We start from the raw sequence: 55522 nt of genomic DNA, 5'->3' as shown, positions 1-55522 counted from the left end.
ATCCTTGCGGACACCGGCATGAAAGTTGCCTAAGGACGGGGCTAGTGGCTTTCCTGCCCGACCGCGCCGCGATGGCGCAGGCGCGCGACCAGTTGCAGCAACTTCGGCACGACCAGCAAAGCCAGCCCGATCGCCATGATTGCACTGCACAGCGCGGTTTCGAAGAACACCGACAGCGAACCGTCCGACAGCACCATCGACTGGAAGAAAGCGTTCTCGGCCTTGTGACCCAGCACCATCGCAAGGACCAGCGGCGCCAACGGATAATCCAGTCGTGTCAGCAAGTATCCGACCAGTCCGAAGACGAGAACCACCCACAGGTCAAATGTCGCGCTGGACACCGTGTAGCCGCCGACAAAGCAGATCGCGACGATCATCGGCCCGATGATCGAAAACGGCACGCGCAGCAGCGCCGCGAACATCGGCACGGTCAGCAGGACCAGAATGACCCCAACGATGTTCGAGACATACATGCTGGCGATCAGGCCCCAGACGAAGTCGGGCTTGGTGGCGAACAGCATCGGTCCGGGGGTCAGGCCCCAGATCATCAGACCGCCCATCATCACCGCCGCAGTGGCCGAGGACGGCACGCCAAGCGCCAGCATCGGCAGCATGGCGCAGGTGCCCGCGCTGTGGTCTGCGGTTTCGGGGGCGACGATGCCCTCGGGGCGGCCCGTCCCGAAGGCCGCGCCCTTGCGCGAGGCCTGGCGGGCGATGCCATAGCTCATGAACGAGGCGGCAGTGGGTCCCCCCGGCGTAATGCCCATCCAGATCCCGACCAGTCCCGAGCGGACCGTCGTCGCCCAGTAGCGCGGCAGTTCGGCGATGGTGCGAAGCATGTCGCGCAGGTCGATGCGGGACGAAACGCCGCGGAAATGCAACCCCTCCTGCACGGTGGCCAGAAGCTCGCCGATCCCGAACAGGCCGATGACCACCACAAGGAAGCTGATGCCCCCCAGAAGGTCAGAGAAGCCGAAGGTCAGGCGAACCTCGCCGGTGACATTGTCCATGCCGACCGAAGCCAGCAGTAGGCCCGCCGTCAGCGACACCACCGTCTTGGTCGCAGAGGCGCTGCCCATCCCGATGAAGGCCGCGAAAGCCAGGAAATAGACCGCGAAATATTCCGGGGCGCCAAAGCGCAGCGCGAAGCGCGAAGCCCAGCCCGCCAGCAACGTGATGACGATGACGCCGATCAGCGCGCCGATGCCCGCCGACATGAAGGCCAGCGTCAGTGCCCGCGTCGACTGGCCCGAACGGGCCATCGGATAGCCGTCAAAGGTCGTCGCGACCGAGCTTGGCTCTCCGGGGATGTTGAACAGGATCGAGGTGGTCGAGCCGCCGAACAGCGCGCCCCAATACATCGAGGACAGTAGGATGATCGCGGCCGTCGGATCCAGCGAAAACGTCAGCGGGATCAGCAGCGACACCCCGTTCGGCGCGCCCAGTCCGGGCAGGACGCCGACCACAAGGCCCAGCAGCACGCCCGCCACCATCAGCAGAAGATGCAGGGGCGTGATGGCGACGCCGAAGCCGTGCATCAGAAGGTCAAGATTTTCCATTGCGCGAGCTTTCTCAGTAGATGCCCAGAAGTGGCTCGATCGGGCCCTTCAGCAGTGGGACGAGGAAGGCGATCTCGAAGATCACGTAAAGCGCAAGCGAGAAGCCCAACCCGAATGCCAGCGCGACCCAAGGGCGATAGCCTCCGGTCCGCCACGCGCTCCAGGCGATATAGGCCGCCGCGCCGACATAGATCCCCATCACCAGCGTCAGGATCACAAAGGCGATCATGGTGCCACCAAAGCGGGCCAGCCGCCCCAGCCGTTCGCCGTCAAGGAAGGGTTCCTCGATCTCGCCCTGTCCTTCGCGGACAAGCGCGGCCCTGTGCGCGACAAAGGCGGCGCCAAGGTTCCACAGGCTTGCAAGGATCAGGATCACGCCGACATAGAACGGGAAATACCCGGATTCCGGGCCGGATTCCGACCAGCCGTGGCCCAGTTGCATCGCGCCGACCACTCCGGCCACGCCCAGTGCGCCGGTTCCGATGGCGGTCACTGCCTCGGCATGAAAACGTCTGACGGTCATTGCTTCCCCCCTGTCTCCGTCGATCCGAAAAGGGCTCGCGACCGACCGGCCGCGAGCCCTCGGGTCCGCCTTACTCGGTGGACCAGCCCTGCTCCTTGAAGACCGCGACGGTCTTGGTCTCGCTGTCGTTGACGAAGGTCTTCAGGTCATCCCCGGTCAGGAAGGTGCCGGTCTGAGAGGTCTTGGTCAGGTAATCCTGCCATTCCGGAGAGTCGAAGACCGCCTTCAGCGCCTGTTGATAGAACGCGACGGCCTCGGGTGGGGTCTCGGCAGGCATCCAGACCGTACGCGGCATCTGGTAGCTGTCGATGTTCAGGCCCTGTTCCTTGCAGGTCGGGATGTCCTGCCAGCCCATCTCGCCCTGGATCGGTTCGCTTTTTGCCATGCGTTGGGCTGAAACGACGCAAAGCGGGCGGATGGCACCCGCCTGCCATTGGCCGATATTCTCGTTCGGGTTGTTGGTATTCGCAGTGATGTGACCGCCTGCCAGCTGGACGCTGGCCTCGCCGCCGCCATTGAAGGGGACATATTTGAAGTCGACGCCCGCGGCATCCTCGATCAGCGCGACAAGAGTTTCGTCCACATCCTTGGACTGGCTGCCCCCGAAGACGATCTTCCCCGGTTCGGCCTTGGCCGCATCGGTCAGGTCGGTGATGGTCTTGTAGGGTGCGTCCGCCTTGACCCAGACGATGAACTCATCCATCGCCAGCGCCGCCACCGGTTGCAGATCGCTGACCGAATAGGCCAGTTTGGCCACATGGGGCAGCAGATAGGCGTTGTTGGTCGCGAAGATCAGCTTGCTGGGATCGGCCTTGTTCTGCTTGCCGTAAAGGAAGGCCTCGGCCCCCGATCCGCCGCCCTTGTTCAGCACGACGATCGGCTTGTCGATCAGCTTGTTGCGGGTCAGTACCGACTGAATGGTGCGGGCAAAGTTGTCCGAACCGCCGCCGGCGCCGGACGCCACCACGAACTCCACGGGACGGTCCGGGTTCCATTCGGCCCAGGCCGGGACGGACAGCAGCATCAGCGACGCGACAGACGCGCCAATTGCCTTTTTAATCATCGTTCTCTCCTCCACTGAATTGGACCGCGCCCTCCACGCGATCTGTCAGCCGGGCCTTGATGCAGGCCCGGCCGCCTTATTCCCCGACCAAGGCCGTTGCCCAGTCAGCAGCAAGCGCGGCGTGACCGTTGCTGCGGGGATTCAAGCTGGCCAGGCTGACGCCCAAGCGGGCAGCGGCGCGGGTCGCGCCCAGATCCGCCTTGCCCTTGCCAGCGATGTCATAGGCCGTGCCATGCGCCGGGGTGACGATCGGGAAGTCATAGCCGGCGATCAGGGTCACGCCCCGATCGAAGCCCAACAGCTTGATCGCGATCTGGCCCTGGTCGTGATACATGGTCACCACGGCGTCGAATTCGCCGCGGATCGCGCGGACGAACACCGTATCCGACGGGATCGGCCCCTTGACGTCGAACCCTTCTGCCGCCGCCATCTCGACCGCGGGGGCGATGATGTCCTCGTCCTCGTCACCGAAATTGCGACCGTCGCCCGCATGGGGGTTCAGCGCCGCGACACCCATACGGGCACCGGGCTTGCCTGCGGCAGCCATGACTTCCGAGGTCAGGCGGATACTGGACACGATCCGTTCGACGCTGAGACGGTCCGCAACCGCGCGCAGCGGGACATGCGACGTGACGCGCGCGTTCCAGACCTCATCAAGCACGTTGAATTCGCGGCCGCTGCGTTCGGCGCCCAGAACCGCATCGATGAAGCCGATCTCGTCGACATAGGCCGGACGCGCCAGGCGCATCGAGTGTTTGTTGAACGGGGTGAACATCACCGCATCGACCAGACCGGCCTTTCCCAACCGCAGGGCGGCGGCGAAGTTCTGCAGCGATGCCTCGCCCGCGGCCGGGTTCGACTGGCCAAGCGTGATTTCGTCCGACGCGCAGTTCGCCAGGTCGACCAGCACATGCCGCGCGGGCAGCGTCTGGCCCAGCTCATCCTGGCCGATCACCTTCACGTCCAGTTCGACCCCGGCATGTTCGACGCCCATGCGCAGGACATTCTCGGCGCCGATGACGATCACTTCGTGGTCGCGCAGCTCTGGATCGGCCATCAGCTTGGCCGCCAGCTCGGGGCCAACGCCGCCTGCATCCCCCAGTGCCAGTGCAATCCGCATGTCGACGATTCCTCTTCCTCATCCCCAATAAAAAATTCTGTATACAATATTTCGTATCGCGTCCACTTCAAATTTGCGCTAGGATCGGAACTGCCTTTGGAGTGCGACATGGATCTGCTGAACCAAACGATGGGCGCGCTGCGCGTCGACAAGGCCACGCTGCACGATCAGGTCGTGGCGCGGATACGTGACCTGATCGTCGAGGGGGCGCTGACACCCGGCTCGCGGATCGACGAATCCGCCCTAATCGAACAGCTTGGCGTATCCCGCACCCCCTTCCGCGAGGCGCTGCGCACGCTTGCCGCCGAGGGGCTGGTCGAAATCCGCCCGACCCGCGGCAGCGTCGTGCGCAAGCTGACGCCGGACGAGGTGTTCTCGATGCTGGAGGTGCTGGCGCAACTGGAGCGGCTGGCCGCCGAACTGGCCTGCAAACGCGCCACCGAAGACCAGATCGCCAGCCTGTTGGCGATGCATGACGAGATGCTGGTGTATTATGAAAAGCGCGAGCGGATGCCCTATTTCAAGCTCAATCAGGAGTTTCACCGCGGTATCGTCGGCCTGTCCGGGAACCCGGTTCTGGTGGAAATCCACGGAAATCTTCACGCACGGCTGAAGCGCATCCGCTTCGTCGGCAATCGCGGCCCGGATTTCTGGGCCGACGCCGTGGCCGAACACGAGGAAATGGCCTTGGCCCTGCGGGCGCGCGACGGCGCGCAACTGGGCGAAATCGCATCCCGGCACATGGTGAACACTTGGACACGGGTCCGCGACGCCGTCAGCTGAATGCCGCGCGATCAAGACAATTCCGGCTTTGCAGGGCCAGTCCTGTCTGACCCCGAAGCCCGGCCGCCGCTGGCCGCCCGCGTCGCCATAAGTCGCGAGGCGGCCAGCGCGTTGGCCCGACCGCTGCCGTCTTGACAGGCGGACGCAAACTGGTCCTGATTCACCTATGGGGAAAAGCGATCTCCCCACGAGGCGGCAGCCGAAGATCGCGTTCCGATCCTGTTCACCCCGAACCCGAGGAGGGAACGCAGATGCCTGCGCCAGACGCCATCGCCTGCGACCAGCTTGCAAAGCTTGTGGGGACGCCACGCGCGCCCACGATTCTGGATATCCGACCCGCGGCCTCCCGCGCCAGCGATCCCCGGCTGATCGCATCGGCCCGGCCCTTGCCCGAGAAGTCGCTGTCCGTCGCCGATATCCGAACCCTGTCCCCCGACCTTTCCGGTCCTGTGGTCGTGGCCTGCGACGCCGGACATGGCCGCAGTCAGGGCCTTGCCGCCCTTTTGAGACACCAAGGGCTGCGCGCCGAATACCTGGAAGGCGGCCATGCCGCCTGGGTCCAGGCCGGGCTGCCCACCTGCAACCCCGCCCCGATCACCCGGCTGGACGCGTCGGGCCGCAGCGTGTGGGTCACGCGCTCGCGCCCCAAGATCGACCGCATCGCCTGCCCCTGGCTGATCCGCCGCTTTGTCGATCCGCGCGCGGTTTTCCTGTATGTGCTGCCATCCGAGGTCTCATCGGTCGCTGATCTGGTGGGTGCCATGCCCTATGACATCGAAGACGTGTTCTGGAGCCACCGGGGCGAGGAATGCACCTTCGACACCATGATCCGGGAATTCGGCCTGCGGATTCCCGCGCTTGATCGGCTGGCCATGATCGTGCGCGGGGCGGATACCGACCGGCTGGACCTGGCACCAGAATGCGCGGGGCTGCTGGCCGCTTCGCTGGGACTGTCCCGGATGCACAGTGACGATCTTGCCCAGCTTGAGGCGGGGATGGGACTTTACGACGCCTTCTATCGCTGGTGCCGCGACGCCACCGGAGAACGGCACAACTGGGAAAATCACGCGGGCCCGGCCAGATGAGCAGGGATCCTGGCTTTCCATCGCTGTGGCAGGCCACCAAAGTCTGGGCGCGCATCGCCGCCCTGTCCTTTGGCGGGCCTGCCGGGCAGATCGCGATCATGCACCGCACCCTGGTCGAAGAGCGCAAGTGGCTGGGCGACAACCGCTTTCTGCACGCCCTCAACTTCTGCATGTTGCTTCCCGGCCCCGAGGCGCAGCAACTGGCCACCTATATCGGCTGGCTGATGCACGGGGTCAGGGGCGCGGTCATCGCGGGCGGGCTATTCGTCCTGCCGGGCATCGTCAGCATCATGGCGCTCAGCTGGATCTATGCGATCTGGGGCGAGGTTGGCCTCGTCTCGGGCCTGTTCTTCGGGTTGAAGGCCGCGGTGCTGGCAATCGTCCTGCAAGCCGTGGTGCGCGTCGGCAGCCGCGCCCTGCGGAACGGGATGATGCGGCTTGTCGCGGGCCTGTCCTTCCTACTGATCTTTCTGTTCGACATGCCGTTTCCGCTGATCGTTGCGGGCGCGGCACTGATCGGTTGGGCCGGGGCCAAGGCCGGTCTTGCGGCTTTCAGGGGCGCTGGCGGCCACGGATCTGGCGCAGGTGCGCATGTCCACGACGCCGAAACCCTGCTTGGCGAGGAGACCGACTTTTCCGCCGCGGATCAAAGGGGTGCGATCCGCGCCGGGTTCTGGGCCATCGCATTGTGGCTGGTGCCCGTCATCCTGCTATGGCAACTGGCCCCCGGATCGGTCTTCCAAGAGATCGCAGGCTATTTCTCGAAGCTGGCCATGCTGTCTTTCGGCGGAGCCTACGCAGTTCTCGCCTGGGTCGCGCAAGAAGCGGTCGGCACCTATGGCTGGCTTCGCCCGGGCGAGATGCTGGACGGTCTCGGCATGGCCGAAACGACGCCCGGTCCCCTGATCATGGTGCTGCAGTTCGTGGGCTTCATGGGAGCATTCCGCGATGCCGGATGGGCCCTGCCGCTGGCCGCGGGCACCCTTGGCGGGCTTCTGGCGACCTGGGTCACCTTTGCCCCCTGCTTCGCCTGGATCTTTCTGGGCGCCCCCTTCATGGAGCGGTTGCGCGCCAATCCCGCGCTGGCCGGCGCCTTGTCGACGGTCACGGCGGCGGTGGTGGGCGTGATCCTGAACCTTGCGGTCTGGTTCGCCTTTCATGTCGTCTGGTCAGAGGTGGCAAAACTGGAGCGTGGCCCGCTGTCGGTCGAATTGCCGGTCCTGCACTCGATCGACTGGACCGCCGCGGCACTGTCGGCGCTGACGCTGTTTGTGGTGTTCCGGCTGAAACCGGGCATGATGACCGTGCTTTGCTCGGCCGCCGCGCTGGGGGTCGCGCTGCATCTGGTCGGGCTGGCCTGATCGCGGAACGGGGGGCCGCCTCGCTGCCCCCCTTCGATCCGGCTTGCTTTACTGAAGCTCGGGCAGGCTGACCGGCTCTTCGAAGGTGCGGTAAAGCTGACCCCAGCCCGGCTCATGCAGGTGGCGTTCCAGCCCCGCGCGAGTGACCAGCGCACGGGCTTCGCGGTTCCCTTCGGCAAAGGCTTCTATTTCGTCCACCTGCGTGATCCTGCGATCCTGCATGATGATCCGGCCATCGACCATCACCGTCTCGACATCCGAACCGACGCCCTGCGCGATCAGGCGATGGACCGGTTGCCAGTCGGGCGTCATGTGGGGCGCGCGCATGTCGATCACGGCAAGATCGGCCTTCTTTCCCGCCTCCAGCGAGCCGATCTGATCCTCCATTCCCAGCGCGCGGGCGGCGTCGATGGTGATCATTTCCAGCACCTTGCCCGGCGGGAAGTAATAGCGGTCGTGGCCGCGCAGAACATGCTGAACCGACTGGAACAGCCGCGCGGTCTGCAAAAGATCGAAGAAGCGGTTCGGTGCGGTTCCGTCCGTGGTGACCGCCACGTTGATGCCCCGCGCCATCATCTCGATCACCGGCGTATTGCGGCCCGGGGGCGCGTGCGTGACCGAGGTGCCGGTCTGGGCAAGGATGTCGATTTCCGCCGGAGAGATCCCCCAGCAATGTTGCAGGTGAATGTCAGGCCCCAGCAGGGCGTTTTCCTTGTCCTGGAAAGCCAGCCGGATATGGCCCGCAAAGGCGTCGGAATGCAGGCGGATCCCGTATTTCCGGGCAAGCTCGCGCACCGCGCGGGCATGGTCGCGGTCATCCTGGGTCAGCCGCACGGCCTGGTCCGGGGTCGAGATGTTCGACGGATCGATGGAGGGCACGATGGTGAATGGCGTCAGATAGACCTTGATCCGCCCGTTGCCGCTGCCGTCCAGCGTCTGGATCGCGGCCTCGGCCCCCTCCATCATCTCGGCAAAGGTAATGCTGCGCCGAACCGGCGTCCCCGTTTCCCAGCGCGTGACGTCGCGGGGCCAGGGCAGGCCAGCCGGGCCGGTGCAGATGATCTCGCGCAGACCAAGCTGGTCATAGGCGCGCGCATGCCCCACCGCGAATTCCGGGTCGTCGCTGCGCGGCATGGACGAGATGATGCTGACGCCGGTGGTGACGCCCGCACGCAACCGCTCCAGCCCCGAAACCATGCCTTCTGCCTGCCAGAACTCGCGCGTGGTGTGATGCCAATAGGTCGGGGTGACGATCTTCATCCACAACGGGCTGGTATCGGCCGCGATGCCCCGGATCAGGCAATGTCCGGCATGGCCATGCGCGTCGATCAGGCCGGGGATCACCAGCTTGCCCCGGCAATCGATCACCCGGTCGCCGGGTTCGGGACGCATCTCGGCGCTGGCGCCCACGGCAGCGATGCGGTCATCGACCACGCGTACCGCACCATCCTCGATGATCCGGCGGGCGGGGTCCATGGTGATGACCGTGGCATTAAGGAAAATCGTGGCGGGCATCGGGCCTCCTGCAGCGGTTGTCGGATCAGAGAATCGGAAAGGCGGGCCGGAAAAGCTGGTCCACCGGCGGGTGCTTCCAGCTGCGATCCGGGTATTTTGCGACCAGCCCTTCGAACTGGGCCTGTGCCTGTGCGCGGGCGGCGGCCATGTCCATCCCGGTAACCTGACCCCGGCGCATCGACAGGCGACCATCGACGAAGACCGCCTCGGTCACCTTGCCATTGCCTCCAAGGACAAGCGTGGTGATCGGATCGACGGTCGGCACCATATGCGGATCGTCCAGCCGGAAGACCGCAATATCGGCCTTGGCTCCGGCCTGAAGCCGTCCAAGGTCGGGCCGGTTCAGCGCGCGCGCACCGCCAAGCGTCGCGGCCTCGAAGAACTGGGCCGAAAAGGCGGCATCCGGCCGCCCTTCGGCGATGCGGCACGCGATCAGGCCCGACAGCATGTTCATCCACATGTCGGGCGGCGCGGTATCCGTCGCCATGCCGATATTCACGCCGCGCGCGCGGATCGAGGCAAAGGATTTCAGCACCGACCCCATCCGCGCCGAAACCAGCGGCGAATGGGCCAGCGTCACCCCATGGGTGGCGTAAAGGTCAAGATCGGTCTCCGTGGCATGAGTGCCGTGGGGCGCAATCAGTCGGCGATTGAAGGCACCCAGTCCCACCAGCCACTCAGCCGCGGTGCGGCCGTGCAAGCGCGCCATGGTGTCGGTTTCCAGCTTGCCCTGCGCCATGTGCAGGCGGACCGGCACGTCCAGCTCTCCGGCCAGATCCATCGTGGCGCGCATCAGCGCGGCGGTATTTGTCTCGACCCGGTCGGGGGCCAGAAGGCCGTTGATCAGGCCCCCTGCATCGCCCGCGCGGCGGCGGATGAAATCGGCCGCCCCTGCCAGCCCAGCAAATCCCCGCGCCTCGTCGAAGCGCATGTGAAACTGGCCAACATCGTCGACCACCGTTCCCCCCGACCGATAGGCCGGGCCAAGAAAGACCCGCAGGCCCAGTTGGGCGGCCGCGTCGGCGGCGGCATCGAACTCGGCAACCGTCTCAGCCCATTCCCGGTAATACAGGGACGCGATGGGCAGCGCCGTCGTGATCCCGTTCAGCAGAAGCGTGGCAAAGGAAAACTTCTTCTGGAAGGCGAGTTCCTCGGGCGAATACATCTCGTATGGCCCGCGCGCCGCATAGGTGTCCGGCCAGATCCGGCCCCGCTGCCAGCCGGGCTGGTTGTCCAGGACCAGCGAATAGGTATCCAGGTCCGACAGCGCGTCCAGGTCGATCAGCCCGGGGCTGACAAGGGCCACGCCGAAATCGATGCGTCGATCGACCTCTCCCGGAAATCGCGATCCCGCATAAAGGATATCGCGCCCCTCGATCACCAGCTCTCCGCGCTTGTGAAAGACATGGCCGCCGTCGTGATGGGCAAGCAGCCAATCCGCAGTCAGAAGTGTCCGACCCCTGGGGCGCTCGCCCAGTGGAAGTGCATCTAGTCCGTCAGGCATATCCGTCCCGTCCGTCAGGGATGCGCCGCCCCACAGGGGACGGCGCGTTGTGTCGATTACTTGCCGACCACGGTGAACCAGTGGCGTGCCTTGTTGTCGGCGCGCAGGTCCATGCTTTCGATCTTCGAGCTGGTCGCCCAGGCGATGGGCTGCTGGTGCAGCGGAATCGCGAGAACCTCGTCCTTGGCGACTTTCAGCGCGGCGGCTTCCAGCTTCAGCCGTTCGTCAGGGTCGGTGGCCTGCGCCGCCTGCTTGACCAGATCGTCCAGCGCCGGAACCGACCAGCCGCCATAGTTCGAGACGCCATAGGTGCCTTCCTTGGTGGACAGGACCTGCGACAGGATCGAGAAGGCATCAAGCGTCGGTTCGTTCGCCCAGCTCAGGTTGAAGACCTCGGTATCACCTTTCGAACGCTTGGGCGACTGGACCGCGCGCGGAGCCATGTCGATGGTCGGCGCAAAGCCGGCCCGGCTCAGCATGTTGGCGACGCCCTGGCACCAGTCTTCCTCGTTGATGCTCTCGTCGTTCATGCAGGTATAGTTGAAGGCCAGCCCTTCCTTGCCTGCTTCCTTCAGCAAGGCCTTGGCCTTTTCCGGGTCTGCGGGCTGATAGGTGTCCAGCTCGGCAGAATAGCCCGCGATATCCGGGGCGATCAGCGAACCCGAGGGGCGCGCAAGACCGCGCATGATGCGCTTGTTGATCAGGTCGCGGTCGATCGCCAGTTCGAAGGCCTGGCGAACCTTCAGGTCGTTGAAGGGGTTCTCGGCGCCGCTCGGCAGCTTTTCGCGGCGGTTGAACGCGACGAAGACGGTGCGAAGTTCGGTCAGGGCCGTGACCTTGATGTTCGGATCGGCCTTCAGGCGCTCAAGATCCTGGATCGGGGCGCTGTCGATCACGTCGACCTCGCCCGACAACAGCGCCGCGATGCGCGTCGCAGCCGACGAGATCGGGATATACTCGAGCCGGTCGATATTGTGCTTCTTCTCGTCCCACCAGCCGTCATTGACCAGCAGAACGGTCATCGCGTCGGGCTTGCGGCTTTCCAGCTTGAAGGGACCGGTGCCGTTGGTGTGGGTGGTGGCGTAGCCTTCGATCCCCTCGTCATAGCGGGTCGGCTGCTCGGTGTTGTTGGCCTTGAGCCAACCGGCATCGAAGATGAAGATGTTGGTGATGTCGTTCAGGAACAGCGATGATGGCGAGGTGACGTCGATTTCGACCGTCATGTCGTCGATCTTCCGGACATCCTTGAACAGCGGCATGTTGCCCTTGAGCGGCGAGGACGGATCGGCCGCGCGCTTGAACGAGGCCACCACGTCATCGGCGGTGAAATCCGCACCGTCATGGAACTTGACGCCTTCGCGCAGCTTGAAGCGCCAGAACTTGCCATCGACCAGCTCCCACGAGGTTGCCAGCGCCGGCTCAAGCTTGAACTGCTTGTCGTAGCGGACCAGCCCTTCATAGATGTGGTTCAGGAATGCGAGGTTCGAGGTCGAGGGGATCGAGTTCGGGTCAAGCGAATAGATATCCGCGCGCGAAGCCCATTTGACGGTTTCGGCATGCGCGGCGATGGCGCTGACCGACAGCGCAAGCGCGGCGGCAAGTTTCGTGACGATGGACATGTTCTCTCCTGCTGGGGTCGGACTTGTTGCCGGCGCGTGCCGGGTGGTTCCCCGGGGGCCGGGCCCCCGGTGGGATTTCAGGCGAAATGGCAGGCGACGCGGGCGCCGTCGGCCTTGGCAAGCAGTTCGGGGCGGTCGGACTTACAACGTTCGGTTGCAAGCTGGCACCGGGTGTGGAAGGCGCATCCCGGCGGCGGCGCCAGCGGGCTTGGAACCTCGCCCGCCGTCACCTCGCGGTCGCGCTGAGGATGCTCGATATTCGGGATCGTCTGCAAAAGCAGGCGCGTATAGGGGTGCTTAGGGTCGGCGAACAGCGTTTCGGTATCCGCTTCCTCGACAATGCGGCCCAGATACATGACCGCAATCCGGTCGGACATGTGGCGCACGACCGAAAGGTCATGGCTGATGAACAGATAGGTCAGGCCCAGTTCGTCCTGCAGGCGTCGCATCAGGTTCAGGATCTGCGCCTGAACCGACACGTCCAGTGCCGAAGTCGGCTCGTCGCAGACCAGGAACTCCGGCTCGGACGCCAGGGCGCGCGCGATCGAGATGCGCTGGCGCTGACCGCCCGAGAATTCATGCGGGAATTTGTCGCCATCGGCCGCGTTCAGGCCGACGATCTCCAGAAGCTCGGCGACGCGGGATTCGACCTCGGCAGGGGTCTCGCGCAGCTTCAGTTCGCGCAGCGGCTCGGCGATGATATTCTTGACCCGCCAGCGCGGGTTTAGCGAGGCATAGGGGTCCTGAAAGATCATCTGCGCCGAAAGCGGCGCGCCGGACTTGCCGGGTGCAAAGCGGATCTCGCCCGACGAGGGGGGATAGATCCCGGTCACCAGCCGCGCCACCGTCGACTTGCCGCAACCGGATTCCCCGACAAGGCTAAGGCAGCCGCCGCGCGGAACGCTGAACGTCACATCGTTGACCGCGTGCAGGCTTTTGCGTTTCTGGCGATAGATCAGGCGGTTGAGAAAGGGCGGCGAAACGTCGAAGGACCGGTCGAGACGGTTTACCTCCAGCGCGGCGCTTGGGTCGGCGGTCATGCGACACCTCCATCGTGAAGCCAGCAGGCAGCGGCCCCTGCCCCGGTCGGAACCAGCGCCGGCTGGTCGCGGCGACAGCGCGGCCCGGCGGTGATGCAACGCGGGTTGAAGGCGCAGCCGGGGGGAATGGCGTTCAGCCGCGGCATTGCGCCGTCGATCTGGTGCAGATGCGCGACCCGCGCCCCCAGTGCCGGGATCGAGGCCATCAGCCCCTTGGTATAGGGATGGGACGGATTGCGAAGCACCGTCTCGACCGAGCCGATCTCGATCAGGCGACCGGCATACATGACCGCGACGCGGTCGGCGGTTTCGGCAATGACGCCCATGTCATGGGTCACAAGCATGACGGCCGTGCCATGTTCCTTGCAAAGCCGGCGCAGAAGGCCGGTGATCTGTGCCTGGATCGAGACATCCAGCGCGGTCGTGGGCTCGTCCGCGATGATCAGGCGCGGCTTTGCCGCCAGCGCCAGCGCGATCACGACCCTTTGTCGCATCCCGCCCGAAAACTGGTGGGGATAGTGGTCGACACGTTCCGCCGGGCCGGGGATGCCAACCTCTTTCAGCAATCCGATGGCCCTTTCGCGTGCGGCTGAGCGGCTCATCTCGGGCATGTGCTGGCGGATGGTCTCGGTGAGCTGGTTGCCCACGGTGAACAGCGGGTTCAGCGAGGTCAGGGGGTCCTGGAAGATCGCGCCGATTTCGCGGCCGCGGACCTTTTCCATGTCGCGGTCGGTCAGGTTGTCGATCCTGCGCCCGGCCAGCCAGACCTCGCCCGATGCGATGTGGCCCGGACGCTCCAGCAGGCCCTGGATGGCAAGGCCGGTCATGGACTTGCCCGCGCCCGACTCTCCGACCATGCCCAGGATTTCACCGGGGCGGATCTCCAGCGAGATGTCGTTCAGCGCGCGCAGCGTTCCGTGACGGTTCGGAAACTCGACAACCAGGTTCTTGACCTCAAGGCAGGTCTGTCGGGCATCATCCATGCGGTGCCTCCCGGGCGGGGTAGCTGGGGGGGAAGATTTCCTCGACCGGGGGATGGTCCCAGGTCCGGGCGGGGTATTGCGCGATCAGGCGATCGAATTGCGCCTGCGCCTGTTCGCGCGCTTGGGCCATGTCGATCCCTGCGACCTCGCCAAAGCGCATCGAAAGCCGGCCATCGACGAAGACGGCGCGCGTGACCTTGCCCGAGCCGCCCGTCACCAGCGTGGTGATCGGGTCGATGGACGGGGCCATGAACGCGTCATCAAGACCAAAGACCGCGATATCGGCACGGGATCCGGGCGCAAGGCGACCCAGATCGTCGCGACCCAACGCGACCGCCCCGCCAAGCGTGGCGGCATCGAAGAAGTCGCGGCAAGACACCTTGTCGGCGGTGCCGTCATTCATGCGGCAGGTGACAAGCCCGACCAGCAGGTTCATCAGCATGTCGGGCGGCGTGGTATCCGTCCCCATGGCGATGTTGACACCCATACCCTTCAGCTTCGAGAACGAGTCAAGGCTGCTGCCGCCCCGGCCGGACACCAGCGGGCAATGAACGATCGAGACGCCGTGGCGGGCGTAAAGCGCCAGATCCTCGTCTGTGGCATTCGTCGCGTGGGGCGCGATCAGGCGATCGCTCAACAGGCCGTTGCGCGCAAGCCAAACCGGCGCGGTATCGCCGTGAAGCGCACGGACGGTGTTCACTTCCATCGAGCCCTGGGCCATGTGCAGGCGCACCTTGACGCCAAGCTCTTCGGCTTTCGTGACGCTTGCCTGCAGCAGGCCAAGGGTCGAGGTCTCGACCCGGTCGGGGGCCAGAAGCCCCTGCACCAGCCCGTCGAAACGGCCCGCCTGTCGCCCGATATAGGTTGCCGCATCCTCAAGCCCCTGAAGGCCCCGGGCCTCGTCGAAATGGGCGCGCATGTCGCCCGGCCCGTGCAGCACCATCCCGCCCGAACGATAGGCCGGGGACAGGAAGACGCGCAGTCCCAGATCGCCCGCCGCATCCGCTGCGGCATCGAACTCGGCAACCGTCTCGCCCCATTCGCGATAGAACAGCGAGGCGATCGGCGCAGCGGTGGTAATGCCGTTCAGAAGCAACTGGCCAAAGGCAAAGCGCTTCTGAAACGCCAGTTCCTCGGGCGTATACATCTCGTAGGGGCCGCGCTCGACATAGGACAGCGGCCAGACGCGGCCCTTTTTCCATGGCGGGAAATGGTCGATGCCAAGGATCGTGGTGTCCAGATCCGACAGCGCGTCAAGGTCGATCAGGCCGGGAGAGATCAGCGCAGGCCCAAAATCGATGCGGCGCGCAACCTCTCCGGGAAAGTCGTGGCCGGTGAAGACGACAGCGCCACCTTCGATCACCACCTGGCCCTTACGCAGCAGCACGTGGCCCTGTCCTTCATGGGCCAGAACCCAGTCGGCGGTCAGCAGCGTGCGGCCATCGGGACGAGCGCCAAGCGTCAGGTCGTCCAGCGCCTGTTTGGCGGAAAGGCTGGTCGTCATGGCATGTCCACGATGCAGATGCCCTCACGGGCGATGACCTTGCCGCCCTTGACGACAAGCGGGGGCGTCGCGGGCTGGACCACCGCGTGACCGATGGTCTGGCCCTGCAGCAGCACGAAATCGGCGTGGCAGCCGGGCGCAAGTCCATAGTCCTTCAACGCCATGATGTCGGCGCCGCCCTGGCTGACGATCTCCAGTATCGCGCGCAGATCGATATCCGAGCGGACGCCGTTCTTCATGCCGATGATCCGCGCGCGGTCCATCATGTCTGGCAGCCCCCACGGACCCCAGGTGTCGCGGATGCCGTCGCAGCCCGCCCCGACACGGACCCCCGCCTCGCGCAGGCGCTTGACCGAGGGCACACTGGCCGAGGGCGCGCCGGTCGTGGCGATGCCGATATCCAGTTCCGCGATCTCATCGATCAGCTTGCCGACACGCAGATAGTCGTTCATGCCAAGCGCAAAGGCATGGCTGATGACGAACTTGCCCTGCATCCCGTTCGCGCGGACCCGTTCGAAGATCAGCTCCATGGTAAAGGCGCCAAGCTCTCCGACCTCGTGCAGGTGGATGTCGATCGGCACGCCGTGCTTGACCGCCAGCTTGAACAGCGCGTCAAGCTGACCCTTGGGGTCGCGGTCTATGCCGCAGGGATCGATGCCGCCCAGAACCTCGCAACCATTGGCCAGCGCGGTATCAAGCAGTTCCAGCGTCCCCGGCATGACCATCAGCCCGGATTGCGGGAAGGCCACGATCTCGATGTCGATGATGCCCTTCAGCTTTTCGCGGGTCTGCTGCACGCCCTCGACCAGGCGCAGACCGTGGGTCGTGTCGATATCGACATGGCTGCGGATATGGCTTGCGCCATGCGCGGCAAGCCCGATGGCATGGCGCATCGATTGACGATGCGGGTCAAGGCCCAGTTCCAACCGCTGTTCGCGTTCGAAATCGATCCGCCCGCGCAGGATGGCGGCGCGATTGTTCACGTGCCAGTCCATGCCCCATGTGGTCTTGTCCAGGTGGGTATGGGCATCGATCAGGCCGGGCCACAGGATCGCGCCCTTGCCGTCCTCGGCCGGGATGCCCGGATGATCGGCGATGGCGCCCAGTTCGACGATCCTGCCGTCGCGGATCAGGATATCGGTCGCCTCGGCCCCAAAGGGACGAACGTTCCGAAGGATCAGGTTGCTCATGGCCTTACCTCAGTTTTGGATTGAGTGCGTCGCGCAGCCAGTCGCCCAGCAGGTTCACCGAGATGACCAGCAGCGAAAGTTGCACCACGGGAAAGATCACCATCCACCAGAGCCCCGAGAACAGGTACTGGTTGCCGATGCGGATCAGCGTCCCCAGCGAGGGCTGACCGGGCGGCATGCCGATGCCCAGGAATGACAGCGTTGCCTCGGTCAGGATGGCCATGCCGAAGGACAGCGTCGCCGCGACCAGGACAGGGGTCAGCGTGTTCGGCAGGATGTGATGGAACATGATCCGGCGTTTCGGCACGTTCAGCAGCTTGGCCGCCATGACGTATTCCTTGCCACGCTCGATGATCGTCTGGGCGCGGACAGTCCGGGCATACTGCACCCAGCCGGACAGCGTGATCGCCAGGACCAGCACCGCCGAGGCGCCGATCTCGCGCAGGCCCACCGGCAGCATCTGCCGCACCACGGCCGAGACAAGGATCGCGATCAGGATCGTCGGGATCGACAGCACCACATCGCCCACGCGCATCAGCACGTTATCCGCGATGCCGCCGAAATATCCCGCGATCAGGCCCAGCGACAGGCCGATGACCAGCGACAGGACGACCGAGGCGAAGCCGATCATGACAGAGATCCGGGTGCCGTAAAGCAGCACGGACAACATGTCGCGGCCCTGCGTGTCGGTCCCCAGGACATAGGGCCATTCCCCCCCCGACTGCCAGATCGGCGGCAGTTCGGATTTCCACATGTCCAGCTGGGCCGCGTCATAGGGATTCTGCGGCGCGATCAGCGGCGCGAAAAAGGCGCTCCCGATCAGCAGGATCAGCAGGACCGCGGCAATGCGTGCGGACCAGGAGTGTGTAAAGGACCACCACAGGTCGCTTTTGCGGATGCGGGCGATCAGCGAGGGATGGGTTGCGGTCGGGGTCGTCGTCATTGTCCCTGCTCCTGGTTACTTGGCGGTGCGCAGGCGCGGGTCGATCAGGGCATAGGTGATGTCGACCACCGTGTTCAGGAACACGAAGATGAACGCAACGATGCACAGATAGGCCGCCATCACCGGGATATCGATAAAGGTCACCGCCTGGATGAACAGCATGCCCATGCCCGGCCACTGGAAGACCGTCTCGGTGATCAGGGCAAATGCAATCAGCGTGCCGATATTCATCGCCGTCAGCGTGACCACCGGCATCAGGCAGTTCCGCAGCGCATGGCGGAAATAGATCTTGTAGCGGCTGATGCCGCGGGCACGGGCAAATTTCACATAGTCCGAACGCATCACCTCAAGCATCTCGGCCCGGACAAGCCGCATGATCAGCGTCACCTGATACAGCGACAGCGAGATCGAGGGCAGGACCAGCGCCAGCAGCCCGGATTTCGTCAGGAAGCCCGTCGACCACCAGCCAAGATCCACGACATCGCCGCGACCAAACGCCGGGAACATGCCAAGCGTCACCGAAAACACCAGGATCAGAAGGATGCCGACGACGAAGCTTGGCAGCGAAACGCCGATGATCGATCCGAACTGCAATAGCTCGGAATAGGCTCGCCCCCGCTTGATCGCTGTTAGCACCCCCAATGGCAAGCCGATCACCAGCGACAGCAGGGTGGCGACGATCACCAGCTCCATGGTCGCGGGGAAACGCTCGGCGATCAGGCCAAGAACGTCCTGACCGTTGCGATAGGAAATGCCGAACTCGCCCTGGGCCGCATTGCCCACGAAGCGCCCGTATTGCACCAGGAAGCTGTCGTTCAGGCCCAGCTTTTCGCGCAGCAGCTCGCGATCGGCTTCGGTCGTCTGTTCGGTGGACATCATGTCCACGGGATCGCCCGCCAGGCGGAAGATCAGGAAAGCCAGAAAGGCCACCGCCAGCATGACGAAGGCGGCATTGGCCAGTTTCTTGATGATGAAGACCAGCATGACCCTATCCCCTGCGGTCAGGTCCGGGTCGGCGCTCCGGTCGGCACGACATGCAGATCACTCCCCCCTGACGCCGTTTCATTCTTGCCGGAGACTGCCCGGCTTATGTTCAGCGACACTATTCATGTCGCCGCTTCTGTCAACTTCAATGTCGACAATCTTGCCCACAAAAAACTTGAAGAAGCGTAATTGGCAGGCAGGAACGAGCCGATTGAACATGATTCAGGCTGTTACGATTTCACCCGCGGAAAGGCATAGGCATTGGCCTTGGAGGTCTTCAGTCCGCTTCCAACCAAAGCTTCCGCGAATTTCACCGCAACCGTGACCCCGTCGATAACGACGACCCCGGTTGCACGGCTCAGCTCCTCGGTCAGATTGGCCATGCCAGCACAACCCAGCACCACCGCTTCTGCACCGTCGTCATCCCGAGCCCGCTCGATCTCGGCCACCAGAAGACTGAAGGCGTGTTGAGACTCGCTTTCCAGCGACAGCACCGGCAGGTTGATGCAGCGAACGCGACGGCAATGGTGACCCGCGCCGTAACGCTGGACCAGGTCTTCGATCGCCGGGACCGAGCGCGACAACGTCGTGATGATCGAGAACCGCTTCGAAATCATCATCGCCGCCTGAATCCCGGCCTGGCAAATGCCGATCACGGGGCCGGTCGCGACCTCTCGCGCCGCATCAAGGCCGGGGTCGTCGAAGCACGCGATCACCGTCGCCACTGATCCTTCGGCCTCGGCCGCCCTGATCTGGGCCAGCAGGGTTGGAACCGACATCGCCTCATCCGCGCAACCTTCGATACTTGCAGGAGAACCGATCCCCGTAGCGCCCCGGATGCGGGTGCCACGGGCCGCAACGCGGCGCGCGCAATCGACTGCAGTCTCGGTCATCGATGCCGAAGAGTTCGGGTTGATAACAAAGATTTCCACCTCAGCTCTCTCCCTTCGTGACGGATTCGAGGGGTGGAGCCTTCAGGACGAACTGCCGATCGGACACGATGTAATTGTCAGCGTGAAGCCGCGCGATGGGATGATAGACATCCGGATTCACATATCTTCCCTGCTCATCCAGGCAATCGGGGCGGACATGCATATGCACGACTTCACCAAGGACAAGCAGCCGGCGCGGATATTCGATCAGCCTTTCGACACGGCACTCCATCGCGCAAGGGCTGGCAGGCAGCCAGCCGCTTTCGACCTGCGCGCCGGGCGACACCGCCTCTCCGGCCAGTTCCAGTTCATCCGTATCTGGTTCGACCGACAGGCCGCAGACCAGCATGGTCCGCGACAGCGCCATGTCGACCATGTTCACGGTGAACTCGCCGCTGCGCCGGATATTCGCCACGGTATCCTTTTCGCGCCCGTCCTGACGGGGTTGGATCCCCAGCACGACGATTGCCGGATCGTGGGAAAAAACGTTGAAGAAACTCATCGGTGCGCCGTTGTTGCCGCCCGCGGGCGAGCGCGTCGTGACAAGGGCAATGGGTCGCGGTCCGACGAAATTGGTCAGCAACCGGTAACGATCCGCCGGCTCCATCTGCATGAAGTCAAATTCCATGGCGCGCATCCTTTGAAGGGTCTGTGTCGAGGCATGTGTCTACATGATTGTCGACACTTATGGCACCATTCTCGCTGGACCAAAAGATGAAAGACGATTAATCTTGGGTCAAAATCATACTCGGGGCATGATGGATTCGTTAACCGCCGAACAGATTGCAGAACGGATCTGGCTTTCCATAGCCGAACGGCGGTTGCGCCCTGGGGTCAGGCTGAAGGAAACCGAACTGGCCGAGGTTTTCGGCGTCAGTCGTGCCCGTGTCCGGCAGGTTCTGGCGATCCTTGCGCGCGAGGGGTTGATCACCAGCGAGGTCAACAAGGGCGCCTTCGTCGCCGAGCCAGGGGTCGAGGATGCGCGCGACATCTTCCACGTCCGCCGCACTGTCGAACAAAGGGTGCTAGAGCGGTTGATCGACCGGCTGGATGACGAAAAGGTCGCGACCATCCGCGACCACGTCGAGCAGGAACGAGTGGCCAATACACAGAACGACCAGCGCGCGATCATCAAGCTGTCAGGCGGGTTTCACCAGATGCTGGCCGACATGTCCGATGCCGAATTCCTGTCGCGCCTGATGCGCGACCTGATCAGCCGCAGCTCTTTGATCACCGCGGCCTTCCGCAATTCCGACCAGTACAATTGCGGCCCGGACGAGCATGACGAGATCCTGCTGCACCTCCAGAACGGCGACCTGAAGCAGGCCAAGAAGGCCATGGCCCATCACCTGGATCACGTCGAAAAAGAACTGCGCCTGTCAGGTGAACGCGACAGCATCCGCAGCCTCAAGGACGTGCTGCTGCCGCAGGGCTGATCAGCCCCGCGGCCTGTGCTGTCCAGAATCATGCCGCCCGGTGCTGCCAGACCGCATGGCGGATGCGCGCCTGCTTGTAGGCGTCGAAAACCGCCATGGCCCAGACGAAGAAGCCCCCGGCGTTTCGCCCGATGAAGGACGCCTCGGGCGGGGCGGTCAGAATCGTGAAGCCACCCAGCAGGCAAGCGAAGAACAGGAAGGTCAGGCCGCGCAGGGGCACACCGTTCCAGACCTGCCCCGAGCCGGGCAGCAGGATGGCCGAGACTAGCACCAGATGTGGATTGGGCGGCGTTTTCATGCGGCAACCTTCATGATGTCCTGACGCAGCGCGGCAAGCGCGGCGACCAGCGGGTCAAGCGCCGAGGGGTCCAGCGCCTTGCGCCCCATCTCGGCCTCGCGGAACAGCAGGTAACGGCCGCGGTCAGCCTCTTCCGCAAGCCAGGTGATGCGCAGGCCCTGTGGGGACAGCACCAGCTCCTTGACACGGGGATCGTCAAACAGCGCCAGATGCCGTGCAAGCAGCGTCGCCTCGGCCTCGGTCAGGGGCTGCTCGCTGCGCAGCACCGCACCTTCGGGAAAGCCCATGGCGAGTATGGTCTGGTGCGGCAGCCCGGCGAAGGTCGAGAAGGACTCGCCCCCGGTTGGGCGCATCATCAGGTTGATCCGCTGCCGCAGAGGCAGCGGCTCGGGCAGCGTCACCAGCAGCCATAGGGTCGGCAGCTTGCGGATGGTCAGCGTATCGGGCACGGCCTGAAGGTCCAGCGCAAGCCCCGCCCGGCGACCGGAGGCGCGGGCAAAGCCCGTCGCCGCCAGCGCCGAACGCCGGTCCTGCAGCGTGACCCTGTCCAGCCAGCCCGCGCGCGCCGCGCGGCGCTGCTTGGCATCGGCAACCAGCCGCAGGCTCAGCCAGGCAAGCAGGACGCCAAGGACAAGGACGGGCAGCATCTTAGTAACCGCGCGGCTTGGGCCAGGGCATGGTGAACTGAGCACCCCGGTTGACAAAGCGATAGCGCCAGAAGTGGAACCACAGCGACACGATGATATAGAAGGCGATCATCGCGACAAGCTGCGTGCCATAGCCCAGGAACACCGCGAAGAAAGTCAGCCCGCACAGCCCCAGCAGCACATAGGCCGGCAGCGGATGGAACGGATGCTCATACCCCCGCTTGATCGAGTCGAGCGGCCATTTGCGGCGGAACAGGATGATGTTCAGCGGCATGAAGGTATATTCCAGCAGCCCCGACAGGATCGAGAAGGTCACCACCTGGTCCAGCGGCGCGCCAAGCGCAAAGATCAGCGCGATCGGGACAAGGAAGATGATCGAGCGATATGGCGTGCGGTATTTCGGATGCACCGCCCCGAACCAGCCGGGAAGATAGCGGTCGCGCCCCATCGCGAACCACGCGCGGCTGGCATCGTTGATGCAACCATTGGCCGAGGCCAACGTGGCGAACAGCGTCCCGATCCCCAGGAACACCATCAGCCCATAGGATCCGGTCATCCGCGCCGCATCGAACAGCGGCACCCCCGACTGGCCAAGGTATTCCCAAGGCATCAGCCCCGTGCAGACATACCAGGTCAGCGTGGCCGCGATCGCCAGCGTCATGACGCCTGCCAGCGTGCCGAAGGGCAAGGCGCGCGACGGGCTGCGGACCTCTTCGGCCGCCTGGGTCGTGCCTTCGATCCCCAGATAGAACCACAGGCCGAAATGCATGGCGGCGAGAACACCAACCCAGCCATAGGGCAACGCCGCCGGACCCGACAGAAGGTCGGCATGGCGCAGCGGGCTTTCACCGATCAACCCCGAGGTGCTGAGGAACAGCACGATGACCGCGGTAAAGGCGATGGCAGTGATGACAAGGTTGAAGGTCAGCGTCGCCAGCACCCCGCGATAGTTCAACCAGGCAAGGAAGGCGATCGACAGGATGATGAAAGGCCGCTGGTCGACGCCGCCCTGATGTCCGCTCATCGTGGCAACGGTGTCGACAAGAAAGCCCACCGTGATCGCGTTCGCGGCCTCAAGCATGGTATAGGCAAAGACAAGGTAAAGCCCCACGTTGAAGGCCATCAGGGGCCCGACGATGTGCTTGGCCTGTGTGTATTGCCCCCCGGCTGCGGCGACGGTCGACGTCACCTCGGAATCGATCATCGCGACGCATGTATAAAGGATGCCCGCGAACCAGCAGGCGATCAGCGCGGCATATGCCCCGCCCTTGCCCACGGCAAAGTTCCAGCCCATGTATTCGCCGACAAGGACGATGCCGACCCCCAGCGCCCAGACATGCGCCGGGCCAAGCACGCGGGCCAGCCCGACATGCTCGATCTTCTCAGCTTGTGACATGTTATCCCCGATGCTGCTCTTCGGTCAGGGCTTCCAGCTCCCCCTCGCGCGAGGAGGTCAGGAATTCCTCGCTATAGGTGCTGTCGGTCCGGATCCAGTCGATGACGATGAACAGGCCGAACAGTGCCGAGGCCGCCCATGCTGCGAATTCCAGATAGTTCCAAAGGTCCATGGTGCCCTCACTCGCCGAATTTCTCGGCGATCACCTCGCGATATTCCTTTTCGGAAAACCGCAGCAGGATCGCGTAATACCCAACGATGACGACGACCATGGCGATCATCGCACCGATCGAGAAGCTGTAGTCGAAGCGCGCCGTGATCAAATCGCTGGCCGAGGCGGGGTCCGCAAAGCCCAGCTTCTGCCACTGCTCGACCATGACGGGGTTCTGGCCCAGCCCTTCCCAGCTTGGATCCGTGATGGCCTCGGGCACCTTCGAGGAGCCGGCCATGCCCAGCCAAAGCGGGATGTAAAGCGCGCCGATCGCCATGATCAGCAGAACGATCACGTCGACGACCTGCCCGATCTTGCCCTGTACCGGGGCACGATAACGCGTCATGTGCGGCCTGCCCGTTTCAGGGCGCGGGCGGCGTCCAGAAACTCGATGTCCAGGCCATACATGAAGTCACGATCCTCGCGGTAATGGCGCAACATCGCCATGATCGCGGCAGTGTTGAACAGCAGGACCACGCCGCCACCGAACAGCAGCATGATGCGCGCGGTACCGCTGGGCGCAAGCGACCAGGTCCCCCATGCGACAAAGATGATTGAGAACCAAAGCCCCAGGACAAAGGCCCAGGCAACCGCGACATCTCGACGGTGCATAGCCTTGATTCGACTCGGCAGATCCGACACGTTGCTTCCTCCCCTTGAGGCCCGTTTCCTGATTGTCGGATCCGCGCCGGGCCAAGCGTCGATTTTCTTATCCGACAACTTATTTTCCTCTAGGAAAACGAGGCGCCGGGATTCTGTCAAGAAATTTGTCGGAGGCTGGTAAAGCTCGGCGAGTTTCCACAAGCAGGCCCACCGGCAGCAAGGCCGGTCAGGGCGACGGGACCCCGCCTTCCGTCCCCAGGGCCGGGCGGATGACACTTTCGTCCTTGAGCGCGACACCGGTCGCGCCGATGCGTCGGGCCTCTTGCACCAGCCATGCAAGGCGGTCGGCCGCAGCCGCATGCGACAGGCCGCCACACAGATGGATGTTCGATACACAGTTCCGCGCGCTGTCACGCAGACCGGGCCGCGGATTCAGCGTCAGATACGCGCCCAGACTGTCCGCGACGGACAGGCCCGGCCGCTCTCCGATCAGGACCAGCACCATCTGCGCACCAAGCGCCGCCCCGATTTGATCGCCGATTGCGACACGGCCGCCTCTGACCAGCACAACGGGCTGATCCGCCAATGGCGGCAGCCGTGCCGAAAGCGCGTCAAGGACGCCCGGCGCATGGGCCATCACCGCAGGGGCTGAAAGCCCGTCGCACAGGACCACTGCCAGCGCGCAGCCCAGTCGCGGCAGATCCGCCCCTTCGGCAAGCTGCCGCCCCAGATCCGGACGGCGCAGATAGGTCGCTCGATCGGTCGCGCGGCTGTCCACACACAGGCAGGGTCGCGGCGCCAGCGCCCGCACCAGCGCATCCGCGTCAAGCGGCGCGTGAATGGCATCGCGGGCAGCCGCGTGATCTTCTTGAAAGGCCAGCAGCGAGGTCAGGGGAAGGGGTCGCGCCGCCGCATCCAGCCGCACGCGGGCGGGTGTCAATCGCCGCAACTGCCCCAGCTGGTCAGGCGCGCTCATGCCGAAATTCCCATCCGCCGCGCCAGCGCGGCAGCGTCGGGCAAGGCCCGCGCGCCCTGCCCCGCCAGCCCGAACCCGGCCAGCCAGCGCGCAAATTCCGGGGCCGGGCGCAGGCCCGTCACCTCGCGCAGATAGGCAATATCCTCAAACGCCAGGCTCTGATAACCCAGCATGACGTCATCGGCGCCCGGTACCGTGATGACGAAGCTGACCCCCGCCTGCGCCAGCAGCGTTGCCAGCGTGTCCATGTCGTCCTGATCGGCCTCGACATGGTTGGTATAGCAGACATCGACCCCCATCGGCAGGCCAAGCAACTTGCCGCAGAAATGATCCTCAAGGCCCGCACGCGTGATCTGCTTGCCGTCGTAAAGATATTCCGGCCCGATGAAGCCCACGACGGTGTTGACCAGCAGCGGATGAAAGGCGCGCGCAACCCCATAGGCCCGCGCCTCCAGCGTCTGCTGGTCGACGCCGTGATGGGCATCCGCTGACAGAGCCGCCCCCTGACCGGTTTCGAAATACATGCAGTTCCGGCCGACCGTGCCGCGTCCCGCTGCCAGCCCCGCCTCATGCGCCTCGGCCAGAATCGACAGCGAGATGCCGAAGCCTTCGTTCGCGGCCTGCGTTCCGGCCACAGATTGAAAGATCAGATCAACCGGTGCCCCGCGTTCCAGCAGCGCCAGCGAATTGGTGACATGGGTCAGGACGCAGCTTTGCGTGGGAATGGCGAAGGCCTGCCGGATCTCGTCCAGCGCCACCAGCAGCGCGTGACAATTCGCGATATTGTCCGACGCGGGATTGATCCCGATCACCGCATCCCCCGCACCCTGCAACAGCCCATCAAGGACCGAGACCGCAATTCCGCGCGGATCATCGGCGGGATGGTTCGGCTGCAGGCGGGTCGCAAGCGTGCCGCGTCCGCCGATGGTGTTGCGGAAGGCGGTCACGACCTCGACCTTTCGGGCCACCCGGATCAGGTCCTGATTGCGCATCAGCTTGCTGACCGCGGCAACCATCTCGGGCATCAGGCCCGGTGCAAGCGCTTTCAGCGATATGCTGTCGGCGGCCGGCGAAAGAAGCCAGTCCCGCAATTCACCAACCGTCATCGCGGCAACAGGGGCGAAGGCTGTCGCGTCATGGCTGTCGATAATCAGCCGCGTGACCTCGTCCGCCTCATAGGGCACCAAGGCGTCTGACAGGAAATGCGACAGGGGCAGATCCAGCAGCACCCGACGCGCGGCGACCCGCTGCAACGCCGAGGCGGCGGCGATCCCCGCCAGGTGATCGCCCGAACGCTCGGGCGAGGCCGAAGCCATCACCGTCGCCAGATCGTCGAAGCGGAAGCTTTCACCCCGCGCCGTCGCGCGAAATCCCATCGCTGCGTCCCCATCCGTTTCGCCCGATCATGCTGGCGAAATCCGGTCCCGTCCAGCGCGCTGCGTCCCGTTTCCGCTGCCGGACGTGAGCTGCCTTTCAGCGCGTCAGCCTGGCCACGATCTCGCGCACCTCGTCACGAGAAATCAGGTTCTCGCTGTTCGTATTGTGGATCGTCACGCCTTCCAGAAAGGCGTCAAGGACGCGGGCGGTGGCTGGCGGGAAATGCCGTTGCAGGGCCGCGCGACTTTCGGCCATCCAGTCCACCAGCACCTCGCGCAGTCGCGGATTGCGCGCGGCATAGGTGTAAAGCTCCAAGCTCAGCAGCATGTTGCGCTGGGTGGCCCAAAGCCCGCCGCTGATCAGGTCGACGACTGCCTCGCGCGCTTCGTCGGGCGTGGTGGCGGCCTCCAGACGCGCGCGATACAGCGCCGCGGCGGACATGGAAAAGCGGCGGAAGGTCTCGACCAGCAGGTCGTCAATGCCCGCGAAATGATAGGTCATGGAGCCGAGGGGCACGTTCGCCGCCTCGGCCACCCGGCGGTGCGTGGTGCCCGCGACACCGCGCGCGGCGATCACATCCAGCGCGGCGTCGATGATGCGATCCCGCCTGTCCGGGTCGTAGCGGCGTTTTCGGGTCTCGGTCATGGTCGTTCTTGACTCTGCGGCCATTGTGGACATATGTCCATAACGCGTTGTGGACGTTTGTCCATAACAATGTCGCACAAGGGACCGCGCCCATGGATCGTGATCTTCGCCGCAGGACGCGCGCATTGTTCGTCTATTTCTTCATTCCCGGCCTTGCGCTGGCGTCATGGGTCACGCGCACTCCCGAAATCCGGGACGCGATCGGCGCATCGGTTGCGCAGATGGGGCTGGTCCTGTTCGGCATGTCGATCGGCTCGATGTGCGGCATCCTGCTTGCGGGCCGCATCGTCGCGGCGCTTGATACACGCACCACCGCACTTATGGGTCTATGCCTGATCCTGTCTTCGATGGTGACGGTCGCGGTGGGCGTGATCCTGGGTTCTCAGATCATGGCCGCCTGCGGGCTGGCCCTTTTCGGATTGGGCATGGGTGGGGCAGAGATCGCGGTCAACCTGGAAGGCGCGGGTGTCGAGGCCCTGCGCAAAAAGCCGGTTCTGCATACCCTGCACGGCTGCTTCAGCCTTGGCACGCTTTGCGGCGCGTTGATCGGACTGGCGCTGGTGTCGCTGGGCGTGCCGGTGGCGCTGCACCTGGCGGCGATCGCAGTTCTGATTGCTGGCCTGATCATCGCCTTCCGAAATGACATTCCGTCCGGGAACGGGCTGTCGTCGGGCGGCAACCATGCGACCATCGCCGATGCCCGCATCTGGGGTGACCCCCGCGTCTTGCTGATCGGGCTGATCGTCTTCGCGATGGCGCTGGCCGAAGGCGCGGCGAATGACTGGTTGCCGATCCTGATGGTCGACGAACACGGATTTTCGGTCGCCTCGGGTTCGCTGATCTTCCTGGCCTTCACGGCCGCGATGACGGCGGGCCGCTTCGGTGGCGGCATCTTCATCCAGCGGTTCGGCGCGGCGCGGGTGATCCGGGGCTGCGCCATCCTGGCGGGGCTGGGGGTTGCCTATGTCGTCTTCGGCACCAACCCCTGGCTGGCTGGCGTCGCAGTCCTGATGTGGGGGCTTGGGACCTCGCTTGGCTTCCCGCTGGCCTTGTCGGCGGCGGGCGCGGGCGGAGGCGCGGATTCCGCGGCCAGGGTGCAGGCAGTCGCCATCGTCGGCTACCTGGCCATGCTGGTCGGACCGCCCAGCCTTGGCTTCATCGGCGAACACTATGGATTGCGCAACGCGCTTCTGGTGGTGACGACGCTGATCGTGGGGGCATCGATCGCAGCGCCGGCGGTCAGGCCACGCGCCGCCTGACGGCTTCCCTGTCGCATAAATAGCAGGCAGGCCCGCGGCGATTGCTGCGGGCCTGTCTGTTTTGCGTTGACCCCCGCGCCGTTCGCTTGCTAACAGCCGGATGATTAATCGTGTAACCATCAGCGGATTCGGGGATGGACAAGCCGGCCGGTCATGCCGCCGCATCGATGCAGGACATTGCCGACGCGCTGGGAATCTCGCGCGCGACGGTTTCGAACGCATTGCGCGGCAAGGGCCGCCTGTCCGAAGAAACCCGCCGCCAGGTCCATGAAAAAGCGGCCGAACTGCGCTTTTCTCCATCAGGCTTGGGACGCGCATTGCGAACCGGTCGCACGCAATCCTTCGCCATCATCCTGCCTGATTTCCGCATGCCACTTTTCGCGGAATTCGCGCGTGCCTTCGCGATGGCGGCGCGCAAGCGCGACCTGGCAATGACGGTCGCGGATTCGCTTGGCAGTCTTGAAATGCAGACCGAACATCTGCGCGACATGGCGGCGCGCGGCATGGATGCGCTGGTGCTTGTGCCGATGCGCGGATCGCGGCTTGAAGGTTTGGCCCTGTCGCGTCCGCTGACGGTCGTCGACGCCGCCAGCAACCCGCTGAACGCGGTCTCGTCCGACCACAGGCAGGGCGGGGCGCTGGTCGCGCGCCACCTGATCGGGCTGGGTCATCGCGACGTCCTGCTGCTGGGCGCAAGCGGACAGGATTCGCGCGTGAACGCCCTGCGCCTGCAAGGCATGCGCGAGGTGTTCGACGCACAGGGCATCACCACCCGGCACATGGCCCTGCCGCCCACGCACGAAGCGGCGCGGGATGGGCTGGCCGGATGGAATCCCGGGCCGGTGACGGCGATCGCCGCGGCCTATGACGCCCTTGCGGTCGGCGCGGTCATGGCCTTGACCGCACGCGGCCTGAGCGTCCCTCAGGATATTTCGGTCGCAGGCTTCGACGATACGGTCTGGGGCCGGATCGTCGCACCCGCGCTGACGACGATCCGCCAGGACCTGCAAACGGTCGCGGAGCTGGCGCTTGCCCATGCCATGGGCGAACGAACCGCCCCCGACCTGGTTCCCGTCACCCTTGTTCCCCGCTGCTCGACCGCCGCAGCCCCTTCCGCCCGCAAAGGATAACCCCATGAGACTTCTGCTTTCCGCAAGCCTTCTTGGCCTTGTCGCAACCTCTGCCGCCGCCGCGGACAAGACGCTGACCATCTCGGTCTACGGCATTTCGCAAGATGCCTACAAAGAGGCGCTTTATACCCCGTTCGAGGCGAAGTGCGGCTGCAAGCTGGTGGTCGAGATGGGCAACTCCTCGGAACGGCTGGCCAAGCTTGAGGCGAACAAGGCCAAGCCGGTGGTCGACGTGATCGCGTATTCGGACGCCAATGCGCTGGAGGCGGCAGGCAAGGACCTGATCCAGCCGGTCGACCCGGCCAAGCTGCCGAACCTTGCCGATGCCTATGAATTCGCCCGCGATCCGGTCGGCGGCAACATGGCGGTGGGCTATACCTTCTACGGCACCTCGATCGTCTATGATTCCGACGTCATCGACGGGGTGGGCAGCTGGCTGGACCTGTTCGGCGACAAGCTGAAGGGCCAGGTGGCGCTGCCCAACGTCTCGACCACGCAGGGCCCGCTGGCGCTCCAGATGATCGAGACGGCGCTGGGATCGGACGATCCGAAATTCGCAAAAGCCATTGATCTGGTGGCCGATCATCGCGACGACATCGTGACCTTCTATGAAAAGGGCGGCCAGATCCCGCAACTGATGCAGCAGGGCGAGATCGCGGCCTCGGTCATCGGTCGCTTCGGCTGGGCGAACCTTCTCAAGACCGTCCCGAGCGCCCGCTGGGCCACCCCGAAGGAGGGCCAGTCGGGCGGCATGAACGTGCTGTCCATCGTCAAGGGCGCCCATGATCCGGATCTGGCGCACCAGTTCATCGACTATTGGCTGTCGGCCGAGGTCCAGCAGAAGCTGGCCGAGGGTCAGGTGGACAGCCCCGTGAACCAGAAGGTCACCGTCTCGGACGAAATCGCCGAGGGGCTGACCTATGGCCCCGAGATGGCCGCCGCCATCAAGTTCCTGCCCGCGAAGTCGATGCTTGAGAACCGCGACGCCTGGCTTGAGGCCTGGAACGCCAAGGTCGCGCAGTAAGACGCGGAAAACCCAACCGGCCACGGCGCGCTGCCGTGGCCCCTCGACACGGGGGAATGTCGCGATGTTTCAGGACCGCAGGCTTGGCCTGGCGCTTCTGGCGCCGGCCACGCTGTTCATCATTCTGGGCTTTCTGCTGCCGGTGGCGATCCTGCTGTCCGGCGCATTCCAGACGCCCACAGGCTGGGGCATTTCAAGCTTCACCGAATTTTTCGCCAAGCCGCTGCATCGCGAGGTCTTCTGGCGCACATTCCGCCTTGGACTTTACGTCACCGCCATATCCGCCGTGATCGGCTATGCGGTGGCGCTGTCGATCGTCGACGCCTCGGACAAGGGCAAGGGGCGGCTGATCGCCACGCTGGTGCTGCCGCTGATGATCTCGCCCGTGGCGCGGACCTATGCATGGGTCGTGATCCTGGGCAAGACGGGCATCGTAAACCAGTTCCTGACCGGGGCAGGCATCCTTGATACCCCCGCGCGCATCCTGTTTTCCGAAACCGCGATCTTCATCGGCCTGATCCAGCTTTTCTTTCCGCTGATGGTGCTGCCGCTGATCTCGGCACTGGAAAACCTGCCCCGCGACGTCGTCCCTGCCGCGCGGATGCTGGGCGCGAACTGGTTGCAGGTCTTCTGGAAAGTCATCCTGCCTCTGACCCGCGAAGGGCTGGTGGTGGGCGGAACGCTGGTCTTCGTCGGCTCGCTGACCGCCTATGTCACCCCGGCGATCCTTGGCGGTTCCAAGGTGCTGATGCTGGAAACGCTGCTGTATCAGCGCGTGTCCGTCGCAAACGACTTCGCGGCGGCAGGCGTGATCGCCATCATCCTGATCGCCATGTCGATCATCACCAATTTCGTGTTGAAGCGTCTCGCCACGGCGCGGAAAGGGGGCAAGTGATGCGCATTGCCGGACAGACGATCCTGTTTCTGGTCCTTGCCTTCCTGATCGGACCATTCATCCTGATCTGCGTCGCCGGGCTTTCCGGAGGCGAGACGCTGGCGTTTCCGCCCGACGGGTTGTCACTGCGCTGGGTCGCCCGCGTGTTCGAGGTGGACAGCTTCCGCGCCACGTTCGCTGTATCGATCACGCTGGGGATCGGGGCCACGCTGCTGGCGCTGCTGATCGGCGTGCCCGCAGCCTATGGGCTGGAACGCTACAACCCGCCGGGCGCCAACGCGATCCGCAATATCCTGAGTTCGCCGATCATCGTGCCGGGGATCATCGTGGGCCTTGCGCTCTTGCGCCATCTGGTGATCCCGATGGGGGTCGGCATCCTGCCCGCGCTGTTCATCGGGCACACCGCGCTGCTGATCCCCTATGCCGTCCGCATCGTCTCGGGTTCGCTGATGAACCTGCGCGTCGATATAGAAGAGGCGGCGGTGCTGCTTGGCGCCACGCGGCTGCAAAGCTTCATCAAGGTCGTGCTGCCGAATATCCGCAACGGCATCATGGCCGCCTTCATCATCGGCTTCATCACCTCGTTCAATCAGGTGCCGGTTTCGCTGTTCCTGACCGGTCCGGGGGTCTCGACCCTGCCGATCGACATGATGGCCTATATGGAATTCAACTATGACCCCTCGATCGCCGCGCTGTCGGGCCTGCTGGCGCTGATGTCGCTGCTGATCGTGATGGTGGCCGAGAAACTTCTGGGACTTTCGCGCTATGTCTGATGCCTTCCTTTCCCTGCAAGACCTGACCCTTGGATATGGCGACTCGGTCGCGGTCGAGGCACTGAACCTGGAACTTCGCCGGGGTGAACTGGTCGCGCTGCTTGGCCCCTCGGGCTGCGGCAAGACCACCACCATGCGCGCCATCGCCGGCCTGATGAAGCCGATGTCCGGGCGCATCACGCTGGACGGGCGCGACATCACCCGCGTCGCACCGAACAAGCGCGGCATCGGGCTGGTCTTCCAGTCCTATGCCCTGTTCCCCCACCTGACCGTGTTCGAGAACGTGGCCTTCGGCCTGCGCCTGCAGGGCGTCGCCAAGGGCGAGATCACGCGCCGTGTGAATGCTGCGCTTGCCTCGGTCGGTCTGGGCAGCTTTGCCGATCGCCAGCCGAAAGCGCTGTCCGGCGGCCAACAGCAGCGCGTCGCGCTGGCGCGTTCGATCGTGGTCGAGCCGAAGCTGCTGCTGCTGGACGAACCGCTGTCGAACCTTGACGCACGCCTGCGGCTGGAGATGCGATCGGAACTGGCGCGGCTTCAGAAAGAGCTGGGTATCACCATGATCTACGTCACCCACGACCAGTCCGAGGCGCTTGCGCTGGCGGACCGCATCGTGGTCATGCGTCAGGGCCGGATCGAACAGATCGACACCCCAGCGAACATCTACGAACGCCCCGTCTCGGGCTTCGTGGCCGAGTTTATCGGCTTCGAAAACACCTTCGCGCTGAAGGACGGCGCGCTGACGACGGCCAAGGGCCGCCTGCCGCTTGATACCGCGCCCAAGGCGCACGGCCTGGCATGGCGGCCGCGTGCCGTCCTTTTGGGCCAGGGCGCGCATGAGGGCCGCGTGATCGGCGCATCCTATCTGGGCGAGACGGTGGAATACCTGATCGACAGCGCCGCCGGCCCGATCAAGGCCGAGACCCCGGCCAATGCACCCCGGCACGCGATGGGCGAAAGCCTGCGGTTCGACCTGCCGGTCGAGACTGCCGCCGTCCTCAGCAGGGCCTGACATGTCCGCCCTGTGGATTGACACCGACATGGGCTTTGACGACCTCGCAGCCATCGGGCTTTGCCTGTCGGGCGGCGCGAAGATTGCGGGGCTGTCGGTCGTCGCGGGGAATGTCCCCTTGCCCCGCGCGGTCGAAAACGCCTGCGCGGCGGCCGAGGTCTTTGGTTGGGACATGCCCATTCTCGCCGGCGCGGCGAAGCCATTGGCCGGGGCGTTGCAGACTGCCGCCTATGTGCTGGGCGATGACGGCATGCCCTCGGTGGGGGCGCATCTTCCGCCGACGACGCGCATGCCTGATCCGGGCGACGCGGTCGAGGCGATGGCGAATTATCTTCGCGAGGGGGGGCGGCGCGTTCTGGCACTCGGTCCGTTGACGAACCTCGCGCATCTGGCCGCACGCCATCCCGGTCTCGCGGCACAAGCGGATCTGGTCTGGATGGGGGGCGCCTTTGCCCGTGGCAACCATACGGCCGTCGCCGAGTTCAACGCCGCCGTCGATCCCGAGGCCGTGGACGCCGTTCTTGGCGCGGGCATCCGCATGGTCATGGTCGGGCTGGAATGCTGCCGCGAGGTGCAGGTCTCGCTTGCCGACATCACGCCGCTGCGCACGCTGCGCGGAGAACGCGCGGCGCTGCTTGCCGACCTTTACGAAGGCTATGTCCGTATTGCCGCGAACGGCGCACGGCCGATGGCGCTTTACGACCCGGTCGCCGCGGCACTTGCGCTTGAACCGGGGCTCGCCCGATATGCCGACGTCCATATTGCCGCCGAGCTTGACGGGCGGCTGACGCGGGGCATGACCGTCATCGAATGGCGCGGCCACAAGGCCCAACCGAATGCGCGCGTGGCCCTTGGCCCCGACGCCCAGGAAATCCGGCGCCGCTTTCACGCGGCGCTGACCAGCATGTGCAGGGATACCGATGACCGAACCGTCTGAACCGCAGGATCTGAACGCAGGCGATCTGCGGGACCGCGCCGTACGCGCTGCCTTGGGGCAGGCACCCTTCGATATCCTGCTGACCGGAGGGCAACTGGTCAACGTCGCGACATCCGAGATCCATGCCGCCGACATCGGCATCGTGGGCGCGCTGGTCGCCTCGGTCCATGCGCCGGGCAGCCGCTCGGATGCCGCCCAGGTGATCGACTGCACCGGCCGCTTCATCGCGCCGGGCCTGATCGACACGCATATGCATATCGAAAGCTCGATGGTGACGCCCCGGCGCTATGCCGAGACGGTCGTGCCGCAGGGCACCACCACCGTGGTCTGGGATCCGCACGAAGTCGGCAATGTCGCCGGGCTGGACGGCGTCAGATGGGCTTGCGAGGCGTCGTCGGGTCTGGATCTGCGGGTTCTGGTGCTTGCACCGTCCTGCGTGCCCTCGGCTCCGGGGATCGAGCGCGCGGGGGCCGAGTTCAACCCGCCCGAAATGCGCGAGATGCTGGCCTGGCCGCAGATTCACGGCGTGGCCGAGGTCATGGACATGCGCGGCGTCCTGAATCGTTCTCCCAAGATGACCGGGATCGTCGGTGCCGGGCTTGCCTCTGGCAAGCTGGTCTGCGGCCATGCCCGCGGGCTGAAGGGGGCCGAGGTACAGGCCTTTGCCGCGGCCGGCATCGGCTCGGACCACGAGATCACGGCGGCCGAGGATTTCATGGACAAGCTGCGCGCGGGGTTCACGATCGAACTTCGCGGGTCGCATGACTATGTCCTGCCCGGCGTGGTCGCCGCGTTGAACGACCTGCCGCACCTGCCTCAGACGCTGACCGTCTGCACCGACGACGTCTTTCCCGATGATCTTGACCGGGTCGGCGGCATGGCCGACGTGCTGCGCCGCCTTGTCGGCCACGGCATGACGCCCGTCGACGCCCTGCGCGCGGCGACGCTGAATGCCGCCATGCGGATCGGGCGCGCGGATCTGGGAATGGTCGCGCCGGGTCGCCGCGCCGATATCGCGGTCTTTGCCGATCTGGACGATTTCCTGGCCGGGCTGGTGCTGGCATCGGGCCGGATCGTGGCGCGAAATGGGATCTGCCTGAACCCGACCCATGCCCCCGCCGCGACCCCGTTCACCGACACGATGAAGCTGCAGCCCCTTGACGCTGCGGATTTCGAAATTCTCACCTCCGGTCCGACCGCGCGCGTGAACACCGTGTCGAAGCCCCGCTTCACCGAATGGGGCAACGCAGAGCTTCCCGTCCGGGACGGCAAGGTGCAGGTCCCCGCGGACATGCTGCGGATGGCGGTGATCCATCGTCACGGCAAGGCCGATCCACGCCCCGTGGTGGGGCTGCTTCAGGAATGGGGCAACTGGTCGGGGGCCATCGCCACCACCATCGCCCATGACAGCCACAACCTGAACGTCTTCGGCAGCGATCCCGCCGACATGGCGGTCGCCGCGAATGCGCTGATCGGCTGCGGGGGCGGCATGGCCGTCGCCAAAGACGGCAAGCTGCTGGCGCTGCTGGAACTGCCGGTTTGCGGCCTGCTGTCCGATCGTCCCACGGACGAGGTCGGCCGCGCGCTTGACCACCTGCGCGAAGCTGCAGCGACTGTCGCGGACTGGTTGCCACCGCTGCGCAGCTTCAAGGCGCTGGTCGGAGCCTCGCTGGCCTGCAATCCCGGCCCGCATGTGACCGATATCGGCATCTGCGACGGAGCAACGGGCGAGATCCGGCAGACCGTGGCGGACTGACGCCCGCCGCGTGGCGCCTGCGGCCGGTTAGCGGTCCAGCTTCAGGCGCGACCGCATCCTGCGCCCCGGCGACAGGTGGGTCTGCCGGAACGCGTTGAGGTAATTCTCGCGCGTGCGGTGGATATGGCCTTCCAGCAGGCCCGCCAGCTCATCCCGGCGCGGCCCTTCGGCATCAAGGATGCCCAACGCCAATTCGCGGTGATCGCGGAACGACCGGCGCGGCTCTCCTTCGGCCTTCAGGGCCAGATGAGTGCGCAGCGACGCCACGCGGCCCAGGATCATGCGATAGGCCTCGACCAGGTGACGGTTCCCGGCGGTCTGCACGATCTCAAGGTGAAAGTCGGTATCCGCCCGGCCATAGTCGCGCATGTCCCCTTCGCCCATTGCCCGTTCCATGCGGGCACAAGCCGCCTGAAGGCGTGCGGACAGGCCCGGCAGCGCATCGCGCGGCAACAGGCGCAGCGCGCTGGTTTCCAGCACGCCGCGAAAAGTCACAAGATCCGAAATCCCTTCTTCCGAGGGGGAATAGACGAAGGTGCCGGATTTCGGGACGATGATGACCAGCCCTTCGACCTGCAGCAGGTTCAGGGCCTCGCGGACCGGGGTGCGAGAGACGTCGAAAGCCTGCGCGAGGATTTCCTCGGACAGGCTTTCGCCGAACTCGAAATCCGCATCGACGATCGCCTGCCGGATCCGGTCGGCGATCTGTTGCGAGAGCAATTGCTTGGCACTGGGCTGGCTGCTTTTGCGGGCTGTCACGGTCATTTCTCGGGTTCGGATGGCGCGCGCCCGCCTTGGGCGCGCGCGGGGGTCAGTCGCGCTTCGCCTTCAGCGTCATGCAGAGCAGCGATCCTAGGACGGGGAAGATGGCAAGGGCAAGCAACGACAGCTGGAAGCTGTCCGTCGCCGACTTGACGTAACCCACGATGTAAGGCCCGGTGAAGCCGCCGATCTGGGCAAAGCCGTTGATCGCGGCAATGCCACCTGCCGCAGCCGCGCCTTGCAGGAATTGCGGCGGCAGCGTCCAGAACACGCCCATATAGGACCACAGGAAGAAGGCGCAGATGCACAGCAGCACCAGCCCCATCAGCGGCGATCCCGCCATGGCCGAAGCGGCCAGGAAGATGCCTCCGACAAGTCCGCCCATCGCGGTGTGGAACTTGCGCTCTCCGGTCCGGTCCGAACTGCGCGAGACAAGGACAAGACCAGCCCCCGCGAAGATGAACGGAATGGCCGAGACGAAGCCGGTTTGCAGCGTGGTCAGGTTGCCAAGCGACTTCACGATCTGCGGCAGCCACATGATGACGCCGTAAACTGCAATGCCGTTGAACATGTAAACGATGGTCAGCAGCCAGACGCGCCAGTCGCGGAAGATCTCGGCCAGGTCATGGCGGGTGTCCTGTGGCGCGGCGCGGCGTTCGGCCTCAAGCTGGGCGATCAGCCACTTGCGTTCGTCGGGGGCCAGCCAGTGGCGGTCCTTTTCCGGGCTGTCCACCAGATAGAAGAAGGCGACGATCCCCAGGATCGCGGCGGGCACGCCTTCCAGGATGAACATCGCCTGCCAGCCGCGCAGGCCCCAAAGCCCTTCGCCCGCGTCGATCAGCCAGCTGGACAGCGGCGCGCCGAAGACGATCGACAGCACCGTCGCGGTCATGAAGGTCGCAGTGGCCCGACCACGTTCGCGCGCGGGGAACCAGTAGGTCAGGTAAAGCAGGATGCCCGGCGCAAAGCCCGCCTCGGCCACGCCCAGCAGGAAGCGCATGATATAGAACGAGGTCGGCCCCTGAACGAAGGCCATCCCGCAGGAAACGAGCCCCCAGGTCACCATGATCCGCGCGATCCAGACGCGTGGGCCGAAACGGTGCAGCATCATGTTCGACGGGATCTCGAAGGCCAGGTAGCCGACGAAGAAGATGCCCGCGCCGATTCCGAAGATATAGGGCGTCAGGCCAATATCTTCGTTCATGTGCAGCGCGGCGAAGCCGATGTTCACCCGGTCGAGATAGTTCACGATGAAGCAGATGAAAGCGAAAAGCACGATCCGCCGGTTCAGCTTGCTGATCGTGCGGTCGCGCAGGTTTGTGTCCAGCGTCATGGACGCGGGGCCGGATAGTGCCATTCCTGAATTCTCCTCCTGCTGCCGGACGCGGGGCCCGGCCATTGCGGGCGCATCCTTAGCGGCTTTCACGGTTTTGACAACTACCATTTTAATCTAGTGCCCTAGTTGACGGGCATCCGCGACCCATGCTTTATCCCCCCGTCATTCTTGCCCGGAGGAGATGCATGAACACCTATCCCTGCTTTGAGAACCGCACTGCCCTGATTACCGGCGGCGCGTCGGGCATCGGCCGCGCCGTCGCGGGCAAGCTGCTTGATCTGGGTGCGAACCTGGTGGTGTGGGACATCAACGCGGCACGGCTGGAGGAACTCCGGGCGCTGGCGCCCGACCGGATCGAAACGGCGGTGGTCGACGTCTCGGACAGCAGCGCCGTTCGCGCCGCGGCCGAGGTCGCACGCGCACGTTTCGGGGGTTTCGACTATCTCCTGAACAACGCGGGCATCATCGGGCGGCACATGTCCGTCACCGAGCTTGACGAGGCAGAGCTGGACCGCGTGCTGGCAGTGAACCTGAAAAGCGTGTTCGTCGTCTCGAACGTCTTTCTGTCGGCCCCCTCGGGCCGCGAGGGTCGCGCGATCGTCAACCTGTCCTCGATCGCGCAGCGGACGGGCGGCATGGTCGGCTCGATCGCCTATGCCACGACCAAGGGCGCGGTCCATTCCTTCACCACCGCGCTTGCCAAGGAATTGGCCCCGCATGTGCGCGTGAACGCAATGGCCCCCGGCGTCATCGATACCGAGATCCAGAAGGACGTGTTCACCGATCCCTCGAAAATCGCTGCGATGGCGGACGTGATCCCGCTGAAGCGTCTGGGCACTGCCGAAGAAGTCGCGGATTGCGCGGTGTGGCTGTTCTCGGACGCCTCGGCCTATGTCACCGGGATTTCCATCGACGTATCGGGGGGGCGCTGAAATGGCGGACCAGGCAAGCGCGCTGCGTCGCGCCATCCGGCAGGGGCTGGTCATGGCCCCCGGCGCAGCCGATCCGCTGACCGCGCGGATGGTCCAGCGCGCGGGTTTCGGGGCCGTCTACATGACCGGCTTCGGCGCCACGGCGGCGCGATTGGGAATGCCCGATATCGGGCTGATGAGCCAGACCGAGATGACCGATCATGCCCGGAACATGGTGCGGGCGACCACGATCCCGGTGATCGCGGATGCCGATACCGGCTATGGCGGGCTTGCCAACCTTGCCCGCACGGTCGAGGAATATGCTGCATCGGGCGTCGCCGCGATCCATCTTGAAGACCAGCAGATGCCCAAGCGCTGCGGCCAGCGCGCCGGCATCCGAGTCATCGACGCCGAGGAAAACGCGCGCCGCCTGCAGGCCGCCGTCAAGACACGCGGTACGCATGAGATGATGCTGATCGCCCGCACCGACGCCCTGCCCGCCCTTGGCATCGACGAGGCCGTGGCCCGCGCCAGACGCTATCAGGATGCGGGCGTCGATCTGGTTTTCGTCGACGGCATCAAGAAGATCGCCGAGGTCGAGGCCGTCGCCCGCGCCGTGCCGGGCCCCAAGGTCGTCAGCATCGTCGACGGGAACGAGACGGTGGCGCTGAAAGCCTCGGACTTGCAGGACATGGGGTTCTCGGTCGCCTTCTATGCGCTTTCCGCGCTGTTCACCGCGGTCCGGGCCGTGTCGCAGACTCTGGAGGCGTTGAAGGCCGATGGAACACCCGCCCGCCGCGCCGACGCGATGTGCAGCTATGGCGAATTCGCCGATCTGGTGGATCTCGAGCGTTTCGACGGGTTGGACCATGATTTCGGCTGGCCGGTGACTTCCTGACGGGCCCGTCGCCGCCGCCCGCGCGTCAGGCCCAGCCTTCGCGGGTGGCGGCGACCCGAACTTCCTGTCCCGCAAGCTCTGCCTGCAGCGCGTCGATGCATCCCGCATCGGGACCGATCGCGACAACCCGATCCATCGGCAGCTCGCCCGCCGCTTCGACCGGTACCAGCGTCACGACCCCGCCGGCCAGCTGCAAAAGCTGGGGCAGCGCTTCTTCCGACAGACGCAGATAACCCTTCAACCGATGGATTCCGCGCTGGTGGCGACTGATGGCTGCCAGCAAGTGTTGGCGATCGACCGGGCCGGACAGCCGCAGCGTGCGGCTGGCAAACAGGTTGCGGTGGTCGCCGTCGCGGTCGTCGGCCGGGTGCAGGGCAGACAAAGCATTGAAGTCATGGGGCTGCCGAAGCGCCTGATCCAATACGCCATCCGGGGCGAGGTGCTGGCTGGCCAGAGGGTTCATGCCGGCCAGCAATCGCGCCGCCCGCCGCAGCGCCACCCGCCCGGCGATATCCGCCCGTGACAGGAACAGCGCATCCGCGCCAAGGATCTGTCTTCGTGCGACCTGACCCGTTCGGGGATCGGCCAGACGCTCGGCAATACACAGCGGGTCGACCACCGCCAGCACCGCCTGACAGTCAAGGTCGCGTTCCGCCAGCGCAAAGCTTGCCAGCCGGCGTGGCTCGGCGACGCCGCTGGCTTCGATCACCAGCCGGTCCACCTTGCCCCGCAGGCTCAGCGCCCTGTCGAAGGCATCGAACAAGCCCCCGCCCATCGAGCAGCAGATGCAACCGTTGCTGAGCTGGATGGTATCCGCCGTCTGCCGCGCGATCAGCGAGGCATCGACCGGCACGTCGCCGAAATCGTTGACCATGACCAGCACCCGCTCGGTCGCGCGGGTCAGCAGGTGGTTCAGCAAGGTGGTCTTGCCCGCACCAAGATAGCCGCACAGGATATTGACAGGCAGCGGCCCCGCCATCGTCAGAACGACCCTGCCGGAACCGCCCGCCCGCCGAAGACGGTGCCCCAGACGCGGACTTCGCGCAGACGCTCGGCCCCCAGTGCGTGGGGGTCATCCTCAAGCACCGCGAAATCGGCGCGCTTGCCAACCTCGACCGAACCGATTTCGCTGTCCAGCTTCAGCGTATAGGCCGCACCCAGCGTGATCGCATGCAGGGCGGCGTCCATGCCGATCCGCTCGGATGTGCCAAGCTGGCGACCGCTGTCGGTGCGACGGTTGACTGCGCACCAGGCGGTGACAAGGGGGGCAAGCGGCGTGATCGGCGCATCCGAGTGAATGGCCAGCGGGATCCCCATTTCCAAGGCGCTGGCGCAAGGGTTCATGCGGCTGGCACGTTCCGGGCCGATCGTGACCTCATAATGCTTGTCGCCAAAGTAATACAGATGGTTCGCGAACAGGTTCACGCAGCATTGCAGGGCCGCGATCCGGCGAAGCTGGGCGCGATCCGCCATCTGGCAGTGCTGGAGCACGTGGCGATGGTCGGGGCGGAAATGCCCGGCCAAGGCCGCTTCCAGCGCCTCAATGGCGGCAAGGCTGGCGCCGTCGCCGTTCACGTGGATATGCATCTGGATGCCCTGCCGGTTCAGGTCATCGGTCATAGTGCGCAGCGCCTCGGGTGCGATATTCCAGCTGCGGTTGTCGGTGCCCCGGTAATAGCCCGGCTCCAGCAACTGCGCGGTAAAGCCCTGGATCGAGCCATCGGTGACGATCTTGACCCCGCCAAGCCGCAGGCGGTCGGTGGAACGTGCCTGCAGAGCCGTCGCGCGCGGCCCGATCTCTTGCGGCGGCAGGGCCATTGCCGACAGCATGGGCACCAGCCGCAAGGGATAGTCTGCCTTGCCCGTCGTCTCCTCCAGATTGGCCAGCATGTCGTCGCCAAGATCATTCAGCAGGTCGGTCGAGGTGGTTACCCCCGCCCGGCAGGCCGAGCGGGCGAAGTTCCAGATCGCCTCGGCATCGCCACCCATGCTGCGAAAGCTGGCCCCCACGCGGCGCATGACCGGGAACATCGCCCCCATCTCGTGCAGCTCGCCGTGCAGAATGCCGTCCTTGCCGCGCAGGACACCCGGCACATCGGTCGCGTCATCGTATCCGGCCAGTTCCAGCGCGGCGCTGTTGGCGGTCAGAAGATGCATGTTGGAATGCAGCACGACCACCGGCCGCGTGGTCGAGACCTGATCCAGATCCAGCCGTGACAGTCGCTCGCCGGGGACGAACAGCGGATCGAAACCCCAGCCGATGATCGGGCCATCGCCCAGTTCGGCGGCACGTTCGCGCAGGCGTGCGACCAGTTCCCCGGCGCTGGCGATGCCCGGCCAGACGCGGCCATCGGGGGCGGTGCGTTCGTAATGTCCAAGATAGGTGAAGCGCCAGATCGAGCCCTCCATCATGTGGGCGTGACCCTCGACGAAACCCGGCATCAGCACCTTGTCTGCGAAGCGGTCATCGTGGCGCACCTCGCCCCAGTCGCCCATGTCACCGGGGCTGCCGACGGCAAGGATGCGCCCTTCGGGCGAGACCGCCACATGCGTCGCCTCGGGCCGCGAAGGGTCCATGGTGATGATGCGCTTGGCAGAAAACACGGTAGGGATCATGCGACGTCTCCGACGAACCGATTGTTTTCGCCAGATTAGCCGTGACATCCTTCCTGCGGGAAATGCATAATTCAGCGGTAATTCCTCTGATATGCTGAGGGTAGAATGCACTACACCCTGAAACACCTGCGCTATATCGAGGCGGCCGAGCGGCACCAGTCGATCACCGCCGCCGCGGAAACGCTGTTGGTCTCGCCCTCGTCGATCGCCGCCGCCATCGACCATATCGAGGCGCAGGCGGGTCAGCCGGTCTTTGCCCGTGTCCCGTCGCGCGGGATTGCCGCCACCCATTTCGGGCGCAAGTTCCTAGACGAGATCCGGCTTCTTCTGGCAGCGCAGGCGCGTTTCGACGACAAGATCATGAACCTTGGCCAGATGATCGACGGTACCGCGCGCATCGCCTGCTTTACCCCGCTGGCCCCGATCCTTCTGCCCACCATCCTGTCGGATGTGCGCGAACGCTATCCTCAGCTTCGCATCGATGTCATGGAAAGCACCTCGGAAGAGATCGGTGGCGCATTGGAAAGCGGAGAGGCGGATTTCGCCCTGTGCTATGGCCCCGTCCACGAGCTGATTTATCGCTTCCTGCCGCTTTTCGTGGGCTATCCCCACGCGGCGCTGCCCGTTTCGCATCCCTTGGCCAGCGGGCGCTTCGTCACGCTGGAGCAGCTTGCGCCAGAACCTCTGGTCGTTCTGGACCTGGAAATGTCGCGCCGCTATCTGATGGACCTGTTCACAGGCCGCGGGTTGAAGCCGAACGTAGTCTATTCGGCCCGCTCGACCGACATGATGCGGGCGCTGATCGCCGCCGGCATGTGCTACGGCATCTTCAACATCCGCCCGATGATCGAGCAGACCTATGCCAAGGGCGATCTGGTGCGCCTGCCGCTGGCCGGCGAACTGGACGCACCGCGCGTCGGCGTTCTGACCCGCCGGGACACCAAGCTGACACCCGTTTGCGAAGCGATTGTCGCGGCTTGCGAGATGCAGGCGATGCAGGGGGCCTTCGACCGGGCATTCATCCGTCCCTACGTTCCCCAGGAATTCTGAGGAAGTGGGGCGCAAAAATGCATTTGCCGCATAGCTGACCATACGGATTCATTGATGTGACAGCGCCATTGCAGAACCCGGCGCGCGCCCCCAACAGGAGACATCGATGCGTCCGATCGCAGTCCTTACCCGTCGCGCCATGCTCGCCGGGGCCGCGGCCCTGACCGCCCTTACCCTTGCGCCGGCGGTCCACGCCGAAGAACCGCAGCGAGGCGGCACACTGGTCATCGCATCGGTCCAGAAGCCGCGCCATCTGAACGCGGCGGTCCAATCCGGCATCGCGACCGGCGTGCCCGCGGCGCAGATCTTCGCGACGCTCCTGCGCTATGGCGAGGATTTCCAGCCCCAGCCCTATCTGGCCGAAAGCTGGGAATTCAGCCCCGATAACAAGGTTCTGACGTTGAAACTGGTGCAGGGCGCGACCTTCCACGACGGCAAACCCATCACTTCCGAAGACGTGGCATGGTCGCTTGACGTGGCGAAGAAGAACCACCCCTTCTCGACCATGCTGGCGCCTGTCGAGGCTTTTGAGGCCCCCGATCCGCAAACCGTCGTGATCCGCATGAGCGCGCCGCATCCGCCGATCCTGCTGGTCCTGTCCTCGGCACTGACGCCGATCCTGCCGAAACATGTCTTCGACGACGGGCAGGACATCAAATCGAACCCCAAGAACAACCTTCCCATCGGCTCCGGCCCCTTCAAGGTCACGGCATTCGAGCCGGGGCAGCACATCATTCTGGAACGCTATGACGGCTTTTTCCTGAAGGGGCGTCCCTATCTGGACCGGATCGTGATCCGGCAATACCAGGATTCCAATTCCGGCGTACTGGCCCTGGAATCGGGCGAGGCGCAGATGTTCCCCCTGCTGGATTCCACCCGGCTGATCCGGCGGCTTGAGAAGTCGGGCAAGATGTCCGTGACCGACAAGGGCTATGCCGCCATCGGCCCGATCAACTGGCTTGCCTTCAACACCAAACAGCCGGACCTGGCCGATGTCCGCGTGCGACAGGCGATCGCCCATGCCATCGACCGGAATTTCGTGACCAAGGCCCTGCATGCCGGGCTGTCGAAGCCCGCGGTCGAGCCGGTGGTCCAGGAAAGCCCCTTCTTCGCCGAGGATGTGGCGCGCTATGACTTCGACCTCGACAAAGCCAAGGCGCTGCTGACCGAAGCCGGCTATGGCGAGGGGGGAAAGAAGCTGTCGCTGCGGATCGACTATCTTCCCGATGCCGACGAACAACAACGCGCCGTCGCCGAGTATGTCAAGGCGGCGCTGGCCAAGGCCGGGGTCGAGATCAGCGTCCGCGCCTCGCCCGATTTTCCGACCTGGGCGCAGCGGATCTCGTCCTATGACTTCGACCTGACCATGGATCAGGTCTTCAACTGGGGCGACCCGGTGATCGGGGTGAACCGGACCTATCTTTGCTCGAACATCCGGCAGGGGATCATCTGGTCGAATACCCAGCAATATTGCAACGAGGCGGTCGACAAGCTGATGACCGAGGCCGCGACCGAGCCTGATCAGGCAAAGCGCAAGGATCTTTACGGTCAGGCCTTCAAACAGATCACCGCGGACATCCCCATCCATTTCATCAACGAGGTTCCCTATCACACGGTCTATACGCAGGCCGTGCAGAACCCGCCCGTCTCGATCTGGGGACCGATGGGTCCGATGGATGACGTCTGGCTGAAGCAATAGGCGCGGAGGCCCTGCAATGATGCGTCGTATCCTGCGGCAGCTGCTTTACGCGGTCGGCCTGATCCTTGCCGTGCTGGTGCTGAACTTCCTGCTGATCCAGCTTGCGCCCGGCGATCCGGCACAAGTGATCGCCGGCGAAATGGGCGGTGCCAGCCCCGAGGTCATGGCCGCGATCCGCCAGCAATACGGGTTGGACAAGCCGGTGCTGACCCAGCTTGCACTGTATCTGGGCCGCGCGCTTCAGGGCGATCTGGGCATGTCCTATTTCTACAACCGCCCGGTGGTCGAGCTGATCGTGTCCCGGCTTGGCCCGACGCTGCTGCTGGTGGCCGCGGCGCTGGCCTTTGCGATGCTGGCCGGCACGCGGCTGGGGCTGATGGCGGCGAAGAACCCGCGTGGCATCGCCTCGGGGGTGGTCACGGTCTTGTCGCTGGTGGGCTATTCCGCACCGGTCTTCTGGACGGGGCTGATGCTGGTCATCCTGTTCGGAGCCAAGATCCCGCTGTTCCCGATCGCCGGGATGATCGATGTCGTCAAGGTCGGCGGACCGCTGACGCGGGCGCTGGACATCGCCCATCACCTTGTCCTGCCCGCGCTGACGCTGGGGCTGGTCTATCTGGCGCAGTATAGCAGGCTGACCCGCGCCTCGATGCTGGAGGTGCTGGGCGCCGACTATATCCGTACCGCCCGTGCCAAGGGCGTCAGCGAGCGACAGGTTCTGGGCCGCCACGCGTTCCGCAATGCGCTGCTGCCGGTCGTCACCGTCGCCGGGATGCAGTTCGGGGCCATCATCTCGGGCGCGGTGCTGGTCGAGACCGTGTTCAGCTGGCCCGGCCTTGGCACGCTGGCATTTCAGGCCATCCTCGCGCGCGATTACCCCACGGTGCTGGGCATCCTGTTCTTCTCGACCCTGATCGTCATCATCGCGAACCTGCTGACCGATTTCGTGTCGCGTCTGCTGGATCCGCGCCTTGCCGGAGGACGTTGACATGACCGCCGAAGCCAGAACCTCGGTTCCAGCCGCCCGCGGGCCCCTGAGCGAAGCTTGGGAGATCTTCCGCCGCAGCCCCTCGGCCATGCTGGGGCTGCTGGTGATGACGCTTGTCGTGCTGATGACCTTTGCCGGGCCGCTGCTTTACCATGTAGACCCGTTCGAGATCGTCTGGGCACCGCTTTCGCCGCCCGGTGATGATCCGACGATTCCGCTGGGCACCGACAATCTGGGACGCGACATCCTGGCCGGTCTGATCGCGGGCGGACGTGCGACGCTGGCCGTGGGCTTCGCGGCCGCGCTGATCACCATGGTCATCGGCGTCGTGATCGGGGCCTATGCGGGCTTCTATGGCGGCCTTGTCGATGACATGCTGACGCGCGTGACCGAGTTCTTCCAGGTCCTGCCCCCGCTTCTGTTCGCGATGGTGGTGGTCACGCTGTTCCAACCCACGCTGGTCAACGTGGCGCTGGCCATCGGCATCGTCAGCTGGCCCCAGACCGCGCGCCTGACCCGGGCCGAGTTCCGCCGCATCCGCACACTGGAATATGTCAGCGCGATGCGGGCCGTCGGCGCGGGCGACGGCCATATCATCTGGCGCGTGATCCTGCCCAATGCGCTGCCACCGCTGATCGTCTCGGGGACGCTGACCATCGGCATGGCCATCCTGTTCGAGGCCGGACTGAGCTTCCTGGGCCTGTCCGATCCCAACATCATGTCCTGGGGGCTGATGATCGGATCGGGTCGCGAATACCTGCTGGATGCGTGGTGGGTCGTGACGCTGCCCGGCGCGATGATCTTCCTGACCGTCCTGGGCGTCAGCCTGGTCGGCGACGGCCTGAACGACGCCTTCAACCCCCGGCTAAGGGAGCGCTGAGCCATGACCGATCCCGTCCTGGAGATCCGCAACCTGAAAGTCGACTTCGCCACCCGGCGCGGGCTGGCCCATGTGCTGGACGACGTGTCCTTCAGCGTGGATCAGGGCGAACTGCTGGCGATCGTCGGCGAATCCGGCTGCGGCAAAAGCATGACCGCCCTGTCGATTCTTGGGCTCATCCCCTCGCCCCCCGGCAGGATCGTGGGGGGCAGCATCAGCTTCATGGGTCGCGACCTGACCAGCCTTTCGCCCGCTGAGATCCGAAAGATCCGGGGCGGCGACATCGCCATGATCTTTCAGGAACCGATGACCTCGCTGAACCCGGTCTTCACCTGCGGCGAGCAGATCGCCGAAGCGGTGCGCCTGCATCAGAAGGTCAGTCCCAAGGCCGCGCAGGCCCGGGCGGTCGAGATGCTGCGCGCCGTTGGCATCCCCGAACCCGAACTGCGCGCAAAGGCCTATCCGCACCAGCTTTCGGGCGGGATGCGCCAGCGGGTGATGATCGCGATGGCGCTGTCCTGCGAACCCCGGCTGCTGATCGCGGACGAGCCGACAACCGCGCTGGACGTGACCGTTCAGGCCCAGATCTTCGGGCTTCTGGACGAACTGCGCCAGCAGACCGGCACCGCGATCGTCCTGATCACCCATGATATGGGCGCAGTCGCGGAAATGGCCGACAAGGTCGCGGTGATGTATGCCGGCCGCGTGATCGAACGCGGCCCGGCGGATGCCGTGCTTGACCGTCCCGGCCATCCCTATACCCGTGGCCTTCTGGCCAGCATTCCGCGCCTCGACGCCGATCCCGACGCCGACCTGCCCGAGATCCCCGGCATCGTCCCCGCCCTGACGGATCTTGGCCGGGGATGCGCATTCCAGCCGCGCTGTCCGGTTGCAACTCCCGCATGCCGCGATGGGCAGCCTGGCCATGTCGCGCTGTCGCCGGGCCAGTCCGCGGCCTGTTTCCACCTGACTGCAAGCGAGGCATTCGCATGACCCGGCTGCTTTCCGTCCGCGACCTCAAGGTTCACTTCCCGGCCCCGAACGGGCGACGGGTCCATGCTGTCGACGGTGTCAGCTTCGAGATTCCCCGCGGCCAGACGCTTGGCATCGTCGGGGAATCCGGATCGGGCAAGACCACCACGGCGCTTGCCGTCATGCGGCTTGCCCCGATCACCGGTGGTGAGGTCGAGCTTGACGACACCCCGATCAGCCGGATCGAGGGCGAGGCCCTGCGCCGCGCCCGCCCCCGCTTCCAGATGGTGTTTCAAGACCCCTTTTCCTCGCTGAACCCGCGCGAGCGGGTGGGGCGCATCATCCGCCAGCCGATGGACCTACTGGGCTATGGCGACCCCGCCGGACGCGATGCGCGGGTCGAGGAATTGCTGACCCAGGTGGGGCTGCGCCCCGAACTGAAGTCACTTTACCCCCACCAGTTCTCGGGCGGGCAAAGACAGCGGATCGGATTGGCGCGTGCGCTTGCGACCCGGCCCGACCTGATCGTCTTCGACGAGCCCGTCTCGGCGCTGGATGTCGCGGTGCAGGCCCAGGTGCTGAACCTGATCCGCCGCCTGCAGCGCGAAACCGGGATCACCTATCTGTTCATCAGCCACGATCTTGGCGTCGTCCGCCACGTCTGCGACGAAATCGCAGTGATGTATCTGGGTCAGATCGTCGAACAGGCCCCGACCGCGCAAATCTTTGCCACACCGCGCCATCCCTATACGCAGGCGCTGATCGCGGCCGCCCCATCGCTTTCGCCGGAGCACCGGCGGCGAGGGGGAGGCGCCCGGCTTCAGGGCGATCCGCCCAGCCCGGTCAACCTGCCACAGGGCTGCCGCTTTGCGTCGCGCTGTCCGTCGGTCGTCGCGCATTGTCGCAGCACGGCGCCCGATTTGCGGATGACCGCCGCTGGACACCGCGTCGCCTGCCACCTTGCTGCGGTTTCTGTCCCCGCCTAAAGCCGCTTTCCCGTCTGGGGCGAAAACAGGTGCAGGCGTCCCTCGGCGGGCAGGACGTCGATGCGGTCCCCCCTTTGCGCGGTCGAGTTTCCGGCCAGCCGCAGCGTGAAGGGCACGTCCGATCCCTGGATCATGCCATAGCCAAAGGCATCGGCGCCCAGCCGCTCGACCGAGCGCAGTTCGACCGGGATTGCGGGCTGGCCCGGTGCGGCAATCTCCAGATCCTCGGGCCTCAACCCCAGCCGGACCTCGCCGGACGGGGGCAGTCCGGCCAGTGGCAGGCGGTGCCCGCCGGGCAGAAGCGCGCTGCCCCCCTCGGCCATGACGGTGAAGATGTTCATCGCGGGAGAGCCGATGAAGCCCGCGACAAATTCGCTGGCCGGGGTGGCATAGACTTCAAGCGGGGTCGCGATCTGGTCGGCGACGCCGCTGTTCATGACGATCAGCCGGTCGGCCAGCGTCATCGCCTCGACCTGGTCATGGGTGACGTAAAGTGTGGTCTGCCCGGTCCGCAGGTGCATCTCCTTGATCTGCAGCCGCATCTGCACCCGCAGCTTGGCGTCAAGGTTGGACAAGGGCTCATCCAGCAGGAAGGCCGAGGGTTCGCGCACCAGCGCCCGCCCCATCGCGACCCGCTGGCGCTGCCCGCCCGACAAGGCGCGGGGCTTGCGGTCCAGATAGGGCTCAAGCTCCAGCATGCGGGCCGCGCGCAGCACCCTCGCCTCGATCTCGGCCTTGGGAAGCTTTGCGATCTTCAACCCATAGGCCATGTTTTCGCGCACGTTCATATGCGGGTAAAGCGCATAGTTCTGGAACACCATCGCGATATTTCGGTCGCGCGGCTCAAGCGTGTTGACCACCTTTCCGTCGATCTCGATCGTTCCCGCGCTGATGCCCTCAAGCCCCGCGACCATGCGCAGAAGGGTCGACTTGCCGCAGCCCGAGGGGCCGACGATCACCACGAATTCGCCATCGGCAATGTCCATGGTGACGCCGTGGATGACCTCTAGTCCCGCATAGCTTTTGCGCAGGTCGTTCAGCAGGATATGGGCCATTCACTTCTCCGTCTCGACAAGGCCCTTCACGAACCAGCGCTGCATCAACACGACGACCAGGATCGGCGGCAGGATCGCAAGGACCGAGGTCACCATGACAAGGTTCCAGGGGGTATCGGCATCCGCAAACGAGATCATCTTGCGCAGCGCGATGACGATGGTGTTCATTTCGTTGGAGTTCGTGACCAGCAGCGGCCACAGATATTGCGTCCAGCCATAGATGAACTGGATCACGAAGATCGCCGCCACGTTGGTCAGTGACAACGGCCACAGGATGTCCCTGAAAAAGCGCCAGGGCCCTGCGCCATCGACCCGCGCCGCCTCAAGCAACTCATCCGGGATGGTCATGAAGAATTGGCGGAACAGCAGCGTCGCCGTGGCCGATGCGATCAGCGGCAGGATCAGGCCCGGATAGGTGTCGATCAGACCCAGATCCACCATGACCTTGTAGGTCGGCTGGATACGGACCTCGACCGGCAGCATCAGCGTGATGAAGATCAGCCAGAAACAGGCCATGCGCAGCGGAAAGCGGAAGAACACGATCGCATAGGCCGAGGCCATGCTGATCGCGATCTTGCCGATGGCGATGCCCAGGGCCACCAGGGTCGTATTTCCCAGAAGCCGCCACAGGCTGACGCCGCCGATCTGGCCGATGCGGCCGGAAAACGCCTCGCCGTAATTGTGCAGTCCCTCGGCCCCCGGCACCAGCGGCAGCGGCGGACGCAGGATCGTCTGGGTGGAGTGGGTCGAGGCAATGAAGACATAATAGACCGGAAAGACGACCACGATGACGCCCAGGACCATCCACAGGTGGCTGAGCATCCGCGACGGGGCGCGCGCGGCAAGCGGGCTTTCAGCCATAGTGCACCCGCCGTTCGATGAAGCGGAACTGGAAGGCGGTCAGGGCGATCACGATCAGCATCAGGATCACCGATTGCGCGGCAGAATCCCCCATGATGAGGTTCACGAAGCCGTCGTTATAGACCTTGTAGACAAGCGTCTCGGTCGCCTTGCCCGGACCGCCCCCGGTCACGGCATGGATGATGCCGAAGGTATCGAACAGCGCATAGACCGTGTTCACGACCAACAGGAAAAACGTCGTCGGCGCCAGCAACGGAAAGACAATGGTCCAGAACGCATGACGCCGGCTTGCGCCGTCGATGGCCGCAGCCTCCAGCAGCGAGGTCGGGATCGCCTGCAACCCGGCAACGAAGAACAGGAAATTGTAGCTGATCTGCTTCCACGTCGCCGCAGCGACCACAAGGATCATGGCGTGGTTCGCGTTCAGCAGCGGGTTCCATTGGATGCCGATCTGCTTCAATGGCCAGGCCAGCGTGCCGAAGCTGGGATTGAACATGAACAACCACAGCATGCCCGCGATGGCCGGGGCGACCGCATAAGGCCAGATCATCAGCGTGCGATAGATGCCCTTGCCGCGCACGATCCGTTCCGCCTGCACCGCCAGGAACAGCGCGATTGCCATCGGCAGGATCGCGACCAGCACGGAAAAGACCGCCGTGACCTGCAGCGAGTTCAGATAGTTCGGATCGCTCAGCACCCGCCGGAAATTCGCAAGCCCGACAAAGCTGGATTTCAGGCCGAAGGGATCTTCCTTCAGCATGGATTGTCGGAACGCCTGCCCGGCGGGCCAGTAGAAAAAAATCAGCGTGATCGCCAGCTGCGGCGCCAGAAGCAGCCAGGGCAAAAGTCTGTGCGGAAAGACGGTTCTTCTCATGCGGGATCCCCTTATCGGAACCGGGGCGCGCGCCGTCCAGGGACCGCGCGCGCCCGATTGGCGGGATCAGCCGCCTGCGGCTTCCTTGATCGCGGCATTGCCGCGGGTCACCGCGTTCTGCAGCGCCTGTTCGGCGGTCTGCTGGCCGGCCAGCATCTTTTCGTATTCCTCGTTCTGGATGTCGCGCAGTTGCGGCAGGTTTGGCGCGCGCACCCCCTTGGAGTTCTCGGTCGGGGGCTTGCCCGACATCTGCAGGATCGGCACCTCGCGCGCCGGGTTCTTCTCATAGAAGCCCGACGCCTTGGTTGCCTCATAGGCCGCCATCGTCACCGGCAGATAGCCCGACTGCTCGTGCAGGAACTGCTGCACCTCGGTCTTCGAGAGATAGTTGAAGAAAGCGGCGACGCCCTTGTAGGTGTCGTCCGACTTGCCCGCCATCACCCAAAGCGACGCTCCGCCCGGCGTGGTGTTCTGCGGCGCGCCCTGGGCCGTCTCGTCATAGGGCAGCTTGCCGATGCCGTAATTCATCCCGGATTTGACGATATCGCCCAATCCCCCCGAGCTTTCGGTCAGAATGCCGCATTCTCCCGAGGTGAAGTTCTGCTTCGCCTCGCTGGTGCGCCCGCCATAGACGAAGACCCCCTCTTTCGCCAGGTCGGCCAGTTCCTGGAAATGCTTGACGAAAAGCGGGGCGTCGATCTTCAGCTCGGGCGTGCCGGCCAAGCCGTTTTCGTTGGTCCCCCACGAGACGTTGTTCCAGGCCGCGAAGTTCTCGGTATGGATCCAGGTCAGCCAGGTCGAGGTATAGCCACAGGTTGCCGCGCCGGATTCCTTGATCTTGCGCGCCGCGGCCCAGACCTCCGCCCAGGTCTGGGGCGGTGCGTCGACATCCAGCCCGGCCTTCTGGAAGATGTCCTTGTTGTAATACAGGATCGGCGAGGACGAGTTGTAGGGGAAGGACAGCATTTCCCCTTCCGGGGTCGAATAATATCCGACGATGCCGGGCAGATACTGGCTCTTGTCGAAGGTGAAGCCGCCTTCGGTCAGCACCTCGGCCACGGGCTTGATCGCGCCCTGCGCACCCATCATGACGCCAGTCCCGACATCGAAGACCTGGATGATGTCCGGGGCCTGTCCCGCGCGGAAGGCGGCGATGCCCGCGTTCAGCGTTTCGGGATAGGTGCCCTTGAACACCGGCTTCAGGACATAATCGGACTGGCTTGCGTTGAAATCACCGGCGATCTTCTCGACAACCTCGGCATTGGCGCCGGTCATCGCGTGCCACCACGAAATTTCGGTCTGGGCCTGTGCCGCGAACGGCAGGGCTGCGAATCCACAAAGCCATAGGCTGAGATTCTTCATGCGACTTACTCCTCCCTCGATCCATGCTGCTGGGTTTTGCGCGGATGTTCCCACCGACCTCCCAATCGGGCGGGACAACCTTTTCCTCCAGGGGGGAGTTTAACTCGACGGTGAAGTGCCGAGTCAATTCGCGATGACTGCGCGAATGATTTGCAGCATGACCTTGCCGCCGAACGAAAAAGCGGCCCACCCCCTTGGGACGGGCCGCGTCGTGGTCAGGGTCGGGATTACTCGCCCGCACCGATGGCCTTCAGTCCCGCCGCCGCGCAGGTCGCGTCGATGTCACCCGACGGCGCGCCGCCGACGCCGATGCCGCCGACCAGCGCCTTGCCGAACTTGACCGGCAGGCCGCCAGCCTGGATGACCATGCGCGGGTCCATATCGCGCAGACCTTCGTTGGCGGGTTTCGAGGCAATGAACTCGGCCAGGCCGGCCGTGTCGCGACCCATCGCGGCCGAGGTGAAGGCCTTGCCCTGCGCGCTCGACCCCGTATGCGGGCCGGCATTGTCGGCCTTCAGCAGAACCTTGGTCGAACCGTCGCGGGCGACGATCGCGACGCTGACATTGTGGCCTTCGGCGGTGCAGGCCTTCAGCGCTGCGTCCGCGGCCTTCGTCGCCAGATCAAGCGGCAGATAGGGCGCACTCGGCAAATCCTGAGCGGCAGCGCCGAAAGGGGCGAGAAGCGCGATGGCAAGCACGAGGTTCCGGGTCATGAGGGGTATCCTTTCCGAATGATGAAAGGGAATTAGCCCGCCCCGCCCCATGCCGGTATTCGTATCCCTTGCAGCCGTCTGCGTAGTTCTACGGAGTGTCGCGTCCGGCCAGCCACAGACGCGTCATCTCGGCTTGCGAGGTTGTGCCAAGCTTGGCCCCGATGGCAGCGCGATGGCTTTCGACGGTGCGCGGCGACAGGCCCAACCCCTCGGCGATCTGGCGCGTGGTGAAACCTTCGGCGATCCGATCCAGCACCTCGGTTTCGCGGGGCGTCAGCGAAGCCAGAAGCCCCAGCGTCTCGGCCTGTTCGGCGCGACGGTCCAGCGCCCGCTCCAGCGCCTCATGCCCTTTCTGGATGGCATCGATCAGATCCTGCTCGTCGATGGGCTTCGACAGGAAGTCGACCGCGCCATTGCGAAAGGCGCGGCGGCAGGCCTCGATATCGCCGTGCCCCGAGATGACAATCACCGGCCAGTCGATGCCTTGCTCGGCCAGCCGTTCTTGCAGCTTCAGGCCGGAAATGGCGGGCATCCGGATGTCCAGGATCAGGCAACCGGGCGCGAGTTTGGGCAGCTGCGCGAGAAACCCCTGAGGATCGGCGAAGCCCGTGACTTCGATTCCCACGGTCGACATCAGCAACGCCAGCGCGCGGCGCACCGCCTCGTCGTCATCCACCAGATAGACGGGCAGGTTCATTCCCGAGCCTCTGCGGATCGTCCCGGAAGCACCACCCGGAACGTCGCCCCCGACGTACCGTCGACCAGTTGGATCTCTCCTCCGGCGCGTTCGACCAGACGCTGGCTTAGCGCCAGGCCCAGCCCGGTCCCGTTGGGCCGCGTGGTGGTGAAGGGCGTGAATAGGCGCGAGCGCAACTGCGGCGCGATGCCCGGCCCGTTATCCCAAACCTCCAGCACGACGCGATCCTGCTGCGGCTTCAGCGCCACGACAACCTGCCCGGCATTGCCAAGCCCGGCAGTGGCCTCGATGGCGTTTCGGGCAAGGTTGAAGACCACCTGCTCCATCTCGACCGGGTCGGCGATGACGGGCGCGGGACCGGGACCAAGATCGAAAGCCAGCCGCACGCCCTGTGCGGCGGCCTGCGGCGCCAGAAGCGTCTGCACGTTTCGCAGCGCCTCGCGCAGGTCAAAGGGCACGCGCGGCACCGGATGCGGGCGCGACCAGTTGCGGAAGCGTTCCAGCATCGCCGAGGCCCGCCGCGCCTGCGCGACCGTATCATCCAGGATCGGCGCCAGCGCAGCCGAATCCCCGCGCGCCAGCATCCGCCGGCCCGCCTGCGCCTGCGCCAGGATCGCCGTCAGGGGCTGCGTCAGTTCATGGGCAAGCCCGCTTGCCATCTCGCCCAGGGCATTGACGCGAGAGGCATGGGCAAGGCGCGAATCCAGCGCGCTGAGCCGCGCCTGTTCGATCGCGCCACGCACGCGGGCGCGTTGGCGCAGCGCCGACAGCGCGGCAAGATA

General features: G+C 65.0%; 55 protein-coding genes (1 of these 55 cut by a window edge). 20 read left to right on the top strand and 35 right to left on the bottom strand.

Annotated features, from left to right (window positions below):
• Positions 1 to 41: 41 nt before the first annotated feature.
• The 4 genes from ACO2Q4_RS06595 to ACO2Q4_RS06580 form a co-directional block, all read right to left on the bottom strand.
• Positions 42 to 1559: a tripartite tricarboxylate transporter permease gene (locus ACO2Q4_RS06595; protein ID WP_311757890.1), complete on the bottom strand. Its 1518-nt coding sequence runs from the start codon at positions 1557 to 1559 to the stop codon at positions 42 to 44.
• 13 nt (positions 1560 to 1572) lie between these two features.
• On the bottom strand, positions 1573 to 2082 hold the full coding sequence (locus ACO2Q4_RS06590) for a tripartite tricarboxylate transporter TctB family protein (RefSeq protein ID WP_423318185.1): 510 nt from the start codon (positions 2080 to 2082) through the stop codon (positions 1573 to 1575).
• A gap of 70 nt (positions 2083 to 2152) precedes the next feature.
• Positions 2153 to 3145, bottom strand: coding sequence for a Bug family tripartite tricarboxylate transporter substrate binding protein (locus ACO2Q4_RS06585; protein ID WP_423318183.1), 993 nt, complete (start codon positions 3143 to 3145; stop codon positions 2153 to 2155).
• A 76-nt stretch (positions 3146 to 3221) separates the two neighbouring features.
• The gene (locus tag ACO2Q4_RS06580; RefSeq protein ID WP_423318181.1) at positions 3222 to 4265 is read right to left on the bottom strand and encodes a 4-hydroxythreonine-4-phosphate dehydrogenase PdxA; all 1044 of its coding nucleotides are present in this window, start codon (positions 4263 to 4265) and stop codon (positions 3222 to 3224) included.
• Between the two features lie 108 nt (positions 4266 to 4373).
• Between ACO2Q4_RS06580 and ACO2Q4_RS06575 the strand changes: the two genes are divergently transcribed.
• The 3 genes from ACO2Q4_RS06575 (at position 4374) to chrA (ending at position 7494) form a co-directional block, all read left to right on the top strand.
• Entirely contained in the window at positions 4374 to 5048 is a 675-nt protein-coding gene (locus ACO2Q4_RS06575) for a GntR family transcriptional regulator (RefSeq protein WP_311757886.1), read from the top strand.
• A 251-nt stretch (positions 5049 to 5299) separates the two neighbouring features.
• The gene (locus ACO2Q4_RS06570) at positions 5300 to 6133 is read left to right on the top strand and encodes a chromate resistance protein ChrB domain-containing protein (protein ID WP_423318178.1); all 834 of its coding nucleotides are present in this window, start codon (positions 5300 to 5302) and stop codon (positions 6131 to 6133) included.
• Entirely contained in the window at positions 6130 to 7494 is a 1365-nt protein-coding gene (chrA, locus tag ACO2Q4_RS06565) for a chromate efflux transporter (protein ID WP_423318176.1), read from the top strand. Before ACO2Q4_RS06570 ends, chrA begins: the two co-directional genes overlap by 4 nt.
• A gap of 48 nt (positions 7495 to 7542) precedes the next feature.
• On the opposite strand, the gene ACO2Q4_RS06560 is transcribed toward chrA, so the two are convergent.
• The 11 genes from ACO2Q4_RS06560 to ACO2Q4_RS06510 form a co-directional block, all read right to left on the bottom strand.
• Positions 7543 to 9009, bottom strand: a complete 1467-nt coding sequence (locus ACO2Q4_RS06560) for an amidohydrolase family protein (RefSeq protein WP_423318174.1) — start codon at positions 9007 to 9009, stop codon at positions 7543 to 7545.
• 25 nt (positions 9010 to 9034) lie between these two features.
• Positions 9035 to 10513, bottom strand: a complete 1479-nt coding sequence (locus ACO2Q4_RS06555; RefSeq protein WP_423318172.1) for a chlorohydrolase family protein — start codon at positions 10511 to 10513, stop codon at positions 9035 to 9037.
• A gap of 56 nt (positions 10514 to 10569) precedes the next feature.
• Entirely contained in the window at positions 10570 to 12132 is a 1563-nt protein-coding gene (locus tag ACO2Q4_RS06550) for an ABC transporter substrate-binding protein (protein WP_311757881.1), read from the bottom strand.
• A gap of 77 nt (positions 12133 to 12209) precedes the next feature.
• Entirely contained in the window at positions 12210 to 13172 is a 963-nt protein-coding gene (locus ACO2Q4_RS06545; RefSeq protein WP_311757880.1) for an ABC transporter ATP-binding protein, read from the bottom strand.
• The gene (locus ACO2Q4_RS06540; RefSeq protein WP_423318170.1) at positions 13169 to 14155 is read right to left on the bottom strand and encodes an ABC transporter ATP-binding protein; all 987 of its coding nucleotides are present in this window, start codon (positions 14153 to 14155) and stop codon (positions 13169 to 13171) included. Before ACO2Q4_RS06540 ends, ACO2Q4_RS06545 begins: the two co-directional genes overlap by 4 nt.
• Positions 14148 to 15659 (bottom strand): amidohydrolase family protein, encoded by a 1512-nt coding sequence (locus ACO2Q4_RS06535; protein WP_423318169.1) that lies wholly within the window; start codon positions 15657 to 15659, stop codon positions 14148 to 14150. The genes ACO2Q4_RS06540 and ACO2Q4_RS06535 overlap by 8 nt, the downstream gene beginning before the upstream one ends.
• Positions 15656 to 16849, bottom strand: a complete 1194-nt coding sequence (locus ACO2Q4_RS06530; RefSeq protein WP_311757877.1) for an amidohydrolase family protein — start codon at positions 16847 to 16849, stop codon at positions 15656 to 15658. The genes ACO2Q4_RS06535 and ACO2Q4_RS06530 overlap by 4 nt, the downstream gene beginning before the upstream one ends.
• Positions 16850 to 16853: 4 nt before the next feature.
• Positions 16854 to 17792: an ABC transporter permease gene (locus ACO2Q4_RS06525; RefSeq protein ID WP_311757876.1), complete on the bottom strand. Its 939-nt coding sequence runs from the start codon at positions 17790 to 17792 to the stop codon at positions 16854 to 16856.
• A 15-nt stretch (positions 17793 to 17807) separates the two neighbouring features.
• Complete coding sequence (locus ACO2Q4_RS06520; protein ID WP_311757875.1) at positions 17808 to 18776, bottom strand: ABC transporter permease; 969 nt, start codon at positions 18774 to 18776, stop codon at positions 17808 to 17810.
• Positions 18777 to 19006: 230 nt separating this feature from the next.
• Positions 19007 to 19708, bottom strand: a complete 702-nt coding sequence (locus ACO2Q4_RS06515) for an aspartate/glutamate racemase family protein (protein WP_423318166.1) — start codon at positions 19706 to 19708, stop codon at positions 19007 to 19009.
• Between the two features lies 1 nt (position 19709).
• The gene (locus ACO2Q4_RS06510) at positions 19710 to 20336 is read right to left on the bottom strand and encodes a flavin reductase family protein (RefSeq protein ID WP_423318164.1); all 627 of its coding nucleotides are present in this window, start codon (positions 20334 to 20336) and stop codon (positions 19710 to 19712) included.
• A 130-nt stretch (positions 20337 to 20466) separates the two neighbouring features.
• Between ACO2Q4_RS06510 and ACO2Q4_RS06505 the strand changes: the two genes are divergently transcribed.
• Positions 20467 to 21144 (top strand): GntR family transcriptional regulator, encoded by a 678-nt coding sequence (locus ACO2Q4_RS06505; protein ID WP_311757872.1) that lies wholly within the window; start codon positions 20467 to 20469, stop codon positions 21142 to 21144.
• A 28-nt stretch (positions 21145 to 21172) separates the two neighbouring features.
• Here ACO2Q4_RS06505 and ACO2Q4_RS06500 read toward each other — a convergent pair whose 3' ends face one another.
• The 9 genes from ACO2Q4_RS06500 to ACO2Q4_RS06460 form a co-directional block, all read right to left on the bottom strand.
• On the bottom strand, positions 21173 to 21442 hold the full coding sequence (locus ACO2Q4_RS06500) for a hypothetical protein (RefSeq protein WP_311757871.1): 270 nt from the start codon (positions 21440 to 21442) through the stop codon (positions 21173 to 21175).
• Positions 21439 to 22089: a hypothetical protein gene (locus tag ACO2Q4_RS06495; protein WP_423318161.1), complete on the bottom strand. Its 651-nt coding sequence runs from the start codon at positions 22087 to 22089 to the stop codon at positions 21439 to 21441. The genes ACO2Q4_RS06500 and ACO2Q4_RS06495 overlap by 4 nt, the downstream gene beginning before the upstream one ends.
• Before the next feature lies 1 nt (position 22090).
• Positions 22091 to 23485: an APC family permease gene (locus ACO2Q4_RS06490; RefSeq protein WP_311757869.1), complete on the bottom strand. Its 1395-nt coding sequence runs from the start codon at positions 23483 to 23485 to the stop codon at positions 22091 to 22093.
• A gap of 1 nt (position 23486) precedes the next feature.
• Complete coding sequence (locus ACO2Q4_RS06485; RefSeq protein WP_311757868.1) at positions 23487 to 23657, bottom strand: hypothetical protein; 171 nt, start codon at positions 23655 to 23657, stop codon at positions 23487 to 23489.
• Between the two features lie 7 nt (positions 23658 to 23664).
• Entirely contained in the window at positions 23665 to 24042 is a 378-nt protein-coding gene (locus ACO2Q4_RS06480) for a hypothetical protein (RefSeq protein WP_311757867.1), read from the bottom strand.
• Positions 24039 to 24308, bottom strand: a complete 270-nt coding sequence (locus ACO2Q4_RS06475) for a hypothetical protein (protein ID WP_311757866.1) — start codon at positions 24306 to 24308, stop codon at positions 24039 to 24041. The genes ACO2Q4_RS06480 and ACO2Q4_RS06475 overlap by 4 nt, the downstream gene beginning before the upstream one ends.
• 217 nt (positions 24309 to 24525) lie before the next feature.
• A complete protein-coding gene (eutC, locus tag ACO2Q4_RS06470; RefSeq protein WP_423318158.1) occupies positions 24526 to 25275 on the bottom strand; it encodes an ethanolamine ammonia-lyase subunit EutC in 750 nt (249 codons plus the stop codon).
• On the bottom strand, positions 25272 to 26651 hold the full coding sequence (locus tag ACO2Q4_RS06465) for an ethanolamine ammonia-lyase subunit EutB (protein WP_423318156.1): 1380 nt from the start codon (positions 26649 to 26651) through the stop codon (positions 25272 to 25274). The genes eutC and ACO2Q4_RS06465 overlap by 4 nt, the downstream gene beginning before the upstream one ends.
• Positions 26652 to 26748: 97 nt before the next feature.
• Positions 26749 to 27297, bottom strand: a complete 549-nt coding sequence (locus ACO2Q4_RS06460) for a TetR/AcrR family transcriptional regulator (protein ID WP_311757863.1) — start codon at positions 27295 to 27297, stop codon at positions 26749 to 26751.
• Positions 27298 to 27389: 92 nt separating this feature from the next.
• Between ACO2Q4_RS06460 and ACO2Q4_RS06455 the strand changes: the two genes are divergently transcribed.
• The 8 genes from ACO2Q4_RS06455 (at position 27390) to ACO2Q4_RS06420 (ending at position 36080) form a co-directional block, all read left to right on the top strand.
• Entirely contained in the window at positions 27390 to 28556 is a 1167-nt protein-coding gene (locus ACO2Q4_RS06455; protein WP_423318153.1) for an MFS transporter, read from the top strand.
• 134 nt (positions 28557 to 28690) lie between these two features.
• Positions 28691 to 29686 (top strand): LacI family DNA-binding transcriptional regulator, encoded by a 996-nt coding sequence (locus ACO2Q4_RS06450; protein WP_423318151.1) that lies wholly within the window; start codon positions 28691 to 28693, stop codon positions 29684 to 29686.
• Positions 29687 to 29690: 4 nt separating this feature from the next.
• The gene (locus ACO2Q4_RS06445) at positions 29691 to 30710 is read left to right on the top strand and encodes an ABC transporter substrate-binding protein (protein ID WP_423318149.1); all 1020 of its coding nucleotides are present in this window, start codon (positions 29691 to 29693) and stop codon (positions 30708 to 30710) included.
• Between the two features lie 64 nt (positions 30711 to 30774).
• The gene (locus ACO2Q4_RS06440; RefSeq protein WP_311757859.1) at positions 30775 to 31605 is read left to right on the top strand and encodes an ABC transporter permease; all 831 of its coding nucleotides are present in this window, start codon (positions 30775 to 30777) and stop codon (positions 31603 to 31605) included.
• Complete coding sequence (locus ACO2Q4_RS06435; RefSeq protein WP_395134702.1) at positions 31605 to 32378, top strand: ABC transporter permease; 774 nt, start codon at positions 31605 to 31607, stop codon at positions 32376 to 32378. Before ACO2Q4_RS06440 ends, ACO2Q4_RS06435 begins: the two co-directional genes overlap by 1 nt.
• Positions 32371 to 33387 (top strand): ABC transporter ATP-binding protein, encoded by a 1017-nt coding sequence (locus ACO2Q4_RS06430; RefSeq protein WP_423318146.1) that lies wholly within the window; start codon positions 32371 to 32373, stop codon positions 33385 to 33387. The genes ACO2Q4_RS06435 and ACO2Q4_RS06430 overlap by 8 nt, the downstream gene beginning before the upstream one ends.
• 1 nt (position 33388) lies before the next feature.
• A complete protein-coding gene (locus tag ACO2Q4_RS06425; protein ID WP_423318144.1) occupies positions 33389 to 34324 on the top strand; it encodes a nucleoside hydrolase in 936 nt (311 codons plus the stop codon).
• On the top strand, positions 34308 to 36080 hold the full coding sequence (locus ACO2Q4_RS06420) for an adenine deaminase (RefSeq protein ID WP_423318142.1): 1773 nt from the start codon (positions 34308 to 34310) through the stop codon (positions 36078 to 36080). Before ACO2Q4_RS06425 ends, ACO2Q4_RS06420 begins: the two co-directional genes overlap by 17 nt.
• A gap of 27 nt (positions 36081 to 36107) precedes the next feature.
• On the opposite strand, the gene ACO2Q4_RS06415 is transcribed toward ACO2Q4_RS06420, so the two are convergent.
• Both ACO2Q4_RS06415 and ACO2Q4_RS06410 read right to left on the bottom strand, forming a co-directional pair.
• Positions 36108 to 36845, bottom strand: a complete 738-nt coding sequence (locus tag ACO2Q4_RS06415; RefSeq protein WP_423318140.1) for a GntR family transcriptional regulator — start codon at positions 36843 to 36845, stop codon at positions 36108 to 36110.
• A gap of 46 nt (positions 36846 to 36891) precedes the next feature.
• Complete coding sequence (locus tag ACO2Q4_RS06410; protein WP_395134697.1) at positions 36892 to 38199, bottom strand: MFS transporter; 1308 nt, start codon at positions 38197 to 38199, stop codon at positions 36892 to 36894.
• Between the two features lie 164 nt (positions 38200 to 38363).
• Between ACO2Q4_RS06410 and ACO2Q4_RS06405 the strand changes: the two genes are divergently transcribed.
• Both ACO2Q4_RS06405 and ACO2Q4_RS06400 read left to right on the top strand, forming a co-directional pair.
• Positions 38364 to 39110, top strand: a complete 747-nt coding sequence (locus tag ACO2Q4_RS06405; RefSeq protein ID WP_423318137.1) for an SDR family NAD(P)-dependent oxidoreductase — start codon at positions 38364 to 38366, stop codon at positions 39108 to 39110.
• Between the two features lies 1 nt (position 39111).
• On the top strand, positions 39112 to 39987 hold the full coding sequence (locus ACO2Q4_RS06400; protein ID WP_423318135.1) for an isocitrate lyase/PEP mutase family protein: 876 nt from the start codon (positions 39112 to 39114) through the stop codon (positions 39985 to 39987).
• Positions 39988 to 40012: 25 nt separating this feature from the next.
• Here the strand turns inward: ACO2Q4_RS06400 and ACO2Q4_RS06395 are convergent, their stop codons facing one another.
• Both ACO2Q4_RS06395 and ACO2Q4_RS06390 read right to left on the bottom strand, forming a co-directional pair.
• On the bottom strand, positions 40013 to 40966 hold the full coding sequence (locus ACO2Q4_RS06395; protein ID WP_423318133.1) for a CobW family GTP-binding protein: 954 nt from the start codon (positions 40964 to 40966) through the stop codon (positions 40013 to 40015).
• 2 nt (positions 40967 to 40968) lie between these two features.
• Positions 40969 to 42603 (bottom strand): amidohydrolase, encoded by a 1635-nt coding sequence (locus tag ACO2Q4_RS06390; RefSeq protein ID WP_423318131.1) that lies wholly within the window; start codon positions 42601 to 42603, stop codon positions 40969 to 40971.
• 105 nt (positions 42604 to 42708) lie between these two features.
• On the opposite strand from ACO2Q4_RS06390, the gene ACO2Q4_RS06385 reads away from it, so the two are divergent.
• From ACO2Q4_RS06385 to ACO2Q4_RS06360, 6 genes are all read left to right on the top strand, one after another.
• On the top strand, positions 42709 to 43653 hold the full coding sequence (locus tag ACO2Q4_RS06385) for a LysR family transcriptional regulator (protein ID WP_423318129.1): 945 nt from the start codon (positions 42709 to 42711) through the stop codon (positions 43651 to 43653).
• A gap of 106 nt (positions 43654 to 43759) precedes the next feature.
• Positions 43760 to 45352 (top strand): ABC transporter substrate-binding protein, encoded by a 1593-nt coding sequence (locus ACO2Q4_RS06380; protein ID WP_423318127.1) that lies wholly within the window; start codon positions 43760 to 43762, stop codon positions 45350 to 45352.
• Between the two features lie 16 nt (positions 45353 to 45368).
• Entirely contained in the window at positions 45369 to 46340 is a 972-nt protein-coding gene (locus ACO2Q4_RS06375; RefSeq protein ID WP_423318125.1) for an ABC transporter permease, read from the top strand.
• A 1-nt stretch (position 46341) separates the two neighbouring features.
• Positions 46342 to 47220, top strand: coding sequence for an ABC transporter permease (locus tag ACO2Q4_RS06370; RefSeq protein ID WP_311757845.1), 879 nt, complete (start codon positions 46342 to 46344; stop codon positions 47218 to 47220).
• 3 nt (positions 47221 to 47223) lie between these two features.
• Entirely contained in the window at positions 47224 to 48213 is a 990-nt protein-coding gene (locus tag ACO2Q4_RS06365; RefSeq protein WP_311757844.1) for an ABC transporter ATP-binding protein, read from the top strand.
• Positions 48210 to 49178 carry an ABC transporter ATP-binding protein gene (locus ACO2Q4_RS06360; protein WP_423318123.1) on the top strand — a complete coding sequence of 323 codons (969 nt, stop codon included), beginning with the start codon at positions 48210 to 48212 and terminating at the stop codon, positions 49176 to 49178. The genes ACO2Q4_RS06365 and ACO2Q4_RS06360 overlap by 4 nt, the downstream gene beginning before the upstream one ends.
• On the opposite strand, the gene ugpC is transcribed toward ACO2Q4_RS06360, so the two are convergent.
• From ugpC to ACO2Q4_RS06325, 7 genes are all read right to left on the bottom strand, one after another.
• A complete protein-coding gene (gene ugpC / locus ACO2Q4_RS06355; RefSeq protein ID WP_423318121.1) occupies positions 49175 to 50233 on the bottom strand; it encodes a sn-glycerol-3-phosphate ABC transporter ATP-binding protein UgpC in 1059 nt (352 codons plus the stop codon). The genes ACO2Q4_RS06360 and ugpC overlap by 4 nt on opposite strands.
• Entirely contained in the window at positions 50234 to 51094 is an 861-nt protein-coding gene (gene ugpE, locus ACO2Q4_RS06350) for a sn-glycerol-3-phosphate ABC transporter permease UgpE (protein WP_311757841.1), read from the bottom strand.
• A complete protein-coding gene (gene ugpA, locus ACO2Q4_RS06345; protein ID WP_311757840.1) occupies positions 51087 to 51968 on the bottom strand; it encodes a sn-glycerol-3-phosphate ABC transporter permease UgpA in 882 nt (293 codons plus the stop codon). The genes ugpE and ugpA overlap by 8 nt, the downstream gene beginning before the upstream one ends.
• Positions 51969 to 52034: 66 nt before the next feature.
• Positions 52035 to 53330: a sn-glycerol-3-phosphate ABC transporter substrate-binding protein UgpB gene (gene ugpB / locus ACO2Q4_RS06340; RefSeq protein WP_311757839.1), complete on the bottom strand. Its 1296-nt coding sequence runs from the start codon at positions 53328 to 53330 to the stop codon at positions 52035 to 52037.
• 227 nt (positions 53331 to 53557) lie between these two features.
• Positions 53558 to 54043, bottom strand: coding sequence for a GlcG/HbpS family heme-binding protein (locus tag ACO2Q4_RS06335; RefSeq protein ID WP_311757838.1), 486 nt, complete (start codon positions 54041 to 54043; stop codon positions 53558 to 53560).
• Between the two features lie 88 nt (positions 54044 to 54131).
• Positions 54132 to 54740 (bottom strand): response regulator transcription factor, encoded by a 609-nt coding sequence (locus tag ACO2Q4_RS06330; protein ID WP_311757837.1) that lies wholly within the window; start codon positions 54738 to 54740, stop codon positions 54132 to 54134.
• Positions 54737 to 55522, bottom strand: the 3' portion of a protein-coding gene (locus tag ACO2Q4_RS06325; protein ID WP_423318117.1) for a sensor histidine kinase. It continues 747 nt past the right edge of the window; 786 of the gene's 1533 nt are visible here — the last part of the coding sequence; its start codon lies off the right edge, out of view — the gene reads right to left on this strand; its stop codon occupies positions 54737 to 54739. The genes ACO2Q4_RS06330 and ACO2Q4_RS06325 overlap by 4 nt, the downstream gene beginning before the upstream one ends.

The organism is Paracoccus sp. KR1-242 (assembly GCF_049446195.1).
GTDB lineage: Bacteria > Pseudomonadota > Alphaproteobacteria > Rhodobacterales > Rhodobacteraceae > Paracoccus > Paracoccus broussonetiae.
The sequence above is the reverse complement of the archived record's forward strand: the minus strand, read 5'-3'. Positions and strand labels throughout refer to the sequence as shown.

Excerpts from the sequence above, each read along its gene's own strand:
- ACO2Q4_RS06435 (WP_395134702.1), top strand. The coding sequence starts at position 31,605 with ATGCGCATTGCCGGACAGACGATCCTGTTTCTGGTCCTTGCCTTCCTG.
- ACO2Q4_RS06415 (WP_423318140.1), bottom strand. The coding sequence starts at position 36,845 with ATGACCGTGACAGCCCGCAAAAGCAGCCAGCCCAGTGCCAAGCAATTG.
- ACO2Q4_RS06520 (WP_311757875.1), bottom strand. The coding sequence starts at position 18,776 with ATGCTGGTCTTCATCATCAAGAAACTGGCCAATGCCGCCTTCGTCATG.
- ACO2Q4_RS06490 (WP_311757869.1), bottom strand. The coding sequence starts at position 23,485 with ATGTCACAAGCTGAGAAGATCGAGCATGTCGGGCTGGCCCGCGTGCTT.
- ACO2Q4_RS06445 (WP_423318149.1), top strand. The coding sequence starts at position 29,691 with ATGAGACTTCTGCTTTCCGCAAGCCTTCTTGGCCTTGTCGCAACCTCT.
- ACO2Q4_RS06535 (WP_423318169.1), bottom strand. The coding sequence starts at position 15,659 with ATGACGACCAGCCTTTCCGCCAAACAGGCGCTGGACGACCTGACGCTT.
- ACO2Q4_RS06555 (WP_423318172.1), bottom strand. The coding sequence starts at position 10,513 with ATGCCTGACGGACTAGATGCACTTCCACTGGGCGAGCGCCCCAGGGGT.
- ACO2Q4_RS06550 (WP_311757881.1), bottom strand. The coding sequence starts at position 12,132 with ATGTCCATCGTCACGAAACTTGCCGCCGCGCTTGCGCTGTCGGTCAGC.
- ACO2Q4_RS06385 (WP_423318129.1), top strand. The coding sequence starts at position 42,709 with ATGCACTACACCCTGAAACACCTGCGCTATATCGAGGCGGCCGAGCGG.
- ACO2Q4_RS06525 (WP_311757876.1), bottom strand. The coding sequence starts at position 17,792 with ATGACGACGACCCCGACCGCAACCCATCCCTCGCTGATCGCCCGCATC.
- ACO2Q4_RS06460 (WP_311757863.1), bottom strand. The coding sequence starts at position 27,297 with ATGACCGAGACCCGAAAACGCCGCTACGACCCGGACAGGCGGGATCGC.
- ACO2Q4_RS06375 (WP_423318125.1), top strand. The coding sequence starts at position 45,369 with ATGATGCGTCGTATCCTGCGGCAGCTGCTTTACGCGGTCGGCCTGATC.
- ACO2Q4_RS06400 (WP_423318135.1), top strand. The coding sequence starts at position 39,112 with ATGGCGGACCAGGCAAGCGCGCTGCGTCGCGCCATCCGGCAGGGGCTG.
- ugpC (WP_423318121.1), bottom strand. The coding sequence starts at position 50,233 with ATGGCCCATATCCTGCTGAACGACCTGCGCAAAAGCTATGCGGGACTA.
- eutC (WP_423318158.1), bottom strand. The coding sequence starts at position 25,275 with ATGAGCGCGCCTGACCAGCTGGGGCAGTTGCGGCGATTGACACCCGCC.
- ACO2Q4_RS06580 (WP_423318181.1), bottom strand. The coding sequence starts at position 4,265 with ATGCGGATTGCACTGGCACTGGGGGATGCAGGCGGCGTTGGCCCCGAG.
- ACO2Q4_RS06455 (WP_423318153.1), top strand. The coding sequence starts at position 27,390 with ATGGATCGTGATCTTCGCCGCAGGACGCGCGCATTGTTCGTCTATTTC.
- ACO2Q4_RS06360 (WP_423318123.1), top strand. The coding sequence starts at position 48,210 with ATGACCCGGCTGCTTTCCGTCCGCGACCTCAAGGTTCACTTCCCGGCC.
- ACO2Q4_RS06540 (WP_423318170.1), bottom strand. The coding sequence starts at position 14,155 with ATGGATGATGCCCGACAGACCTGCCTTGAGGTCAAGAACCTGGTTGTC.
- ACO2Q4_RS06420 (WP_423318142.1), top strand. The coding sequence starts at position 34,308 with ATGACCGAACCGTCTGAACCGCAGGATCTGAACGCAGGCGATCTGCGG.
- ugpA (WP_311757840.1), bottom strand. The coding sequence starts at position 51,968 with ATGAGAAGAACCGTCTTTCCGCACAGACTTTTGCCCTGGCTGCTTCTG.
- ACO2Q4_RS06575 (WP_311757886.1), top strand. The coding sequence starts at position 4,374 with ATGGATCTGCTGAACCAAACGATGGGCGCGCTGCGCGTCGACAAGGCC.
- ACO2Q4_RS06530 (WP_311757877.1), bottom strand. The coding sequence starts at position 16,849 with ATGAGCAACCTGATCCTTCGGAACGTTCGTCCCTTTGGGGCCGAGGCG.
- ACO2Q4_RS06395 (WP_423318133.1), bottom strand. The coding sequence starts at position 40,966 with ATGGCGGGGCCGCTGCCTGTCAATATCCTGTGCGGCTATCTTGGTGCG.
- ACO2Q4_RS06475 (WP_311757866.1), bottom strand. The coding sequence starts at position 24,308 with ATGCACCGTCGAGATGTCGCGGTTGCCTGGGCCTTTGTCCTGGGGCTT.
- ACO2Q4_RS06425 (WP_423318144.1), top strand. The coding sequence starts at position 33,389 with ATGTCCGCCCTGTGGATTGACACCGACATGGGCTTTGACGACCTCGCA.
- ACO2Q4_RS06485 (WP_311757868.1), bottom strand. The coding sequence starts at position 23,657 with ATGGACCTTTGGAACTATCTGGAATTCGCAGCATGGGCGGCCTCGGCA.
- ACO2Q4_RS06335 (WP_311757838.1), bottom strand. The coding sequence starts at position 54,043 with ATGACCCGGAACCTCGTGCTTGCCATCGCGCTTCTCGCCCCTTTCGGC.
- ugpE (WP_311757841.1), bottom strand. The coding sequence starts at position 51,094 with ATGGCTGAAAGCCCGCTTGCCGCGCGCGCCCCGTCGCGGATGCTCAGC.
- ACO2Q4_RS06430 (WP_423318146.1), top strand. The coding sequence starts at position 32,371 with ATGTCTGATGCCTTCCTTTCCCTGCAAGACCTGACCCTTGGATATGGC.
- chrA (WP_423318176.1), top strand. The coding sequence starts at position 6,130 with ATGAGCAGGGATCCTGGCTTTCCATCGCTGTGGCAGGCCACCAAAGTC.
- ACO2Q4_RS06570 (WP_423318178.1), top strand. The coding sequence starts at position 5,300 with ATGCCTGCGCCAGACGCCATCGCCTGCGACCAGCTTGCAAAGCTTGTG.
- ACO2Q4_RS06410 (WP_395134697.1), bottom strand. The coding sequence starts at position 38,199 with ATGGCACTATCCGGCCCCGCGTCCATGACGCTGGACACAAACCTGCGC.
- ACO2Q4_RS06560 (WP_423318174.1), bottom strand. The coding sequence starts at position 9,009 with ATGCCCGCCACGATTTTCCTTAATGCCACGGTCATCACCATGGACCCC.
- ACO2Q4_RS06510 (WP_423318164.1), bottom strand. The coding sequence starts at position 20,336 with ATGGAATTTGACTTCATGCAGATGGAGCCGGCGGATCGTTACCGGTTG.
- ACO2Q4_RS06370 (WP_311757845.1), top strand. The coding sequence starts at position 46,342 with ATGACCGCCGAAGCCAGAACCTCGGTTCCAGCCGCCCGCGGGCCCCTG.
- ACO2Q4_RS06380 (WP_423318127.1), top strand. The coding sequence starts at position 43,760 with ATGCGTCCGATCGCAGTCCTTACCCGTCGCGCCATGCTCGCCGGGGCC.
- ACO2Q4_RS06440 (WP_311757859.1), top strand. The coding sequence starts at position 30,775 with ATGTTTCAGGACCGCAGGCTTGGCCTGGCGCTTCTGGCGCCGGCCACG.
- ACO2Q4_RS06450 (WP_423318151.1), top strand. The coding sequence starts at position 28,691 with ATGGACAAGCCGGCCGGTCATGCCGCCGCATCGATGCAGGACATTGCC.
- ACO2Q4_RS06585 (WP_423318183.1), bottom strand. The coding sequence starts at position 3,145 with ATGATTAAAAAGGCAATTGGCGCGTCTGTCGCGTCGCTGATGCTGCTG.
- ACO2Q4_RS06500 (WP_311757871.1), bottom strand. The coding sequence starts at position 21,442 with ATGAAAACGCCGCCCAATCCACATCTGGTGCTAGTCTCGGCCATCCTG.
- ACO2Q4_RS06465 (WP_423318156.1), bottom strand. The coding sequence starts at position 26,651 with ATGGGATTTCGCGCGACGGCGCGGGGTGAAAGCTTCCGCTTCGACGAT.
- ACO2Q4_RS06405 (WP_423318137.1), top strand. The coding sequence starts at position 38,364 with ATGAACACCTATCCCTGCTTTGAGAACCGCACTGCCCTGATTACCGGC.
- ACO2Q4_RS06545 (WP_311757880.1), bottom strand. The coding sequence starts at position 13,172 with ATGACCGCCGACCCAAGCGCCGCGCTGGAGGTAAACCGTCTCGACCGG.
- ACO2Q4_RS06330 (WP_311757837.1), bottom strand. The coding sequence starts at position 54,740 with ATGAACCTGCCCGTCTATCTGGTGGATGACGACGAGGCGGTGCGCCGC.
- ACO2Q4_RS06480 (WP_311757867.1), bottom strand. The coding sequence starts at position 24,042 with ATGACGCGTTATCGTGCCCCGGTACAGGGCAAGATCGGGCAGGTCGTC.
- ACO2Q4_RS06365 (WP_311757844.1), top strand. The coding sequence starts at position 47,224 with ATGACCGATCCCGTCCTGGAGATCCGCAACCTGAAAGTCGACTTCGCC.
- ACO2Q4_RS06495 (WP_423318161.1), bottom strand. The coding sequence starts at position 22,089 with ATGCTGCCCGTCCTTGTCCTTGGCGTCCTGCTTGCCTGGCTGAGCCTG.
- ACO2Q4_RS06590 (WP_423318185.1), bottom strand. The coding sequence starts at position 2,082 with ATGACCGTCAGACGTTTTCATGCCGAGGCAGTGACCGCCATCGGAACC.
- ACO2Q4_RS06505 (WP_311757872.1), top strand. The coding sequence starts at position 20,467 with ATGGATTCGTTAACCGCCGAACAGATTGCAGAACGGATCTGGCTTTCC.
- ACO2Q4_RS06595 (WP_311757890.1), bottom strand. The coding sequence starts at position 1,559 with ATGGAAAATCTTGACCTTCTGATGCACGGCTTCGGCGTCGCCATCACG.
- ACO2Q4_RS06390 (WP_423318131.1), bottom strand. The coding sequence starts at position 42,603 with ATGATCCCTACCGTGTTTTCTGCCAAGCGCATCATCACCATGGACCCT.
- ugpB (WP_311757839.1), bottom strand. The coding sequence starts at position 53,330 with ATGAAGAATCTCAGCCTATGGCTTTGTGGATTCGCAGCCCTGCCGTTC.